The sequence below is a fragment of the Psychrobacter sp. D2 genome (genome assembly GCF_013608135.1).
Lineage (GTDB): Bacteria > Pseudomonadota > Gammaproteobacteria > Pseudomonadales > Moraxellaceae > Psychrobacter > Psychrobacter cryohalolentis.
The window spans coordinates 1-57,671 of record NZ_JACDXZ010000010.1 but is presented as its reverse complement, the minus strand read 5'-3'; the positions used below and the strand labels follow the sequence as shown (position 1 = coordinate 57,671).

The 57,671-nt window shown below is 42.6% G+C and carries 46 protein-coding genes, 2 tRNA genes and 3 rRNA genes (1 of these 51 running past the window's edge); 23 read left to right on the top strand and 28 right to left on the bottom strand.

Annotation, left to right across the window (positions count from 1 at the left end; genetic code table 11):
• Nucleotides 1–584, bottom strand: the 5' portion of a protein-coding gene (gene phoB / locus H0262_RS11935; RefSeq protein ID WP_011514526.1) for a phosphate regulon transcriptional regulator PhoB. The gene continues 121 nt to the left of window position 1, outside the view; 584 of the gene's 705 nt are visible here — the first part of the coding sequence; the start codon lies at nucleotides 582–584; the stop codon falls past the left edge of the window.
• Between the two features lie 147 nt (nucleotides 585–731).
• Nucleotides 732–1,187, bottom strand: a complete 456-nt coding sequence (gene dtd, locus H0262_RS11930) for a D-aminoacyl-tRNA deacylase (protein ID WP_181210890.1) — start codon at nucleotides 1,185–1,187, stop codon at nucleotides 732–734.
• Nucleotides 1,188–1,373: 186 nt separating this feature from the next.
• On the opposite strand from dtd, the gene asd reads away from it, so the two are divergent.
• From asd to phoU, 6 genes are all read left to right on the top strand, one after another.
• Nucleotides 1,374–2,207, top strand: coding sequence for an archaetidylserine decarboxylase (gene asd / locus H0262_RS11925; RefSeq protein WP_181210889.1), 834 nt, complete (start codon nucleotides 1,374–1,376; stop codon nucleotides 2,205–2,207).
• A gap of 307 nt (nucleotides 2,208–2,514) precedes the next feature.
• Nucleotides 2,515–3,669 carry a phosphate ABC transporter substrate-binding protein PstS gene (gene pstS, locus H0262_RS11920; protein WP_181210888.1) on the top strand — a complete coding sequence of 385 codons (1,155 nt, stop codon included), beginning with the start codon at nucleotides 2,515–2,517 and terminating at the stop codon, nucleotides 3,667–3,669.
• Nucleotides 3,670–3,841: 172 nt separating this feature from the next.
• Nucleotides 3,842–4,792, top strand: a complete 951-nt coding sequence (gene pstC / locus H0262_RS11915; RefSeq protein ID WP_011514530.1) for a phosphate ABC transporter permease subunit PstC — start codon at nucleotides 3,842–3,844, stop codon at nucleotides 4,790–4,792.
• Between the two features lie 83 nt (nucleotides 4,793–4,875).
• Nucleotides 4,876–5,790 carry a phosphate ABC transporter permease PstA gene (pstA, locus tag H0262_RS11910; protein ID WP_149409983.1) on the top strand — a complete coding sequence of 305 codons (915 nt, stop codon included), beginning with the start codon at nucleotides 4,876–4,878 and terminating at the stop codon, nucleotides 5,788–5,790.
• A 99-nt stretch (nucleotides 5,791–5,889) separates the two neighbouring features.
• Nucleotides 5,890–6,825: a phosphate ABC transporter ATP-binding protein PstB gene (pstB, locus tag H0262_RS11905; protein WP_181210887.1), complete on the top strand. Its 936-nt coding sequence runs from the start codon at nucleotides 5,890–5,892 to the stop codon at nucleotides 6,823–6,825.
• Nucleotides 6,826–7,040: 215 nt separating this feature from the next.
• Nucleotides 7,041–7,772: a phosphate signaling complex protein PhoU gene (gene phoU / locus H0262_RS11900; RefSeq protein WP_011514533.1), complete on the top strand. Its 732-nt coding sequence runs from the start codon at nucleotides 7,041–7,043 to the stop codon at nucleotides 7,770–7,772.
• Nucleotides 7,773–7,864: 92 nt separating this feature from the next.
• Here phoU and H0262_RS11895 read toward each other — a convergent pair whose 3' ends face one another.
• The 4 genes from H0262_RS11895 to fadB form a co-directional block, all read right to left on the bottom strand.
• Nucleotides 7,865–8,494 carry an HD family hydrolase gene (locus tag H0262_RS11895; RefSeq protein ID WP_181210886.1) on the bottom strand — a complete coding sequence of 210 codons (630 nt, stop codon included), beginning with the start codon at nucleotides 8,492–8,494 and terminating at the stop codon, nucleotides 7,865–7,867.
• Nucleotides 8,495–8,679: 185 nt separating this feature from the next.
• On the bottom strand, nucleotides 8,680–9,255 hold the full coding sequence (locus H0262_RS11890) for an isochorismatase family protein (protein ID WP_011514535.1): 576 nt from the start codon (nucleotides 9,253–9,255) through the stop codon (nucleotides 8,680–8,682).
• A 263-nt stretch (nucleotides 9,256–9,518) separates the two neighbouring features.
• Nucleotides 9,519–10,691, bottom strand: coding sequence for an acetyl-CoA C-acyltransferase FadA (gene fadA / locus H0262_RS11885; RefSeq protein ID WP_181210885.1), 1,173 nt, complete (start codon nucleotides 10,689–10,691; stop codon nucleotides 9,519–9,521).
• A 143-nt stretch (nucleotides 10,692–10,834) separates the two neighbouring features.
• Nucleotides 10,835–12,994 (bottom strand): fatty acid oxidation complex subunit alpha FadB, encoded by a 2,160-nt coding sequence (fadB, locus tag H0262_RS11880; RefSeq protein WP_181210884.1) that lies wholly within the window; start codon nucleotides 12,992–12,994, stop codon nucleotides 10,835–10,837.
• A gap of 740 nt (nucleotides 12,995–13,734) precedes the next feature.
• Here fadB and H0262_RS11875 point away from each other — a divergent pair.
• The 3 genes from H0262_RS11875 to H0262_RS11865 all read left to right on the top strand — a co-directional run bounded on the left by H0262_RS11875 (nucleotide 13,735) and on the right by H0262_RS11865 (nucleotide 16,409).
• A complete protein-coding gene (locus H0262_RS11875) occupies nucleotides 13,735–14,742 on the top strand; it encodes a polyprenyl synthetase family protein (RefSeq protein ID WP_181210883.1) in 1,008 nt (335 codons plus the stop codon).
• A gap of 72 nt (nucleotides 14,743–14,814) precedes the next feature.
• Nucleotides 14,815–15,633 carry a DUF72 domain-containing protein gene (locus tag H0262_RS11870; RefSeq protein WP_181210882.1) on the top strand — a complete coding sequence of 273 codons (819 nt, stop codon included), beginning with the start codon at nucleotides 14,815–14,817 and terminating at the stop codon, nucleotides 15,631–15,633.
• Nucleotides 15,633–16,409, top strand: a complete 777-nt coding sequence (locus tag H0262_RS11865; protein ID WP_181210881.1) for a hypothetical protein — start codon at nucleotides 15,633–15,635, stop codon at nucleotides 16,407–16,409. The genes H0262_RS11870 and H0262_RS11865 overlap by 1 nt, the downstream gene beginning before the upstream one ends.
• A gap of 80 nt (nucleotides 16,410–16,489) precedes the next feature.
• Here H0262_RS11865 and H0262_RS11860 read toward each other — a convergent pair whose 3' ends face one another.
• A complete protein-coding gene (locus H0262_RS11860; RefSeq protein ID WP_133104851.1) occupies nucleotides 16,490–17,119 on the bottom strand; it encodes a superoxide dismutase in 630 nt (209 codons plus the stop codon).
• 457 nt (nucleotides 17,120–17,576) lie between these two features.
• On the opposite strand from H0262_RS11860, the gene rdgB reads away from it, so the two are divergent.
• From rdgB to H0262_RS11835, 5 genes are all read left to right on the top strand, one after another.
• Nucleotides 17,577–18,239 carry an RdgB/HAM1 family non-canonical purine NTP pyrophosphatase gene (rdgB, locus tag H0262_RS11855; RefSeq protein WP_259275463.1) on the top strand — a complete coding sequence of 221 codons (663 nt, stop codon included), beginning with the start codon at nucleotides 17,577–17,579 and terminating at the stop codon, nucleotides 18,237–18,239.
• A gap of 445 nt (nucleotides 18,240–18,684) precedes the next feature.
• A complete protein-coding gene (gene tig / locus H0262_RS11850) occupies nucleotides 18,685–20,028 on the top strand; it encodes a trigger factor (protein ID WP_011514543.1) in 1,344 nt (447 codons plus the stop codon).
• A 407-nt stretch (nucleotides 20,029–20,435) separates the two neighbouring features.
• Nucleotides 20,436–21,131: an ATP-dependent Clp endopeptidase proteolytic subunit ClpP gene (gene clpP, locus H0262_RS11845; protein ID WP_409033828.1), complete on the top strand. Its 696-nt coding sequence runs from the start codon at nucleotides 20,436–20,438 to the stop codon at nucleotides 21,129–21,131.
• A gap of 133 nt (nucleotides 21,132–21,264) precedes the next feature.
• Nucleotides 21,265–22,539, top strand: coding sequence for an ATP-dependent protease ATP-binding subunit ClpX (gene clpX, locus H0262_RS11840; protein WP_020444354.1), 1,275 nt, complete (start codon nucleotides 21,265–21,267; stop codon nucleotides 22,537–22,539).
• Between the two features lie 451 nt (nucleotides 22,540–22,990).
• Nucleotides 22,991–23,974, top strand: a complete 984-nt coding sequence (locus tag H0262_RS11835) for a c-type cytochrome (protein ID WP_020444355.1) — start codon at nucleotides 22,991–22,993, stop codon at nucleotides 23,972–23,974.
• A 128-nt stretch (nucleotides 23,975–24,102) separates the two neighbouring features.
• Here H0262_RS11835 and H0262_RS11830 read toward each other — a convergent pair whose 3' ends face one another.
• The 3 genes from H0262_RS11830 to argS all read right to left on the bottom strand — a co-directional run bounded on the left by H0262_RS11830 (nucleotide 24,103) and on the right by argS (nucleotide 28,028).
• Nucleotides 24,103–25,197, bottom strand: a complete 1,095-nt coding sequence (locus tag H0262_RS11830) for a PTS transporter subunit IIC (RefSeq protein WP_181210880.1) — start codon at nucleotides 25,195–25,197, stop codon at nucleotides 24,103–24,105.
• Nucleotides 25,198–25,340: 143 nt separating this feature from the next.
• Nucleotides 25,341–26,132, bottom strand: a complete 792-nt coding sequence (locus H0262_RS11825; protein ID WP_181210879.1) for an SPOR domain-containing protein — start codon at nucleotides 26,130–26,132, stop codon at nucleotides 25,341–25,343.
• Between the two features lie 66 nt (nucleotides 26,133–26,198).
• On the bottom strand, nucleotides 26,199–28,028 hold the full coding sequence (gene argS, locus H0262_RS11820) for an arginine--tRNA ligase (RefSeq protein WP_181210878.1): 1,830 nt from the start codon (nucleotides 28,026–28,028) through the stop codon (nucleotides 26,199–26,201).
• A gap of 415 nt (nucleotides 28,029–28,443) precedes the next feature.
• On the opposite strand from argS, the gene H0262_RS11815 reads away from it, so the two are divergent.
• Nucleotides 28,444–28,662, top strand: coding sequence for a DUF2788 domain-containing protein (locus H0262_RS11815; protein WP_020444359.1), 219 nt, complete (start codon nucleotides 28,444–28,446; stop codon nucleotides 28,660–28,662).
• Between the two features lie 43 nt (nucleotides 28,663–28,705).
• Here H0262_RS11815 and cmoB read toward each other — a convergent pair whose 3' ends face one another.
• Together cmoB and cmoA are read right to left on the bottom strand one after the other, a co-directional pair.
• Complete coding sequence (gene cmoB / locus H0262_RS11810; RefSeq protein ID WP_181210877.1) at nucleotides 28,706–29,797, bottom strand: tRNA 5-methoxyuridine(34)/uridine 5-oxyacetic acid(34) synthase CmoB; 1,092 nt, start codon at nucleotides 29,795–29,797, stop codon at nucleotides 28,706–28,708.
• A gap of 50 nt (nucleotides 29,798–29,847) precedes the next feature.
• Nucleotides 29,848–30,636 carry a carboxy-S-adenosyl-L-methionine synthase CmoA gene (gene cmoA / locus H0262_RS11805; RefSeq protein WP_181210876.1) on the bottom strand — a complete coding sequence of 263 codons (789 nt, stop codon included), beginning with the start codon at nucleotides 30,634–30,636 and terminating at the stop codon, nucleotides 29,848–29,850.
• 232 nt (nucleotides 30,637–30,868) lie between these two features.
• Between cmoA and msrA the strand changes: the two genes are divergently transcribed.
• The 4 genes from msrA to H0262_RS11785 all read left to right on the top strand — a co-directional run bounded on the left by msrA (nucleotide 30,869) and on the right by H0262_RS11785 (nucleotide 34,731).
• Nucleotides 30,869–31,390: a peptide-methionine (S)-S-oxide reductase MsrA gene (gene msrA / locus H0262_RS11800; RefSeq protein WP_181210875.1), complete on the top strand. Its 522-nt coding sequence runs from the start codon at nucleotides 30,869–30,871 to the stop codon at nucleotides 31,388–31,390.
• A gap of 216 nt (nucleotides 31,391–31,606) precedes the next feature.
• Entirely contained in the window at nucleotides 31,607–32,266 is a 660-nt protein-coding gene (tmpT, locus tag H0262_RS11795; RefSeq protein ID WP_181210874.1) for a thiopurine S-methyltransferase, read from the top strand.
• Nucleotides 32,267–32,278: 12 nt separating this feature from the next.
• Nucleotides 32,279–32,992, top strand: coding sequence for a DUF1499 domain-containing protein (locus H0262_RS11790; RefSeq protein ID WP_181210873.1), 714 nt, complete (start codon nucleotides 32,279–32,281; stop codon nucleotides 32,990–32,992).
• 266 nt (nucleotides 32,993–33,258) lie between these two features.
• A complete protein-coding gene (locus H0262_RS11785) occupies nucleotides 33,259–34,731 on the top strand; it encodes a lytic murein transglycosylase (RefSeq protein ID WP_181210872.1) in 1,473 nt (490 codons plus the stop codon).
• A 129-nt stretch (nucleotides 34,732–34,860) separates the two neighbouring features.
• Here H0262_RS11785 and H0262_RS11780 read toward each other — a convergent pair whose 3' ends face one another.
• From H0262_RS11780 to H0262_RS11765, 4 genes are all read right to left on the bottom strand, one after another.
• Nucleotides 34,861–35,160, bottom strand: a complete 300-nt coding sequence (locus H0262_RS11780) for a hypothetical protein (RefSeq protein WP_011514557.1) — start codon at nucleotides 35,158–35,160, stop codon at nucleotides 34,861–34,863.
• Between the two features lie 205 nt (nucleotides 35,161–35,365).
• A complete protein-coding gene (locus H0262_RS11775) occupies nucleotides 35,366–36,394 on the bottom strand; it encodes a DUF4062 domain-containing protein (protein WP_310502992.1) in 1,029 nt (342 codons plus the stop codon).
• Nucleotides 36,395–36,603: 209 nt separating this feature from the next.
• Nucleotides 36,604–37,587 carry a glutamate racemase gene (murI, locus tag H0262_RS11770; RefSeq protein ID WP_181210870.1) on the bottom strand — a complete coding sequence of 328 codons (984 nt, stop codon included), beginning with the start codon at nucleotides 37,585–37,587 and terminating at the stop codon, nucleotides 36,604–36,606.
• A 315-nt stretch (nucleotides 37,588–37,902) separates the two neighbouring features.
• Nucleotides 37,903–38,658, bottom strand: a complete 756-nt coding sequence (locus H0262_RS11765; protein WP_181210869.1) for a DUF1285 domain-containing protein — start codon at nucleotides 38,656–38,658, stop codon at nucleotides 37,903–37,905.
• A gap of 639 nt (nucleotides 38,659–39,297) precedes the next feature.
• Here H0262_RS11765 and H0262_RS11760 point away from each other — a divergent pair.
• The gene (locus H0262_RS11760; RefSeq protein ID WP_149410006.1) at nucleotides 39,298–40,935 is read left to right on the top strand and encodes an electron transfer flavoprotein-ubiquinone oxidoreductase; all 1,638 of its coding nucleotides are present in this window, start codon (nucleotides 39,298–39,300) and stop codon (nucleotides 40,933–40,935) included.
• 119 nt (nucleotides 40,936–41,054) lie between these two features.
• On the opposite strand, the gene H0262_RS11755 is transcribed toward H0262_RS11760, so the two are convergent.
• A complete protein-coding gene (locus H0262_RS11755; protein WP_011514562.1) occupies nucleotides 41,055–42,551 on the bottom strand; it encodes a sodium:alanine symporter family protein in 1,497 nt (498 codons plus the stop codon).
• Nucleotides 42,552–43,624: 1,073 nt separating this feature from the next.
• On the opposite strand from H0262_RS11755, the gene H0262_RS11750 reads away from it, so the two are divergent.
• From H0262_RS11750 to H0262_RS11740, 3 genes are all read left to right on the top strand, one after another.
• Nucleotides 43,625–43,885 carry a DUF4212 domain-containing protein gene (locus H0262_RS11750; RefSeq protein WP_011514563.1) on the top strand — a complete coding sequence of 87 codons (261 nt, stop codon included), beginning with the start codon at nucleotides 43,625–43,627 and terminating at the stop codon, nucleotides 43,883–43,885.
• Nucleotides 43,886–43,889: 4 nt separating this feature from the next.
• The gene (locus tag H0262_RS11745; protein WP_011514564.1) at nucleotides 43,890–45,758 is read left to right on the top strand and encodes a sodium:solute symporter family protein; all 1,869 of its coding nucleotides are present in this window, start codon (nucleotides 43,890–43,892) and stop codon (nucleotides 45,756–45,758) included.
• A gap of 293 nt (nucleotides 45,759–46,051) precedes the next feature.
• Nucleotides 46,052–46,597, top strand: a complete 546-nt coding sequence (locus tag H0262_RS11740; protein ID WP_011514565.1) for a hypothetical protein — start codon at nucleotides 46,052–46,054, stop codon at nucleotides 46,595–46,597.
• A 90-nt stretch (nucleotides 46,598–46,687) separates the two neighbouring features.
• Here H0262_RS11740 and H0262_RS11735 read toward each other — a convergent pair whose 3' ends face one another.
• The 11 genes from H0262_RS11735 to H0262_RS11685 all read right to left on the bottom strand — a co-directional run bounded on the left by H0262_RS11735 (nucleotide 46,688) and on the right by H0262_RS11685 (nucleotide 57,441).
• Nucleotides 46,688–47,293 carry a rhomboid family intramembrane serine protease gene (locus H0262_RS11735; RefSeq protein WP_020444371.1) on the bottom strand — a complete coding sequence of 202 codons (606 nt, stop codon included), beginning with the start codon at nucleotides 47,291–47,293 and terminating at the stop codon, nucleotides 46,688–46,690.
• A gap of 36 nt (nucleotides 47,294–47,329) precedes the next feature.
• The gene (locus H0262_RS11730; RefSeq protein WP_020444372.1) at nucleotides 47,330–48,382 is read right to left on the bottom strand and encodes a 5'-nucleotidase; all 1,053 of its coding nucleotides are present in this window, start codon (nucleotides 48,380–48,382) and stop codon (nucleotides 47,330–47,332) included.
• 165 nt (nucleotides 48,383–48,547) lie between these two features.
• Nucleotides 48,548–48,766 carry a dodecin family protein gene (locus H0262_RS11725; RefSeq protein WP_181210868.1) on the bottom strand — a complete coding sequence of 73 codons (219 nt, stop codon included), beginning with the start codon at nucleotides 48,764–48,766 and terminating at the stop codon, nucleotides 48,548–48,550.
• Between the two features lie 144 nt (nucleotides 48,767–48,910).
• Entirely contained in the window at nucleotides 48,911–50,200 is a 1,290-nt protein-coding gene (locus H0262_RS11720) for a TRAP transporter large permease (protein ID WP_181210867.1), read from the bottom strand.
• Nucleotides 50,197–50,724 carry a TRAP transporter small permease gene (locus H0262_RS11715; protein WP_181210866.1) on the bottom strand — a complete coding sequence of 176 codons (528 nt, stop codon included), beginning with the start codon at nucleotides 50,722–50,724 and terminating at the stop codon, nucleotides 50,197–50,199. The genes H0262_RS11720 and H0262_RS11715 overlap by 4 nt, the downstream gene beginning before the upstream one ends.
• 16 nt (nucleotides 50,725–50,740) lie before the next feature.
• On the bottom strand, nucleotides 50,741–51,799 hold the full coding sequence (locus H0262_RS11710) for a TRAP transporter substrate-binding protein (RefSeq protein WP_020444375.1): 1,059 nt from the start codon (nucleotides 51,797–51,799) through the stop codon (nucleotides 50,741–50,743).
• 321 nt (nucleotides 51,800–52,120) lie between these two features.
• A 5S ribosomal RNA gene (gene rrf, locus H0262_RS11705) occupies nucleotides 52,121–52,234 on the bottom strand.
• A 182-nt stretch (nucleotides 52,235–52,416) separates the two neighbouring features.
• A 23S ribosomal RNA gene (locus H0262_RS11700) occupies nucleotides 52,417–55,278 on the bottom strand.
• Between the two features lie 380 nt (nucleotides 55,279–55,658).
• Nucleotides 55,659–55,734: transfer RNA gene (locus H0262_RS11695), tRNA-Ala, on the bottom strand.
• Between the two features lie 6 nt (nucleotides 55,735–55,740).
• A tRNA-Ile gene (locus H0262_RS11690) sits at nucleotides 55,741–55,817 on the bottom strand.
• 85 nt (nucleotides 55,818–55,902) lie between these two features.
• Nucleotides 55,903–57,441 (bottom strand): 16S ribosomal RNA (locus H0262_RS11685).
• The 16S, 23S and 5S rRNA genes sit together here with 2 tRNA genes alongside, the layout of an rRNA operon.
• Nucleotides 57,442–57,671: the final 230 nt, after the last annotated feature.

Below are 57,671 nucleotides of genomic sequence, written 5' to 3'. Positions count from 1 at the left end.
CTATCTTCGATGTAGACGTTACCGCCCCATACTTGATCGAGCAGCTGAGCACGGGTATAAGCGCGCTCAGGATGGCTCATAAAAAACGCCAATAAACGATATTCTGTCGGACCCATATCGATAATGTCATCACCCACCATAAAGCGTTGGCTTTTGGCATCTAAAGTTAGCCTGCCTATATTGATAGGTTTGTCGCCGCTTAGCGCGTTACTACGTCGCAATACCGCTTTGATTCTTGAGATAAGCTCACGGGTCGAGAACGGCTTGGTCATATAATCATCAGCGCCTGCATCAAGACCATGCACTTTACTGTCTTCTTCACTTTTGGCGGTCAACATAATAACCGGTATCTCGGCGAGCAGCGTATCGCTTTTTAGCATACGGCAAAAATCGATACCACTTTTATCACCGGGCAACATCCAGTCCAATAAAATCAGCGCTGGACGATGATCGACCACTTGTTGATGCGCCTCTGACACATCTGCTGCCTGCAAACTATCAAAGCCTGCCATCTCTAGGGTCATGACGACCATTTCCCGAATGGCGTCTTCATCTTCAACAATCAAAATTTGCTCTTTAGACATAGTGTATTCTTAGTGTTAGAGGACAAAATAGAGTTTATAAAAGCAGTAGTAAACGCAGATAAGCGTTCCTTTATTAAAGAACTTAATTATGACAGCTTAATGACATTTACTCTTAAATTTATAATACTTAGTAGCCATGCTAATGACTTAATGCACTTCTAATAAAAAGTTTAATGGTCCATCATTGACACTCAACACTTGCATATCAGCGCCAAACTGACCCGTTGCAACCGTTAAATACTGCGTCTTTGCGTAATCAACCAATTGTGCAAATAAAGCTTGAGCCATATCAGGTGCCATTGCGCGACCAAAGTCAGGGCGGCGACCTTTATCCGTCTTTGCCATCAGAGTAAATTGTGAGACCAATAATAGCCCACCACCGACTTGCTGGACATTTTTATCGAGTTTGCCGTACTTGGCAGGATCATCATCATTGTCAAAAATACGATAGGTGAGGATTTTATCAATCATCCGCTGCGCACTTTGTAGGTTATCATCGTGTCCCAAGCCGATATAGGCCAGCACACCTTGTTCAATAGCACCAACCTCCTGCCCATCAACGCTGACACTGGCATGTTTGACTCGCTGAATAAGAGCTCTCATTGCTTACTTCCTTTAACGATTATGGTCATACAGTCTGCTGCGGACCATGATAAAATACAATTATCTGTGCATGTACTTACGATTATGTTTATAAATAAATCTAGCTATAAAACTGCCTATCTATGATTTTTTAATACAACTTTTTATTTTAATAACTATTTTTAATCCCTACTTTGGTCATCTATTATGAATGTATTTACTACCTTACAGCAATTTGTCCCGCAGCAAAAAATCAGTAAAGTCGCAGGGCGCTTAGCTGCCAGTCGCCACCCTTGGGTTAAGCGTACGTTTATCCGCAGTTTTGCCAAAGCGTATGATGTTAGCTTAGATGAATATGAGCGTCAAAGCCTAAACGCTTATGAGAGCTTTAATGATTTCTTTACTCGTGAGCTCCAAGACAATGCCCGTATTATCGATGCCAGTATCAATGGTATTGTCAGTCCTGCAGATGGCATGATTTCGCAGCTTGGGCAGATTCATGACCATAAGCTACTGCAAGCCAAAGGTCGTGACTATGATATCGGTCAGCTCTTGGCTGATAGCGCAGATGGCGATTATTTTGCGGATGGTAGTTTTGCTACTGTCTATCTTGCTCCAAGCAACTATCACCGTGTGCATATGCCATTTGACGGTATATTAACCAAGACCCGCTATGTACCTGGTACACTATTTTCGGTCAATAATACCACGGCTGCTAATGTACCGGATTTGTTTGCTCGTAACGAGCGCCTCGTCTGTCTATTTGATACCGCCTATGGTAAAGCGGCAGTAGTGATGGTCGGTGCGATGATTGTCGCTGGGATTGAGACAGTGGCGACGGGTAAAATTAGCCGTACCGATGATATTCAAGAAGCAGACCATGATATGAGCTTTAAAAAAGGTGACGAGCTTGGTCGTTTTTATTTAGGTTCAACCGCAATTGTAGTAATGCCAAAAGCAGCAAAAACGGATTGGCAAGATACCATGCAGCATGGCTCAATCGTTCAAATGGGACAACTGTTAGGTAGCGCTAAAATCTAATACCATTTATCTAAGCAAAAAACATGTGTAATAAGTAATATTGAAAAAAATGAGCATAGACAGTAATTAGAATACTGCCTATGCTTTTTTTGTGCCCACTCCTTTGACTTTAATATCATTTTTTTAACACTTTCTTTTTTCAGTCGTTTTTTGTGATAGTAAGGCTTTATGTCATCAAACTGTCATATTTATTTGGCACAATCTCCTTATTAACCGCAGAGCATCATTTCAGCAAACCCCAGAAAACCATTGTCATTGTTATTTATAAATGCTTGATACTCAAAATTGATTAATTTTAGGAGAAATAATGCGTTATTCATTCATGGCAGTAGCAATCGCTAGCACTTTGACATTAGCCGCTTGTAACCAAACGACTAGCAACAACGAGAGCGATAAAACCGACGAAGCAGCCACAACAGCACCATCAAACACTGCTGTGAGTAGCGACGCTAGTGCTAGCTCAGCTGAAAGTGCATCGATGAGTATTACCGGTGCTGGTGCTTCTTTTCCACAGCCTATTTATGCTAAGTGGTCAGATGCCTACAATAAAGCCACAGGTGGTCAAGTGAACTATCAGTCTATTGGCTCATCGGGTGGTATCAAGCAAATCGTTGCTAAGACCGTAGATTTTGGGGCATCTGATGCGCCGATGACACCAGAAGAGTTGAACGAAGCCGGTCTGATACAGTTCCCAAGCGTCATCGGTGGCGTGGTACCTATTGTTAATATCGATGGTATTGAGCCCGGTCAGTTAAAGCTCGATGGCAAAATGCTTGCTGATATTTATCTGGGTAAAATCAGCAAATGGAACGACCCTGCAATCGCGGCTATGAATCCTGAACTTAAATTACCAGACGCTGCCATTACCACGGTGTTTCGCTCAGATGGCTCTGGTACAACCTTTAACTTCACTGATTATCTAGCCAAAGTGTCAAGCGATTGGAATGACAGTGTAGGTGTCGATAAGACCGTCAAATGGCCAACGTCGGCTACCGGTGCGGGTGGTAAAGGTAATGAAGGTGTGTCGAGCTATGTCACGCGTATGAAAAACTCTATCGGCTATGTTGAATACGCTTACGCTAAGCAAAACGGTATGGCACACGTTGCCCTGAAAAATGCTGCGGGCAATGTCGTACAACCTTCTGCCAAAACCTTTGCAGCAGCAGGTGACATCGATTGGTCACAACAAGAAGGCTTTTATAAAGTCATTACCAACTCTGAAACAGAGCAAGCTTGGCCAATCGCCGCGGCCACTTTTATCTTAGTACACAAGCAGCCACAAGATGCCAAACAAGTCGCTGGTGTATTGAAGTTCTTTGACTGGGCTTATGAGCAAGGTGATGACGACGCTATGGCGCTTGATTACGTACCGTTCTCTGATACTGCGGTTGCCTTATTTAAAGCAAAATGGAGTGAGGTCAAAGGCAGCGACGGCCAACCTGTCTATAAGCCTGCACAGTAACCTGTTTATCCTAGTGATTGCATAATCACTGTCGAGCCAACCTCTCAAACCACTATTCTCCGGTAGGGGTTTGAGAGGTTTTATCACAGAAAATTTAAAGATTTTTTTAAGTTTGTTGTGATAAAACCTCTTTTACTATTTTGACTTGATTCTATTCAACGCTGAGACACTTATGAATGATTTAAGGTCCCAACTGGCTAAACAAAAACGTTACGATGCTATCTTTGTCAATGCGACTAAAGCATTTGCAATCTTGGTGCTATTGTCACTTGGTGGCATCCTGCTCTCATTAATCGTAGGCGCTTGGCCCAGTATCACTGAATTTGGACTGGGATTTTATACTAGCAATAACTGGGATACAGTGAACGATCAATACGGGGCACTTGCACCTATTTACGGTACGATTGTCACCTCCCTTATTGCAATCGCTATTGCTGTGCCAGTGAGCTTTGGTATTGCTATCTTTTTGACCGAACTGTGCCCTAACTTCTTAAAAAAGCCATTGGGTATCGCCATTGAGCTGTTGGCAGGTATCCCTTCTATTATCTATGGCATGTGGGGTTTGTTTGTCTTTGCACCGTATTTTAGCGAACACATTCAGCCATGGTTGATTGAAAACATTGGTCCTCTGCCTATTATCGGGCAAGTATTCACTGGTGCACCGATGGGGCTTGGTATGTTTACTGCCTCCTTGGTACTGGCAATTATGATTATTCCTTTTATTGCCGCAACCATGCGGGATGTTTTTTCTGTGGTACCTGATTTATTAAAAGAATCTGCGTATGGCATGGGTGCGACGACGTGGGAAGTGATGTTCAAAATCATCTTACCTTATACTAAAGCTGGCGTGGTCGGTGGTGTGATTTTAGGGCTTGGACGCGCATTGGGCGAGACGATGGCTGTGACTTTCTTAATCGGTAATGCCTTTAATATCAGCCCAAGTCTGTTTACCTCTGGGGTAACGATTACCTCTGCGCTCGCCAATGAATTTGCCGAAGCATCAAGTGAATTGCATTTGGCATCCCTATTACATTTGGGTTTAATCCTATTTGTTATTACCTTTATTGTCTTGTCCATCTCTAAGCTAATGCTTATGCGTATCGACCAAAAAGCCGGTCACTAAGTAGCGTCAATATCCCGTTATAAAGCAAGCATGTTAATCAACCACTTAACCCAATCCTTCGACCAACAAAGGACAAACGCCTAATGACTTTAGCGACTGTCACGACTGATAACGACCAAACCAGCCAGCCGACTTCACGCTTTGAAGACCGCTACAACAAGCGTTTATATCATAAGCGTCGCCTGATCAATAGATTGGGGCTTGGTTTTGCCATCTCAGCCATCGCTTTTGGTTTGTTCTGGCTGACATGGATTTTGCTGACGCTTTTTGTTGAGGGTTTTCAAGGTTTAATCGAGATGCCGGTATTTATGGCAGATACACCACCGCCTATGGGCGACGGCGGTTTGCGTAACGCCATTATTGGTTCATTGATGATCGCCTTGTTAGGCCTCGCGATTGGTACGCCGATTGGAATGATGGCGGGCATCTATTTAGCGGAGTTCTCACAAGGCAGCTTGTTGGGTAAAGTTACTCGCTTTTTAAACGATATCTTGCTGTCAGCGCCCTCTATCGTGATTGGTCTTTTTGTTTATGCATTGATGGTGAAAGGTCAAAGCTTCTCCGGCTGGGCTGGTGCAGTTGCGCTTGCTTTGATTGTGATTCCAATTGTCGTGCGCACCACTGAGAATATGCTCAATCTGGTACCAAATACTTTACGTGAAGCGGCCTATGCGCTCGGTACGCCAAAGTGGAAGCTGATCAGCACGGTCACGCTTAAAGCGGCTAAAGCAGGTCTGACTACAGGGGTGCTATTGGCATTTGCCCGTATCACTGGCGAGACCGCGCCGTTACTATTTACTGCGTTAAACAATCAATATTTTAGTACCGATATGAGCCAACCGATGGCAAACTTACCGAACACTATTTATCAGTTTGCCATGAGCCCTTATGACAACTGGCATGCATTGGCATGGGCGGCAGCATTACTGATTACCATGACAGTACTGATAGTCAATATTCTCGCGCGCTTTATTGGCGGTAAAGATCATACAAGATAGCTGATTTAAGAATTGACTAAGCAGCCAATTTATAGCGCACGTTTAGCACTTATGTTCAGCACCTATATTGATAACATTCTAAAATAATTGGATATGATGATGACAGACTTACTAGAAAGAAAAGCGGTTAAACAAGAGAATAAGCAAAACGTCAGCCAACGTGGTTTATTTGGTCAATCATTTTCCAATATAGATCAAGGAAGTCAGAAGCATCAAGGGCAGCAGCCTGACAGTGCTTTTTTGACTCAGCAAACAGTAGCCGATATCCCTCAGCATATGCCGCCTGCCAAGATGAGTATTCGAGATCTCAATTTCTATTATGGTGACTTTCAAGCGCTAAACAATATTAATATTGATATTCCAGACAAAAAAGTGACTGCCTTTATCGGGCCTTCAGGTTGCGGTAAATCCACACTATTACGTACGTTTAATCGTATGTATGATCTATATCCCGGTATGCGTGCAGAAGGTAATATCAACCTCGATGGCAAAAATATCTTGGGCAAAGACATCGATGTGAACTTGCTACGCGCACAAGTCGGCATGGTCTTTCAAAAACCGACGCCATTTCCAATGTCCATCTATGACAACGTGGCATTTGGCGTACGCCTCTACGAGAAGCTAAGCAAAGCTGAGATGGATAATCGTGTCGAATGGGCACTCAAAAAGGCGGCTTTATGGGTTGAGGTAAAAGACAAACTTCGTGCATCAGGATTGTCGTTATCCGGTGGTCAACAACAACGGCTTTGTATCGCTCGCGGTGTGGCGACAAAACCTGAAGTACTGCTCCTAGATGAGCCAACCTCAGCCCTCGACCCTATCTCGACAGGCGCGATTGAAGAGCTCATTACCGATTTAAAAAACGACTATACGATTGCTATCGTGACCCACAATATGCAGCAAGCGGCGCGCGTCTCTGACTATACCGCCTATATGTATCTGGGCGATATGGTAGAGATGGGTGAGACGGATCAGATATTTACCAACCCCGCTCAAAAGGCGACTGAAGACTATATTACTGGTCGCTATGGTTAAAACAGTTTGTATAAATATAGTCAGTCCTAAATACAATAAGTACAAATATTATAACGCGCTACTAGGATAAATTTTTCTTGCTTGCTGTGCCTACGCAGACAGAGGCGGCGCAAAACTTATCCCAGTAGCACTGTGTTTGATTTGTAGTGGATTGACTATAGATGTATTTTTTATGCTTATATCCTATTTAAATATACAAGAATAAGGAAGCCGCCATGCTTATAACGCAAAAACATTTATCAAAGGGTTTTGATAATGACTTACATGATGTGATTGAGCTGTTTATGCAAATGGGTTACATGGCAGCAGAGCAAGTCATGGTTGCAACCCGCGCTTTGATAGCTGCAGATGAAGCGACCGCGAAAAAAGTGATTGCAGACGACCAGCTGATTAATCAGCTAGATATTAAAATCGATGAGCAAATCATTTTGTTAGTCACCAAGCGCCAACCCGCAGCAAATGACTTGCGTTTAGTGATGGCGGTTAGCAAAGGTATTGTTGACTTTGAACGTGTGGGTGATGAAGCCGAAAAAATCGCTCGTATGGCCTGCAAATTAATTAAAGACGGCGCTTCTCCAAGAGGATATTCAGAGGTTCAGCATTTATCCAATAAGGTGCACGTGATGCTACTTGATGCGATTGACGCCTTCTCGCATATGAATCCTCAGCAGGCATTTTCGGTATTGCAAAGTGATGTGGCGGTTAATGAAGAGTATCAATCTGCCACTCGAGCCTTGCTGACCTATATTATGGAAGACAGCCGCCACGTGTCCAGAGTGATGAATATACTTTGGGTATTGCGCGCCCTAGAACGTGTGGGCGATCATGCTAAAAACATTGCTGAGCTGGTTATTTTTTGCACCAGCGGCAAAGATGTGCGGCATACAAATTTTATGCAAGTAGAAAAAATCGTCCAGCAAACCACGGATGCTGGTAGTAATAAATAACATTTTCTTTATCGCACACGATGGTCCGTTTAAAACATAGTCCGTTCAAAATAAAAAGGACACGCTTTTAGTAATGCGATACTGCTATAAATTTAACCATCAATCAACCAGCCCTGCGCGGTGGCAAATTCAATCTGCCGTGCCTGCCACTCATAAATACTCGGAAAGCTGTCTTTAATAAAGGCATGCGCGCCAGCTACTTGCGAGCGCGTAACATTACCCTCAAGCCACGTTTTTCCGTTGGTATTTAAATTAAGCAAAAATGGCAACAAGCGATCAACCACTTTCAGCAGCTGAGTTTCTTTGCTGCTGCCAGTTTCCTGCTCTTCCCAAATCTCATTTAAATCTTTAATGCCATTACCACGTTCAGCTTGTAAGCGCGCAATGCCAGCGCGTTCTTCAAGATGCGCATCAGTGCGTGTATCGGCATATAAAAAAGTATCACCGGCATCAATCTCGCCTAAGTCATGTACTAGCGCCAGCTTTAGTAACTTTTCATGATTGACATCAAGTTCAAACAATTCAGCGATTGACCAACATGCCATAGCGAGATGCCAAGAATGTTCGGCTGAGTTTTCTAGACGAGTCGTACCTGTCACGTAACTGCGGCGATTTACCCGTTTAAGCGCATCCAGCTCTAACAGATAATGAGTGACATGATCTATATCAATGTATGAGGCAAGCGTTGGGTTAGTAAATGACATGGAATTAGCTGATGACATAAATATTCTCTTAATTTTTCTACTCATGTATAGCGCTTCATTTTACCTTTACGCATAAGCAATTATTATACATTTTATAAACGCTATAAAAGAAGACGTTAACCTATCGTTAATTAGCGTTACCATAAAAATAAAATAACGCTTATGTTAGTAAGCGCTATTTTATTTTAAATCGAGTAAAAAGACTATTTAATCAAGTTACTAATGGTTTTAAAAGCAGGGTCTTTGCTACTGCGGCAAAGCTCAAACAGAATGGTTTCAACCGTGGTAATCACCCCGCCAGCACGGCGAATACGGCGAATTGCTTGCTTTTTATCATACGGAAAACGCGAACCGACGGCATCACCAATGATGACGGGCTGCATGCCATTATCTAGCAAATCAAGCGCGGTTTGTAGCACACAGACATGTGCCTCAACACCGAATAATAAAATGATGCTTCGATTCTGCTGCGCAAGATGATTCCATGAATCGTCATTGTCGCAGGCACTAAAGGTGACTTTTTCAAAACCTTTGGCATTATCGCCTTCTAATAACTCACAAATTTCAGGCAATGTTTCGCCTAAGCCCTTTTTATATTGCTCATTAAGCATAATGGGAACGTCAAGCGCTTGCAGACCTTTAATCAAAGTCGTTATTTTTTTGAGAATATTTTCATGATCATAGATATGCGGAGTCAGACGTTCTTGGACGTCGATTATCATCGCTTGGGTATTTTCACGGTCAATACGGTAGGTACGATCAGTAATCATGGTGGACATAGTACACTCCTTGTACGGCTGAAGCTGACGGCTCTAAACTGATTTAGAATGAATATCAGACTTAAAATTATAATGATTAATTACTCTCTTATTTAGTCACAGTTTAGCGAATGCGTCAATGGAGATAAGCGATAGTAACAACTTATGACCTTTTTATTCTAAGTAAACCACTATGATCCCTGAATACAAAAACCCCCAGTTATGATAACTAGGGGTTCATATTAGAGCGCTTAACTATTTTAAATTATTACAATACTATAGGCTTAAACACGCTCAATAATAGTCGCGATACCTTGGCCAAGACCGATACACATCGTTGCTAGACCGATTTCAGTATCTGATTGCTCCATGGCATTTAGCAAAGTAACTGTGATACGAGCGCCAGAACACCCTAGTGGATGACCTAAAGCAATCGCGCCGCCATTGATGTTAACGATATCTTGCTTGTCCGTCAGGTTCAATGCTTTTAATACTGATAAGCCTTGCGCTGCAAACGCTTCGTTTAGCTCGATGGTTTGCATATCATCAATGCTCATGCCAGCACGCTTAAGTGCTTTTTGCGTCGCAGGTACTGGACCATAACCCATGATAGCGGCATCACAACCAGCAATTGCCATGCTACGAATGCGAGCACGTGGCTTTAGACCTAGTTCTTTGGCTTTTTGCGCGCTCATAATTAGCATCGCTGACGCACCATCAGATAATGCAGATGAGGTAGCAGCAGTCACCGTACCGCCTACTGGATCAAAGGCTGGACGTAGCTTTTGCATTTGCTCCATCGTCGCATCAGGACGAATCACTTCATCGACAGTACATAGTTGCAAGCGACCAGCAGCATCATGACCTTCGATACCGATGATTTCATTGTCAAAACGACCTTCAGTGGTAGCAGCCCATGCACGGCGATGTGACTCAAGACCAAAGGCATCTTGCTCTTCACGGGTGATGTTGTTCATACGACCTAGCATTTCAGCGGTCAAACCCATCATGTTTGAGGCTTTTGCATAATGCTTTGACGCTTCAGGATTCAGATCAACGCCATGCATCATGCCGACGTGACCCATGTGCTCTACACCACCGATGATGAAAACATCACCTTGACCAGTCATGATTTGAGCAGCAGCAGTGTGTAGCGCCTGCATAGATGAACCACATAGACGGTTAACGGTTTGACCGCCAGCAGTCTTTGGAATACCCGCTAGCAGACCGATGTTACGACCGATGTTTAGACCTTGCTCTAGCGTTTGGTTGACACAACCCCAGATGATGTCTTCGACGTCACGTGGGTCAAAGTCGTTACGCTCAACCAATGCACGTACCAATTCAGCAGACATGCTATCAGCGCGAACGTGGCGGAACATACCGTTTTTAGTTTTACCCATCGCTGAGCGTACGCCATCTACGATGACCACGTCTTTTGGACTTAAAATTGTCATACTATCTTCCTTTTCAATTTTTATTGTCAGTGGCAGTACCGTAATGCTCGCCTATCTAATTTAGAAGGTTATTGATAATAAATAAATTACCAATCATCTTATCGAGCATGTGTACTGCACTTCATCCTAGTAATGACTGCCGATTACGCGGTAGCGTAAAAGGTCTCGCCTGCTGCTGCCATATCGCGAATCTTTTGCGGGGCTTCATAGGCTTTGCCAAGGTATGCGTATTTTTCACACAGTGCCAAGTAGTTATCTAGACCCATTTGGTCTATATAACGGCAAGGTCCACCGCGGAATGGCGGGAAACCAACGCCCATAATCATCGCCATATCGGCTTCTGACGGCGTGCTGACGATATTGTCTTCTAGGCAACGTACAGTTTCATTACAGAAAGCTAGCATGGTGCGGTCGATAATCGCTTGATCTTCAAACGTTTGCTTGTCGCTATCAGTCGTGGTTTTTAATAACTCATAAGTCGCTTCATCAGCAACTTTTTTAGGCTTGCCACGTTTGTCCATCTCATACTTATAGAAACCAACGCCGTTTTTCTGACCTAGGCGTTTGTTTTCATATAAATGCTCGATAGCGCCTTTATAATCAGGCTTCATGCGGTCAGGGAAACCTTCTGCCATCACCTCTGCGCCATGAACACCAGTATCCAAACCAACGACGTCGATTAGATAGGCAGGACCCATCGGCCAGCCGAATTTTTCCATGACTTTATCGACATGAGCAAAATCAGCACCTTGCTTAAGTAGCAAGTCAAAGGCACCAAAGTATGGGAACAATACACGGTTTACCAAGAAACCTGGGCAATCATTCACGACGACAGGCACTTTGCCCATTTTTGTGGCCAAAGCAACGGTCGTTGAAATAGCTTCCTCAGAAGATTTTTCACCTCGAATAACTTCTACTAGCGGCATACGGTTTACTGGGTTGAAAAAATGCATACCGACGAAGTTTTCTGGACGCTCAAGCGCTTCCGCTAAGAAAGTAATAGAAATCGTTGAAGTGTTTGACGCTAAGATACAATCGTTTTTTACTAGACCTTCTACTTCCTTAAGAACCGCACGCTTCACGTTTGGATTTTCTACGACTGCTTCGATGACGATATCAGTTTCAGCAAAATCGCCATAGTTTAGCGTTGGACGGATACGGCTTAACGTTTCACCCATTTTTGCTGGGGTCATTTTGCCGCGATCGACCATTTTGCCAAGTAATTTGCTGGCTTCACCCATACCAAGGTCTAATTGCTCAGACTTGATGTCTTTCATGATGATTGGCAAGCCTTTGCTGGCTGCTTGATAAGCGATACCGCCGCCCATGATACCAGCGCCTAGTACTGCCGCTTCATTGATTTCATGTGCTTTTTTGCTGTGCTGTTTGGCTAACTTTTTAACCAACTGATCGCTTAAGAATAAACCAACTAGGCTTTCTGCTTGTGGGGTTTTCGCCGCTTTTGCAAAACCTGCCGCTTCTACTTCGATTGCTTTATCACGTGGTAAGTTAACGTGTTTTTCGATAGCAGCGATAGCTAGTGCTGGCGCAGGATATTGCTTAGGATTGGCTTTGGCAAAGATCATACCTTTTGCACTATTGAACGCCATCGCTTGCTCAAGCTGATTTAGCTTAACAGGAACGAGCTTTTCTTCTCGTTTCGCTTGCCAATCAAGCTCACCTGAGATACATTTTTTGACCAAATCAATGGCAGCATCTTGCAAGTCATCAGCAGCAACAGTCGCATCAACCAAGCCTAGTTTTAGTGCATCGAGTGCTTTCTTTGGTGTGCCAGTCGCAATAAGTTCAAGCGCATTATCAATACCAATGACACGCGTACTACGAACCGTACCACCAAAGCCTGGGAAGATACCCAATTGAGTTTCTGGTAAACCGATGATGGCTTTGTCGCTCATGACGCGGTATTCACAAACCAAAGTCATCTCACAACCACCGCCAAGCGCTGCGCCATTGATAGCAGCTACTTTCGGGAAAGGCAAATCTTCAAAGCGATTAAAGGCGTCATTGATATTAATAACCCAATCTTTGATTTCTTCTTCTGATTGCTTAAAAGAAGCCACAAACTCTGTGATGTCCGCCCCAGCAATAAAGACGCCTTTGCTTGACGTGACGATTAAGCCTTTAATGTCATCTGCTTTTTCTAACGCATTAACAACTTCAGCAAACTGCTTATTGGTCTCAGTGTCAAACTTGTTCACGCTCTCATTTTCGGCGTTGTATTGCATGTTGGCGATGCCATCCTCTAGCATTGTCACCGTAATGCGATTTCCTTGGTATACCATTTGGAACTCCTTGCTATATAACGAAAGCTACGTTTTAAAATTAAAATAAATAGCCAGTTATTGTTAGAAAAATGGGTAATAGCACCGCTAATCTGCCCTTTCATCCTAATCAACAATAATGACGTCATCGTGATAATGGGGATAAAAGTGAGCCAAATTAAACGGTGAAGATATCTTTATTATCTAGTGCTTATGCCTGTACCTTTATAGCTATGTACTGGTTTTCTATGTACTTATATTATATTACTACTATTGTAGCTATTGACTGAGATTTGGTTTTATAGTCGTTTTTCGATTGATAAATGGTGTAAAAACTCAATTATCAATCGCTAGACCAATTTCACGCCAATTAGTGTAGGGGATTATGCCCCCGACTGTCACAAGCTAATACCATACTCGCAAGTCACTCTTAAATCCACAGCAGCCCTTTACCTGACTAGCAATCTGCCTTAAGTGATTGTTTGTATACTGGAATTAGACCGTGGTGATTAACCTTTAAATGCAGCCTCTTATCAAAACATATTTAACTACTAAGTTAAATCGCCAATGCGTAACGAGGGCTTGTTGCATTATTTCATACCGCTTTTCATATTAAGCTTTCTATTTTTGATCTCAAACCTTCTATTTTTAATATACAACTTTAAAAAATACATTAGGGATTATGCATGTGGCATAAGGAATATAATCTATCATGTTACACTAACGATATTTTTATTATTCACCTGATAGAAGGTTGGGTTATGTCTGTTTCTTCTACGTCGAGCGTTGTTCCTATTAGCTTTATCCCTTTTAATAGCACAGAGCAGTTTCACCATGAGATACGCGCGCAATTAGCCAAAGATATCGAAGTGTTATTTGATTATGCTGAGCTGCCAAGCCCGCTGCTTGACGCTTGCCGCTATGTAATGACAGGTACAGGGAAATTGGTACGTCCGCTACTGGTTGCAAGCGCTTTTTCCAGCACTTATAGCCATAATGACACAATTGCCGATAAAGACAATGCCTTGGCATCTTTGTTAGAAAACGACTCAGATTATGATATGTGCCGCCGTGCAGCGTTGGCGGTGGAGCTGCTGCATACTTATTCGCTGGTGCATGATGACTTGCCATGTATGGACGATGACGAGCTGCGCCGTGGTCAACCAACCGCTCATATTGTCTTTGAAGAATCGACCGCCCTGCTCGCAGGTGACGTATTACAGACGCTCGCCTTTGAAGTATTGACTGCGGAGCTGCCAACCTTTGCGCCTTTTGATTCCGCTATCGCAAGTCAGCTCATCGCGGTATTTGCGCCGCGTGCCAGACGCATGGTATCGGGTCAAATGCTTGATCTGAATGCTGAAGCCAGTAACAACATCACACAAGATGATTTAGAAGCCATTCACCGTGATAAAACCGGCGCATTAATTGAAGCGGCGATGTTGATGGGCGGTATCTGTGCTGGCGCGACGGCTCCGCAGCGCATGGCTCTACAAGGGTGTGCACAGCATATCGGTCTCGCCTTTCAGGTTCAGGACGATATTCTAGACGTAACGACCTCTACTGATACGCTTGGTAAACCTGCCGGCAGTGATGAAAAGTTAGACAAATCTACTTATGTAAAGTTAATGGGTGTCAATAATGCGACCAGCTATGCGCAATCGCTATTTGATGACGGGCGTGCAGCCATTTCTCGTGAGCTTGACGACAGCTCAGACACTGATGCGCTGATGGCACTTATCGAATGGCTTTGGGCACGTAAGAAATAGACAAATAAGAAATAAGCTTAGAAACAATACGCCCAATATTTTAATCATTAAAAACAGCAAAGGGTGATCAACATGGACAGTGCCCCTACTCCGCGTATTTACCTCGGTACTGGCGGTTATAGCGATACCGATTTACTCGGTACGCTGTATCCAACGGGTACCAAAAAAACGGACTTCTTACGTGAATATGCCAAGCAATATGGCGCAGTTGAGATTAATAGCACTTTTTACGCACCCATTGGACAAAAAGCCTTTGCAGGTATGGTCGATAAAGCCTATGTGCAAGCAGACAGTGAGTTGAAGTTCGCCGTCAAGCTGCATCAAGACTTTACTCATGCGCGTAAGGGCACTGCTGAACATGCGCAAGCGTTTTTAAATGCCCTATCCCCGCTTATCGAAGCCAATGCTCTAGCGCCATTATTATTACAATTCCCACATGGCTTTGATCGTACTCGTGAGCATCGTCTATATCTCGCAAACCTTGTCAGTTGGTTTCAGGACTACCCACTCGCTGTTGAGTTTCGTCATAACGGCTGGCATACCCCGCAAGTGGTCGATAGTTTTGTCAAACAAGGGTTGATTTGGTGTAGCGTCGATTATCCCAAAGTCAGCGGTTTACCGCCATCTCGTCTAATATTTACTCAGCGTACGGGCTACCTGCGTATGCATGGCAATAATCTAAACTGGTGGGATGCGATGAGTGCCGCTGACCGCCATGATTATCGTTATAGCGAGGCGGAAATGCAGGATTGGGCGCAAGCAATTGCCAATCAGCGTCAGCATTTTGATACGCTATATATCTTCTTTCAAAATACCGTCAATGCGCATGCGTATTATAATATTGCGATGTTACGTGAGGCGTTGGGTAAGTTTGGGTTTGAGGTGTTGTAATGTCGATAAGACTAGCGAATTTAATTGGTTTTTTTCGGTCTCATAAAGAACCAGATCATGAGCAAGCAAAAGCTATTCAGCTTTTACAAACGATGCAATGGTCAAAGTTATGTTGGGATGCAAGTTGGGAAGATACTATCGAGCTAGAGGATTTACTACCAGAAGTTGGAAAAACATATCCTATAAAACTCGAAGAAAACGAAGATTTTACTCAAGATGGACAAGCACTCATATTATGGCAACCGCCTCATTCCGATCTTAATGGCTGGTACGACAAGCGTCCTTCTGAAATTTTTAAGTCCTATGTTATAGAAGGCATTTTAACCGATCGTTACTCAGATCATGAAACCCGTGAAATAAATTTTAACTTTAAAGTCAGCAAACGTTCAAGTCTAGTTGATTACTTCTTTGAAGCGCCTTTAAATAGAATATCTTCTTTATCTTCGGTCGGTCAGGGTGATGGTTCTTCAAGAGTTCAATGGCAAGATGCTCAATATATTCAAAAATACTCTTTAGGAAAGTTTTTATATCTTAGCGGATCAGAGGGCGAGACTGGTTTAGAGCTTATCCTTTCATGTGAAGAGAGCAAGATATGTATTCATTATTCGGCAACGCTACATTATCCTGCTCATTACGAAACCGTTATTACCAAACATTATTTAGATAGAAAAGAGCAGAAAATAATTGAAAGTATAATTGATAAAGCTACTGAGATAATTGATACCTCAGACAAGTACCTTACTGATACTCAGATTCTTGGCGCTGAGTACTGGTAGTTACTTTTAGTCAAATTTCAAACAAAAAAAAGGACGCCTCTCAGCGTCCTTTTTCAAATCAAATACCTAGTGGTTAAAGATTACTCTTCAACACCAGCATCTTGACCTTTGTATTTTGCGTTTGCGTAGTCCCAGTTCACTAGCTTGTCTAGGAACGTGTCAACATAGTCAGGACGACGGTTACGATAATCGATGTAGTACGCATGTTCCCATACATCACAAGTCAATACCGCGATTTGGTCATGTGCAAGTGGTGTATCAGCGTTAGCTGTTTTGGCGATAGACAATTTGCCACCGACTTTATCAGCGACTAGCCACGCCCAACCTGAACCAAACTGAGTCAATGCTGCATTTTTGAACTCTTCACGGAACTTGTCATAGCTACCGAAGTCTTCTTCGATTTTAGCTTTTAGATCGCCAGTAGGTTCGCCGCCGCCATTAGTTGGCGTCATGCAGTTCCAATAGAACGTGTGGTTCCATACTTGGGCTGCTTGGTTAAACATACCTTGCTTGCTGTCATCTTTAGCTGTTGCTACGATGATTTCTGACAACGTTTTGTCTTCTAGACCAGAACCTGGTAGCAATTCGTTAAGCTTAGTCACGTATGCATTGTGATGCTTATCATGATGGAACTCTAAAGTTTCAGCACTGATGTGCGGCTCTAAAGCATCTTTTGCATATGGTAGGTCTGGTAAAGTAATCTTTGACATAGTTATTTTATCCTTGCTGTTTTAGCTGTTATTTTATGGAAACTGAATTTTACGCTATTTTTAACACGCAAAAAACCCTATAAAATAGCTGGCTAAATTGGCTGAGTTTATTGTTTGAAATGAATTTTATCGATTAATACATTGTATTGCTGAACACAGTATCACGTATTATTATGAATCCAAAATTAACTATTATTCTTTTCTTGCTCTTGGCTCAAAAGCCAAACACTTGACTTTGTCAGCCTTTATTAACCAAATATTCACAAGCTATAAGATATAATTCACTGTAGCTTGGCAGCTATTATAGCAATAGTGGCGACAAATATCAGTTACCAAATGTTATGCAAAGCGCAATCAGTATTGCTTGTGAACAGCAAACAAAAAAATTATAAAAATAGTACCTTAATATGAATCACTATTTTTTGTTTAGATCTAACGACACGACGGAATATTCTCTATGAGTGCTATCAATACACTACACACATCGCGACCCTTGACCCAATCTACATCTCACAAGCAATGGGTACTCGCCAGCAATAATAAAGGCAAGCTTGCTGAGTTCACAAGACTATTTGCGGAAGCAGATTTGGATGTGACGATTGTCCCTCAAGGTCAGCTCGATATCGACGATGCGATTGAAGATGGCTTGAGTTTTATTGAAAATGCCATTATAAAAGCCCGTCATGCCAGTCGTATTAGTGGATTGCCTGCGATCGCCGACGATTCTGGACTTTGTGTGCCAGTATTAGGTAACGCACCCGGTATTTATTCTGCGCGCTATGCCGGTGAGCATGGTAACGATAGTAAGAATAATGAAAAGCTTATCGCTGACTTGCAGCCTATCAGCGCAGCACAGCCTGATACTGCTATTAAGGGCATGTTCGTTTGCGTACTGGCGATGGTACGTCATGCTGATGATCCGCTACCGATTATCGCGCAAGGTTTATGGCACGGTGAGATTTTAGAGTTGCCACATGGTGATGGTGGCTTTGGTTATGATCCATTGTTCTGGTTACCAGAGCTGCAGGCGACGGCGGCAAGCCTCAGCGCTGCGGATAAAAATAGCATCAGCCATCGCGGTCAGGCGATCAAGCAGTTACTGGCGCAATTGCCTTTATAAGACGTTTATCTCTTGTAGTTATCCAATTTGATGCCATTTAATCCTCAACCAGTCAATCAGGCGCAGACATACAAGACGTACTTTAAATAAGATCACTGATATAGTAAATTGATACCACGTAAACGACAAAACAGATAATTTTTACTTTAATAAACAGATAGATTATACTGTTCTACTTTTAAAATTTTGTTGAAAGCCGTTAATTGTCTGTATTATTCGCCAAAAAGCGTTATTATGCGACCTATTGACGGTTTATTATTGATATTTGATAGTATCGACTAAGATTAAATAGGTCGTTTTTCAGAGCCAGCAGCGATTGCTAAAGGCATTGATTTGAGAATGACTTGCTATCACTATCCCCTATTTATTCCAACGGCAACCAGTCGTAAACGCCCGTATTTTGAGGCATGGTTGTCTATTATTTAATCCTAAAGGTGTAATGATCATGGCTACAGATTTACAAGTCACAACCAACAAGCTATCTAACAAAGAAACTCAGTTAACGGTTAAAGTACCCGTTGAAAAGATTCAAAACAAAGTTGAAGGTCGTATTCGCCAAGTAGCGAAAACTGCCAAGATTGACGGTTTCCGTAAAGGTAACGTGCCTATGTCACATATCCGTTCACAATACGGTGCTGGCATTCAACAAGAAGTGATCAACGACGTCATCCGTGATACCGTTTTTGAAGCGATCAAATCTGAAGACATCCGCGCCGTTGGCATGCCTAACATCGACGACGTAAAACTTGAAGACGATTTCTTGGTTTATCAAGCCACTGTTGAAATCTTCCCAGAAGTTGATGTACAAGGTATCAATGAGATCGAAGTTGAGCGTCATACCGCCAAGGTTGATGAAGCTGATGTTGACACCATGATCGAAAACCTACAAAAACAACGTGAAGAATTCGTTGAGAAAAAAGGTAAAGCGGACAAAGGCAATCAAGTCACTTTTGACTTTGAAGGCTCTATCGATGGCGAGAAGTTCGAAGGCGGATCTGCTGAAGACTTCAAATTGGTTATCGGTAGCAATCAGATGATTCCTGGCTTTGAAGCAGGCATCAAAGGCATGAAAGCTGGCGAAGAAAAAACCATCGACGTGACTTTCCCAGAAGATTATCAAGCTGAAAACTTAGCGGGTAAAGAAGCTCAGTTCAAAATCAACGTAAAATTGGTTGAAAAATCTAAGCTACCAGAAATTGACGATGCGTTCCTTGAGCTATTCGGTGTCAAAGAAGGCGGCGTTGAGAAGTTAAAAGACGACGTTCGCAAAAACATGGAACGCGAAATCAAAAATGCTGCTCGTAGCCAAGTCAAGCAAGCAACATTTGACGCTTTGTTAGAAAAGAACGAGTTTGACGTACCTAATGCTATGCTAGAGCAAGAAATCGAGCGTCAACGCAACATGATGATGCAACGTTTTTCTCAGCAGTTCGGTGCCAATGCTGATAGCTTCGATAAAGACATGCTACCAAATGAGTTATTCGAAGAGCAAGCGCTACGTGCGGCACGTCTTGGCATCATCGTTGCTCGCGTTATCGATACCAAAGGCTTAGAAGTTGACCAAGCTCGCGTTGAGACGTTCATCAAAGAAGCGGCTGAAAACTACGAAGATCCAAGTGAGGTAATCGAGTACTACACCACTGATAAGCAACAGCGCGCGAACATTGAGTCTGTTGTATTAGAAGACCAAGTGGTTGATTATCTAATCGAGCAAGGTAAAGTAACGGACAAAGAAGTTAGCTACCAAGACCTATTAGCTGCTCAGCAACAACAGCAGCAAGCAATGTAATCTAGCTAGCTCTTTGCCATTAACTGGTACTGACTGCTAAGATTGCTCTAAAAATGCCCTGACAAATTTGTTAGGGCATTTTTATTGGTGGCTTATATGCTATCTTTATGGATAGATTATAGACAGTACCCTTGATAAGTACGCATAAACGCCCTATTAATAGGAAGTCATTTATCATTTGTCACATTAAAAAGTTACTATTACTCTGATAAAAAAGTTACCATTAGCTCAATTATTTTAAGCTAATAGCCTTTATTACCGCTATTTATCAACTATTGATGCGATACCCGTCTCATTTAGCGTAATAGGTTTTATTATAAACCGACAATGTTTACAATGATAAACACCAATAAAAATTTAACGATTTTCTACTTTTTATCTTCTATCTTTATAAACAGGATATTTTTATGACAGATTATGATCGCATCACTGCCAACCCGCATTTTGATATGCTGATGAGCGCACACACTACTGCCCAGAGCGCACAGTATAGTCAAAGCGCAACCCAAGCAGCATTAGTTCCTATGGTAGTTGAGCAATCAGCTCGCGGCGAACGCTCGTTTGATATTTTCTCGCGTCTACTACGTGAGCGCGTTATCTTTTTGACCGGTCAAGTCGAAGACCATATGGCCAATCTTATTGTGGCGCAGCTGCTATTTTTGGAAGCCGAAAACCCTGATAAAGACATTCATTTATATATCAACTCACCAGGCGGCTCGGTCAGTGCTGGTTTGGCCATTTTTGATACAATGAACTTTATCAAACCTGAAGTATCAACCATCTGTATGGGCGGTGCGTATAGCATGGGCTCATTCCTGCTGGCTGCTGGTGAAAAAGGCAAACGCTATGCCCTAGCCAATGCTCGCGTCATGATTCATCAACCTTCAGGCGGCGCGCAAGGTCAAGCAACGGATATCGAAATCAATGCACGTGAAATCCTAAAAACTCGTGCGCGCTTAAACGAGATTTTGGCTGAGCGTACGGGTCAGCCAGTAGACAAAATTGAAAAAGACGTCGAGCGTGATTATTGGTTAGATGCTAAAGAAGCCAAAGAATATGGTCTGATCGATGAAGTATTAGAGCGTCGTCCTACTTCTTTATAATAGCCAGTCTATGAGCAGCTGTATCGATGTAGCTAGTAGCGCGGCTTATGCTTAAGTGCTCTATATTAGGTACTTAAGCGTTGATACACACATCAGAATATTTATAAGTATAAAATTTTAGGAGTGCCTGTATATGGCAGAAGATAACACCCCGCAGTGCTCGTTTTGCGGCAAAGAAAAAAGTGAAGTGAAGCAGCTGATTGCCGCTGACGATGCCAATATTTGTAATGAATGTATTGAGCTATGTACAGACCTTATCGCCGACAGTGACGAACATGGTGATGACGATAGCGATATTGATACCTCTTGGGTCAATAAAAAACTGCCAACGCCAAAAGAATTGCGCGCCAAGCTTGATGAATACGTCATCGGTCAGGATGCTGCTAAGAAAGCTTTGGCTGTTGCCGTTTATAACCATTATAAGCGTCTAAAAGTTAGCCAAACTTTAGCCAATGATAGCAAAAAAGCTAAAATTGGCGCTGATGATGCAATGGTAGAATTGGCAAAGAGTAATATTTTGCTGATTGGTCCAACAGGTTCTGGTAAGACTTTACTTGCGCAAACGCTAGCACGTCTACTTGATGTTCCTTTTGCGATGGCGGATGCCACGACTTTGACCGAAGCCGGTTATGTTGGTGAAGACGTTGAAAACATCGTACAAAAGCTATTACAAGCATCAGATTATGATGTTAGTAAAGCGGAGCAAGGCATCATCTATATTGATGAGATTGATAAAATCAGCAAAAAAGGTGATAACCCTTCTATCACGCGTGATGTATCAGGTGAAGGCGTACAGCAAGCATTGCTAAAACTTATTGAAGGTACGGTCGCGGCTATTCCACCACACGGTGGTCGTAAGCATCCGCAGCAAGAGTTGATCCAAGTCGATACCAGCAATATTTTGATTATCGTTGGTGGTGCGTTTGCCGGTCTTGATAAAGTCATTCAGCAGCGTACTGAAAAGACAGGCATTGGCTTCAATGCTGATGTCAGCTCAAAAGATGATAGTCGTCGTAGCTCAGAACTACTGCAACAAGTAGAGCCTGAAGATTTGATCAAGTTTGGACTTATTCCGGAGCTTATCGGTCGTCTTCCAGTACTTGCTGCGCTTACAGAGCTAGACGAAGATGCATTGGTTCAGATTTTGACGGAACCTAAGAACGCCTTGGTTAAGCAGTATAAGTATCTGTTTGATATGGAAGGCGCTGACATTACGTTTACTAAAGAAGCACTTGATGCGATTGCTAAAAAAGCGATGGCACGCAAAACTGGTGCTCGTGGACTGCGCTCTATCGTTGAAAATGCTCTGTTAGAAACGATGTATGAGCTGCCTTCTATGAAGGATGCTAAGACTGTACTCGTTGATGAGCAAGTGATTAACGAAGGCAAGACGCCTGAAATTGCTTAACTGTTAACTTGCTACATCACTCGTTTGAATTAGCGAAAAGTTAGCTAAAATTTAAAAAAAGCGCTCAAACATGATCTATGTTTGAGCGCTTTTTTATGCTAAATACAAGGACTTCAGTTTAAAAGAAGCAACGAAATACTAATGTTATGGCTTCTGTTTTCAATTTTAAAACACTTTACGTATTTGTATTTGATACACTAATGTTACTAGCAACCTACCGCTTCATTCTCTGTTATATTTCAAGCGCTAGAGTTAGGCTGCTGAGCAACTAAGATTGCATCAAAGACTCGATATTACGTGTTATTTTTATGCTGTTCTAAAGATTATCCTTATTTTTACTGCTCTTAGCCTTTTACTGACACAAAATATCGAGTTAGTTTTACCATTATGGCACCTAAACTAGCATATAAATTTAAATTTCTATATTACTTTTTAAAATAAGGATATTCCTATGAAAACGCTCCCATATCCTAAGCGCTCCGTTTTGATAGCCACTGTGTTTGCCATTAGTGCTGTCGGTATTACTGGTTGTAGCGATCACACTGAAACCAAAGCCGTTGACCGTGTCGAAGAAGCGGCAGCATTGGCACGAGTAAAAGATCTCGAAGCACGCGCTGAAGCGATCAAAAGTAACATGCCAGCTGCCAATGACATAACTGCGACCGCAGGTGGCACTGATACGGCAAGTGGCAAGCCTACTATTAAGATGCCAGATGAATCTACGATTCCAGATGATGAGTTTGGTGCCGCTGTGCGTCGCGGCTTACAAATTGCCAATCACACTTATAAAGAGATGCCAAATAACGTTGGTAATCAGCTGAACTGTACCAGCTGTCACCTTGGCAATGGTTCAGAGGCTTATGCTGCGCCTTGGAACAATATGCCCAGTGTCTACCCTATCTATCGTACGCGCGCAGGTCGTGTCAATACGATACAAGAACGTATTAACGGCTGTTTTGAGCGTTCGATGAACGGTAAGGCACTTGATCTGGGTTCAGATGATATGAACGCGATGGTGGCTTACATGAGCTGGTTGTCACAAGACATGCCTTTTGGCGTATCGCCTGAAGGTCGCGGTTTTGTCAAAGTGGATAAAAACCTCGAGCCAAACACTGACAATGGCAAAAAGCTATTTGCAGAGAAGTGTAGCGTTTGTCATGGTGCAACTGGTGAAGGTCAGTATAACGACGATGGCACTTACGTTTATCCTGCTGTCGCTGGTGAAAAGTCCTTCAATGATGGTGCTGGTATGGCACGTACCTATACGGCTGCGGCATTTATCAAAGGCAAAATGCCCTTTGGTCAAGGCAATACGTTAACTGACCAAGAAGCGGTCGATATTGCTGCTTACTTTACTCACTTGCCACGTCCGGTAAAAGCCAATAAAGACAAAGATTGGCCAAAGGGCGACGCTCCTAAAGATGTACGTCGCTAATTTAAAAATGTTATAAATGCTAGAAGAATGAAAAGCCCAGCTACCTTAGATAACTGGGCTTTTTGATTTTCCTGAGTTCTTCCTTAAATCTTACTTTTTAAGGAATGCTTTTTATTTTTTAATGAATGTTAAGGCAGTTTCATATCGCCATCGACCAACCAACCAAATCGGCGCATCATATAAGCCACAACGCCAGCAATCACAGCGGGCAATATAAACATCAATAAAATAATCGCCGTCCATAATTGACCCGTACTCATAATCTCTTTTGACGCTTCAATCACGCCAAATACGCCAACCAGTCCTGCGGTTCCCATACCTGCGCCTGTAGCCGTACATGCTAGCTCAAAGCCGACGGTCGCTATCGGACCGACGATAGCACTTGCTATAACAGCCGGTAATAAAATAATGGGTTTTCTGAGCACATTAGGGATTTGTAGCATACTAGTGCCCAAACCCTGAGACACCACCCCACTTATGCCGTTGTCCTTAAAACTGGCGACGGCAAAGCCAATCATATGGGCCGCGCAGCCTACCACTGCCGCCCCACCTGCAACTCCGCCAAGTCCAATAGCAATACAAATCGCCGCACTCGATGTCGGCATCGTTAGCAATATACCGACGACGACAGCAATCACAATACCCATTAATAATGGCTGTAAAGTAGTGGCTGCTTGAATCCCTTGACCAATGGCATTGACCGCAGCAACAACAGGAGGATTGAGCAGCGCACATACGGCTAATGCCACCGCGCAGACCAGTAAAGGTACCAGTAGAATATCGAGCTTGGTCTTGCCTGCAACCCATGTACCAGCGCGATAGGCAAAAACTGACGCCAAATATGCACCGATTGGATTACCCGGTAGCGCAGCAAAGGTGGCAGGACCTGCTTCTTGAGCAATAAATAGATTACCTGCCATTAATGCTTCAGAGTGAGCGCCCAACATACCAGCGACCAAACAGCTAAGCATTACCAAAGTTGGCGCTTTTAGATAATAAGCAATGCCGACACCGATGCCCGCGCCCATTAACACAGATGCCAATTTTCCGACAGCAATCAGTGCTGGAAGATTTAGCCAGCCACCGATTTGCGAGATGATAAGACCCGCTATTAAGGTGACAAAAAGCCCCAAAGCCATACCAGTAAATGCATCAATAAAGTATTTTTGAAAAAATGCTTTAAAAGGACTTTGCGTGGTTACTGCTGAATTAGATACCGTCATAGCGATACTCTCGGTTAGTGTGGCAATAAAAAATTTCAATATGGTGGGTTAAGCTTAGAAAAAATACGCCGCTATTAGCAAAAAAAACGTATAAAAAAAGCGCCACTGTGACGCTTTTTTTATACAATCAAACCAATTTAAAACTAACGACGTTGTTCAACGATAATAGAATCAATTCCGTTATTTTGCAGGCGCTGCTGAGCAGTAGCAACGGCTTGACGACTGTTCATCGGGCGTGAAATCACCTGATAGATAGGCAAGCCATTACCAGTAGTGTTTTTGACGACTTTTGCATCGACACCTGCCATCAGTACTTGCGCACGGCGACGGTCGGCTTCATCAGCATCACCAAAACTGTTAATTTGTAGGATATACGTAGCAGCAGGCTTAGCAGCTTGAATGCTTGCATTGCCAGCATTGGGTTTGTTTGCATTAGTACCCGGATTGCTTGTCGCTGGCGTACCATCGTAGGTCGCATCTTCCTCAATAATAACGATATCATCATTACCAGTAGCTGCACCAGCATTTGGCGCACTGGTTGTACCTTCAGAAATACTACCCGTACTATCATTAGCACTAGGCACGTTACTGTCAGTTTGATTGACAATCACATCCGGTTCAAATTCTATGATTTCACCCAGCTGGTCATTGTCGGTCTTGTCAAATTCTTCATCAGGGACGGTTGCCATTTCTTGATTGGGTAAAATATCATAGAATTCATAATCACCATTGTCGGCATCTGGATCCACTCGTTGCTGTATTTGCTTATTAGGATCTCCAGCCGTATCAGCGGGACTAAAATTAAACCATGGTGACAGATATAAGAATACCCCGATCATCAGCGTCAACACTGCACCAACAAACATCCATAATAAGCCTGACGCACTACTTGTTTTGCGCTTTTCAGTGGCACCTCTTGGTTTTTTGGCTAACATGGATCGCATTCTCCCTACTGAATCTATCTGTCATTATTGAATTATTACTATCAGTTGCTAGCTTTATTACATGCTAGACGGTGCAGACAGCCCTAATAGACCAAGCCCGTTACTGATAACTTGGCGTACTGCTTTAGATAAACGTAAACGAGCTTGCATCATCGCCATCTCATCTGCGCTTGGTGTCTCACCTGAAGTCAGGCTCACAGGCAAGATACGATTGCTGTCGTACCAACCATGGAATAACGCTGCCAACTCTTTAAGGTAATTAGTCAAGATGTGAGGCTCATAACCTGTCGCTGAGCGCATCAAGGTAGCAGGATAAGCAGCAAGCAGCTTAATCAACTCCTCTTCACTTGGTGCAACAAGTAATTCTTGCTGCGCCGCACCTATCGCATCATCCACACTTAAACCACTGGCTTGTAGTTTTTCTAACACACGGCAAACGCGGGCATGTGCATATTGAATGTAATAAACCAAGTTGTCTTTACTTTGCGATTTGGCAAGCTCCAAGTCAAAATCAACATGTACTTCAGGCTTACGCGCGACGTAATAAAAACGCGCAGCATCATTACCAACTTCGTGACGTAACTCACGTAAGGTCACGAATTTGCCAGAGCGTGATGACATTTGTACTTTTTCATTACCGCGCCATAATGCGACAAACTGCACCAAAACCACATCTAAACGGTCGGCATCGATACCAAGCGCCAATAAAGCCGCTTTTACGCGCGGTACATAACCATGGTGGTCGGCACCCCAAACGTTCACGACTTTGTCAAAACCGCGATCGAATTTATTTTTATGATAGGCGATATCAGAGGCAAAATAGGTGCTTTGTCCATTAGCGCGGCGTACGACACGGTCTTTTTCATCGCCAAAATCTGTCGATTTAAACCAGATATTGCCGTCTTTTTCGTAGAGATAGCCTTTGTCTTCTAAAATCTGTAAGACTGGCTCAATCTCACTATCAATCGATCTTTCGCTAAACCAGCATTCATAGCTCACACCGAAGTCATTTAGATCGTCTTTGATATCAGCCAAAATACTGCTTAATGCTGCATTTAGAAACAGCTCATAACCATTACCAAGTAAAGCTTTACTGTTGGCAATTAGACCATCGATATGGGCTTCTTTATCACCTGATAGCAGTACTTTTTCGCCATCGGCATTTATTTCAAACTGCGCATCTTCTGGCACGTTCTCGGCAATATCTGCGAAACGATGTACGTAGGTATCAGCATGCTGCGTCTTTAATGTCTGAGCAATATCACTGACATAGTCGCCTTGATAGCCGTTGACGGGGAAGGTGACCGTCTCACCATTGGTTTCTAGATAGCGCAAATAAGTACTGGTCGCTAAGATATCCATCTGGCGACCGGCATCATTGACATAGTACTCACGCGTGACATCATAGCCAATCGCCTCAAGCAAGTTTGATACGCTCATACCAAATGCAGCGCCGCGACCGTGACCAACGTGTAAGCTAGAAGTTGGGTTAGCAGAGACAAATTCGACCTGTATTTTTTGTCCGTCAAACTGCTTGCTTAAGCCAAAGCCATTTTGCAAATTAAAGATATCATCTAACACGGCAAACTTGGCTTCAGTATTCAAAAACACATTGATAAACCCTGGACCCGCGATTTCTATTTGGCGGATATCTTGATTCTCAGGCAATGCATTGACGATTTTTTCAGCCACTTGGCGCGGATTGGCTTTGGCAGCTTTAGCCGCAGTCAGAGCAATATTGCTTGCAAAATCACCATGGCTGGTATCTTTAGTACGCGTAATCTGGCTATTATTTTGCCAATCAGCCGGTAATTCGCCGTCATTTTTTAGAACTGCAATCGCACTGTCAAACAGTGAGGTAAGCGTATCGATTTGGGCTTGTGACATAGGACTATAAACTCGGATAAATAAACAATAAAAGTGGTGGAATATAAAATACGATAAAAAGATAAGTAACCTGCAAATATAACAACCTTTACCTGCTATTGCACTATTTGGACCAAAAATAGCGATAAAATGCTATTTATAGCAAGGTGCTAGGGTTTATTTGACGTTTAGGGGTTATTATAATTGGCAGAGGGCTTATAGGTCAGAGTTATTGTAGCGTTCCTGTTTCCCAAGGTTGATGAAACATTCATACCTAGCCTATTCCACGTTATAATAACGCCATTTATTGGCTACTTTCTCTAGATATCGTGACGCTTAAATATTTATTCAACTATTTGTAAATATTTCATTAAAAAGCAATAAAATAACGAACAGAGAACGTGGTACTTTATGACTTCGTATATAGGATAAAATTATGTTTGCCATTGCTGCCAGTACCGTTACCAGTTGGGGGCTTTACATCTTGTTGCCCATTTTTATTGCCTTTTTATTCTTTATCATTTGGGACTTATCAAAACAGTCTGGTGCTGGTCGCGCTGGTACATTTTGGATGTTTTTAGCACTTGGTGCTGGTTTTATCGGTTTTATCTTAAAAATATTGTTAGAAATGGCATTTACACGGTGGTTTATCTAAAAAGCATTGAAGATTTACTGCTTTGCCAATTATTTTTTGGCGATCATTTCTTGGCAATTAGAGTAGCACGCATCGGCGCAGGATAGCCTTCAAGAGTTTTGCTGGCATCATTAGGATCTAAAAAATCTGCTAACGAATGATAGGTCATCCATTCCGTTTTACGCTGTTCTTCCGTCGAGGTGACTGCCACATCGACGCAGCGCACCTCAGTAAAACCAGCTTTCTCTAACCAGCCTATTAATGCGGCAACCGAAGGTAAAAAATACACATTATTCATTTGAGCATAGCGGTCATGCGGTACCAGTACCGTATTGGCATCGCCTTCTATTACCAAAGTTTCAAGTACCAGCTCACCGCCTTTGACCAACTGCCCTTTAAGCTGTTGCAGGTGCTCAAACGGCGATTGGCGATGATAGAGCACACCCATACTAAATACGGTGTCAAACAGCTGGCTATTATCCGGTAATGCTTCAAGCGGCACTGGAATATAATGAGTTCGATAACGCCCTGTACCATGAACATGAGTATGCGCATCGGCGCTACCTACAAAATGCCGAATCGCCATAAACTGATGGTAAAACAAGCACGATGGGTCAATGATGATGACCGTATCGGCGCCTGCCCCTGCCATACGCCAACCATGATAACCAGAACCACCACCAACATCTAAGACGCGACGACCTTTTAAAGTACTCAAATGCGGTGCGACTCGTTGCCATTTCCAATCACTATGCCATTCGGTATCAATCAATATTGGCGCATTGGTATAGTTGTCATCTTTAGTATTAACAGTTTGACGACTACTGATCTGACCACCAATTTGAAAAGGCCCTTTGCGCCACGGCATGAGCTGCTTTAATAATGCCATTATTTGTTTGCGCTGAGACTCACTAAGATTTGCCTCAATCGTCAGGACATCACTGTTCAGATCGACATTATTGACGGTTAATGTTGGCAAACGTGCTACCGATGCTTGATAAGCAGGTGCATGCGCGTAGTTGGCTTTGTCCTTGATATCATTTAACCATGTTGGCAAGCGCGTAAGCCACTCATAAGCATTTGGCTGCTGTTGCGCTAGTTCTAGCAGGGTTAAATACAGTTCACGTTCGGCGTGGGTAATAGTGTCGTTAAGCATAAAAGCAGGTTACCGTATTGATCAAAAAACAACTGTGTTAAAAATAAGAATTATTTAAACGCCACAATAGAGACGAAGTTTAAAAACTGAAACCACGTGAGATGACGCTGAAAGCCAACATCACTCAATCGTGCGTGATGCTCATCTAAAGTATCCGTAATAAGGACGTTTTCTAGTGCATTTCGTTTGCCGCTGATTTCCATCTCGGTATAGCCATTGGCGCGTTTAAAATCGTAATAACGTTCAACCAACCACGCATCATACTGCTCATCAAAAGCATGGGTTTTTTCGGTCAATACCAATATACCGCCTTCGCTGAGTGCCGCATAAATCTTTTCTAACACCGCTACTCTATCGGCAGCCGGTAAAAACTGTAAGGTTAAATTCAAAATCACCATATCACATGGCTCAAGCTCAATATCGCGAATATCCGCAGTGATGACCTCTATGTCATGCTCAGGATAATTATCATTCAGTAAAGTAGTCGCTTCAGTGGTCATCGCAAGTGAAATATCAATCGCTTTAATTTGCAAATCTTGCGGCTCAAACTCGCCAGCCAAGGTCATACTTGCAGCACCCAGCGAACAACCCAAATCATAAATACGGCTCACACGCTGACCACTATCACTCTGTTGGCGATATTTACAATGACGACGAGCAAATATGGGTAACATCGCCAATACCTGACCATAACCGGGAACACTGCGACGAATCATATCCGGAAAACAAGCCACCACTTGCTCATCAAATGAAAAGCGAGCTGCTTTATCTAGTGGCGTGGTGAATAAGGTGTCATGTTTAACAGTGGTAGGCTGAGATTGGCTCATAATGTGACTCATTCTTTGGTAATTAAACTAAACTTTAACGTGTGTAATCATCTTAACTGACGCTATCAATAATAAGCAGCTGATAATAACGAGCTTTTTAACGTAGCAAAAGCCCATTATAACATTACTATTTGTTACTTATCGCAGGCAACTGCGCTGTTAAGCTAAATGTATATCGCCAAGCAAAATAGATTTGTAAAACATGCTTGGCTCATATTTTATAATGATAAGAATAGGAAAAATTATGCAAACCATTATATTAGGCGGTGGCTGTTTTTGGTGCACCGAATCAGTATTTTTATCCGTAAAAGGCGTACAGTCTGTAATATCAGGTTATATGGGCGGCGATGCGGTATCAGCCAACTATGAAGCAGTCTGCGGTGGGAATACTGGTCACGTTGAAGTGATTAAAATCGGATTTGACGAATCGATTGTCCCATTAGAAGTGATACTTGATGTCTTCTTTGCCACTCATGATCCCACCACGATGGATCGTCAGGGTAATGATGTAGGTAGTCAATATCGTAGCGTCGTGTTCTACACTGATGAAACGCAAAAACCGACCATCGATCGCACCATTAACAAGCTGCGTGACATGGGTATAAATGTGGTGACCGAAGTACATCCTGCGGTTGAATTTTATCAAGCAGAAGAGACACATCAAGACTTTTTTAATCGCAACCCAGGACAAGCTTATTGCAACTTTGCCATACCACCAAAACTTGCCAAACTGCGCAAAGAGTTCAGTCAATATATGGTGAGCTAAGCATCACATTGCCTAACAATTTATTCGTTTCAGACATGTCTTAATTTATTATTTAATAAAAGCCAAATGCTTATAATATAAGTATTTGGCTTTTTTAATTTCTGATAATTTTATTGGAGTTAATGACTTTGACAATATCAAGCGACAAGTTATGATAATGCATCGACTGTAAAAAATAACTGATAATAGAAATCCTTATAATTGAAGGCTAAAGCAATGAATCCAGAATTTTGGCAGGCTCGCTGGAAGGAAAAACGCATCGGATTTAATCAGCCTAAAGTGAATCCTTTATTGATTAAATACTTTTTAGATTTAAAAATGGCCATCGGAAGCCGTATATTCATCCCTTTATGCGGCAAATCTATTGATATGATTTGGCTAGCCAATCAAGGTTTTGATATGGTCGGCTTGGAATTGGTTGAGTCAGCGGTACAGGAATTTTTTGCTGAAAATAATATTTCTTACACGATAAAAGCGCATGATAAAAATTCAAATATTAAATGCTATCAAGGGCAGTTATCAGGACAAATAATAGCGTTATGGGTTGCAGATATATTTATGCTAAGTACTAATGATGTTGGTCGCGTTGATGCGGTCTACGATCGAGCAGCATTAATTGCGATGCCAGAAGAGCTGCGCCTGCAATATAGCCAGCAAGTCATCGACCTCAGTCAAAACGCTCCTCAGTTATTACTGACACTCAATTACGACCAAAATGAGCGAGCAGGACCGCCCTTTTCAATCAGTCATGAGCAAATCCAGCAGTACTATAGCGCTCACTATCAAATTCAAGAACTCGAGGGCGAATCATCGACTTTGAACGCCGCACCTGAGATGGCGGTGACAGAGCATGTTTGGTTGTTGAATAAACCATAAGAGAGAAATCTAATGAAAATTTTAGTGAGTTTCGTAAGTCTCATTGCTTTCTTATTAGTCGTATTGACAGGCCCTCTTTATAAGTATGACATCATTGAATTAGGTACGGTATTTACAGGGTTCAAATATGGCATATTGACTGCTGTTGCAGCGCTTGTGTTGCTCGTATTACAAGTTATATTTAAGCGAAATACACTAACGCTTGCCAATGTGGTAGTCACCATTGCGTTATCCACCGTTGCTCTCGGATTACCACTTAGTATGCTGAGTAAGAGCAAAAGCGTAGCGCCTATTCATGATATTTCAACTGACTTAGTCAACCCACCTGAGTTTGTCGCTATTGCTCCGCTACGGGCTGACGCACTCAATCCAGTCGCTTATGCTGGTGAAGCAACTGCCGAGCAACAACGTCAAGGCTATCCGGAACTAAAAACGCTAGTCTATTCACAATCAAAAGCTGAATTGGTAAACGCTGCCGAACAAGTTGCCAAAAATTTAGATTGGGAGCTTGTCAATATCGATGCTAATAAAGGTATTGTTGAAGCAACAGATACTACGGCGTGGTTTGGTTTTAAAGATGATGTCGTTGTACGTATCAATGATAATGGTAGCGAGCGTCTGGTTGATATCCGTAGTAAATCGCGGGTTGGCGGTAGCGATTTGGGTAAAAATGCAGTGCGTATTCATAATTTTATTGAGGAGTTGGATATCATTTTAGCGAAATAGCTTTGTAAAACACCTGTAAAATTCATCATCCACATTAAAACCAAAGACTTTCCTAAAATTATGTAATGCTAGATTTTTCTAAAACCCTATCCTAACCTCACGCCAACGTCAGCTTATAGTAACCGAGTGCTACGATACCTTTTCTTTACTATTGAGATTGGTTACTCTAAGTAAAATCGACTTTTCATCGCTTTGTTTTACTTTCTAATAACTAATTTCTAGTAACTGTTTTTTAACAGCTACTTCGACGCTTATAGGATATTTTTATGCGCTTGAATCACTTATCCACCTTATCTTTATTGACGGCAGCGATTGGCTTAAGTCTTGCCAGCACCGCTCAAGCTGCCAAGCCAGACGCACCAAACTTGTCTAATGCTCAGTTTCAGCAGTGTCTAGATGGTCTAAAAAACTCTAGCAAATTTCGTGATGTTGATAGCTATACCTTTAATAACTATCGTCCCAGTGAGCCTGACCCTAGTGTTATTCAATCGCTAAACTATCAACCTGAATTTCAAAAAGACGTTTGGGATTATTTGTCATCACTTGTTGATACCGAACGCGTAGAAGATGGTATCCGTGCCAAGCGTCAATGGGCGGATACGTTACGTAAAATTGAATCGCGCTATGGCGTTAAAGCCGAGCACGTATTAGGCGTTTGGGGCGTAGAGTCTAACTTTGGGCAGACATTGGGCAAAAAGCCTTTGTTTGAATCTTTAGCGACCCTATCTTGCTTTGATCGCCGCCAAAGCTATTTCCAAGGCGAATATGCCAATGCACTAAAAATTGTACAAAACGGTGATATTGCGCCAAGCGATATGACAGGTTCATGGGCAGGCGCGTTTGGTCAGACGCAATTTATGCCAAGTACATTTTTAGAGTTGGCAGTCGACTTCGATGGCGATGGTCGCCGCGACTTGGTCAATAGCGTCCCCGATGCCCTTGCTTCTACGGCAAACTTCTTAGATAAACGTGGCTACCGTTCAGGCGAAGCATGGGGTTATGAGGTAAAACTGCCAAGTGGATTTTGGGCAGCGTCCAACCGTAAAGATAAAAAATCAATGAGCCACTGGCGCAATCAAGGTTTAACCCTTGCTAATGGCAGCCCACTGCCTTCTGACTTGAGTAGTGCTGGATTATTATTACCAGCAGGTCCTGACGGCCCTGCATTCTTAGTCGGTAAAAACTTTGATACATTCTATTCTTATAATGCCTCAGAAAGCTATGCACTGGCGATTGCCCATTTATCAGATTTGATTACTCGCGAGAGTAGCAGTAAAACTGACTTTATCACAGCATGGCCAACTGACGATCCTGGTATAGGTCGCCAAGAATCCAGAGCGATTCAGCAAGCATTATTAAATGCAGGATATGATATCGGCGCCGTCGATGGTATTATCGGTGATAATACTCGTACTGCTATCCAGCAGTACCAGTCTAGCCGTGGCATTTTTCCAGCTGATGGACGTGCAGGGCAGAAATTCTATCGTGCCATCGTTGGTAATACGGCGCCTAATACTTCGCAATACGGCAATCAGTATAACCAGCCAACAAACAGTCGTCCTTTAAACCCCGCGTCTGCTGATCGTATGGGACAATTGATTCAACAGCAAAATACCGCACCTAATAGCTACTCGCAGCCTACAGCGATCAGCCCATCAAACTCAAGTACAACGCGATATCGCCGTGTAACGGGTGCTGATGGTACTATAAAACTGGTACGTATTGATGAAGGCTCTTGATTAGGTAATGTCTTTTAAGTATTAATAAAAATAAAAAGCCACGCTAATTAGCGTGGCTTTTTTATAATGTTAGTTCTGACACTCTTTATGACTTGACACAGTTTACATGATATATCTAATTTTTAGACATTAAACGATAGGCGGTGGATTCGGCTTACCATTGTCACCATCCCAGTTTTCACGAGCTTTATCATCTAAATCTGCTGGCGTCTTAGGCTCCCATTTGCCATTTTCTTTCCACGTGGCATCACCCCAATCTGCATCCTCTTCCTTTCTATCCAATTCTTTATAGACTTTGGTCGGATCGATACCGCGGCGCTTCATATCTGCTACTTGCTCTTCTAACGTATGAAACTGACTTGCCTCATGCATGGTTTGCTCTAAGCTATCCAACTCACTTTTTAACGCGTCATTTTTAGCATTACTCATTATTGGTTCTCCTTAATTGCTCAGTATTATTATGTGTTCATCCTGATCATTATTACGAGTATCAAAGGGATTCACAACGAGTACCACGTATACTTTGTATTACAAAACGTAGCCATCAGCAAAAAACGTGTTAGTCAATCATGATTTGTATGAGGTTCTAAGATTGGGAGCAACGATAATGACTGATAATAGCGAAGGCGATAATTTAGCTAGTGGCGGTTGATATAGCAGGATTTTCTATCGATGGCTTTTTTGCATCAAGTAAACTTTTTGCATAAAAAGTCAGCTTCCAAAGCTCCTGTGTGACCCGTGTTCCATAGGTAGTTAGCTGTATCCAATTAGCAGCAACCAATTGCCGCTGTAGATGATTGAGATCGTCTTGAGAGATTTGACAACGTGCCACAGCATGGACATTTGGCATCTCGCGCTTGATATCGATCTCAGCTCGCACAGCGATTAAGCGGTTGATACCACTTTGTAAACCATAACTTGAAAAAGTAGCTGGCATCTTTATCAGAGTAATTAATACGTCTTGCCATGACAATACCATTGGTCTTGTCACATCGGTTAAATTACCTCCCTCATAAGCTTGGGCTTTATAGTGAATCTCAAAGGTCTCTGTCAATACGATTGGCTTACTGACATTATCGTCCATACTCTGACTAGGGACGACAGTAGTCTCTTGCCCTGTCACTCTATTATTTGTCAAAGTAGCCGCTAGAGTCTCAGATGCTGAAGGTTTATTAGTCTTCATCGCCTCTTCATCAACCCTGATCCATCCCGCAGCTATATTATGGCTAGCAACCATTTTGTAATAGGCTTGGATAAGCAATTGCTCGATGTCGTTTTCTGTCTCGTAATAATAAATCTTATCCGTTTTTGACGTTACTGCACTGGTAAATTCTTGCAACTGTCTACTGATATTGGCGCCGTTATGATGTTTCTTTATTAGTATCAATAAAGGTTTGAGCTTCGCTTTAGCATTGAGATAGCTCAAATGCATTTGACTAACACCATTATTTTGCGTCGTACCGTAGCTATCGCCAATGACCATTAAAGCATAATCACAAGCATCAATACACTGACGCCCATATAACGAAGCTTTGGGTAATCTACTGGAAGCATCATAGGTTAAAAAGGCACGGCCTTGAAAAAATATCGCAATACTATCCAATACCAATAACTGGTCGTTATCAGCGCATACAATATGAATATGGTAGCGACGGTTTGGCACGATCACCTCTAATCTCTATTAGCTGGTCGAAAAAGATACGTTCTCAGAGTTCTCAGAAAAATTATAATAATAAGCAGTTAAAATATTCTGTTTGGTAAATACAAGCCTAGCATAGTATTGCTAGAATGCGTTTACTTTATTTCCAATTCCATTAATATACTACGGGATTATAACAGCTGTATCGAGATTAATCCTAGGAGCCCCTAAGGCTAATACTCAAAATGAGGATGGTATTGTAAATGCGTTTGCTCGCCAAGTAAGCGTGATAGCAGCAAATCCATCTGCTTATCGTATTTGGTCGCATAAAATATCAACGGTGGCTTAATCTGATTGTCACTCAAACTGGCATCTAATCCATCTATAGGCAATGCTGACAAATTATTGGCGATCAACAATTGCTTAACGCGCTCCGCAATTGCTTGACCTGAATCAACCACTTGCATTGATAGTCTTTGCGATTCAATGGCTTGCATCACAAAGTCTTTAAAAAATGGATAATGTGTACAGCCTAATACCAGCTGGTCTACCCCATCCTTTGCAAACACTTGCAATTGCTGACGAAGATTTTGCGCTGTTTCACTGTTTTCCGGCATACCTGATTCTACCCAAGGCACCAGTTGCGGGTCAAAATATTTGGTCACTCTGGTTGCACTTGGACTGGCTATCGTAGCAATGACATCGTTCAGGAGTTTACCGTTTAGAGTCGCTTTGGTTGCTAGTACCGCCACATGACTACTTTTACTGGCCAATACCGCAGGTTTCAATGCTGGTACCAAACCCACGATGGGTAGCTGCGGATAATGACACCTTGCTGTCTGCAACGCATAGGCTGAAGCACTATTACACGCAATGACAATAAGCTTGCAGCCTTGCTGATATAGCCACTCTACTGCCGTCAATGTGAATGTTTTAATATCATCACTATCTCGATTGCCATAGGGCACATTCAGGGTATCAGCATAGTAAATATAACGTTCATTGGGCAGTTGCTGGGCTAAATGTAGATAAACAGACAAGCCACCAATACCAGAATCAAATAAGCCAATGGGCGCGCTACGGTCTGGATCTGCCTTTGTCCCTTTATTATGATTGTATATCACACTATCGACCATCGCTTCTTCAGCAGTGTTATTATCAGAAATTATTAAGTAAGTATTAACTGTGTTAGTAACAGCACTTGCGGCAACTTTCATATTATTTCACCGCCATTTTGATAAAAATACTGTCATACCGACCCTACTAATAAATTTAACCAATATTACTTTCGATAATATAGTCAATTCCAAATAAAACAGATACGTTATGTTTCAACGCAGTACTGGTATAAATTTTTCTGGCGTGCTGTGCCTACGCCTACAGAGGCTGCGTAAAATTCATCCCAGTCCTACTGTATCGCTTTAATACTGAATTCACTATAGACCCATAAATAAAAAGGGCTATAAGATAGATAACAAGATTTGCTCAAGATCAATAGCAATCACTGCCTAATTATAGCTCATTATTGACCGTTAAATAGATGTCATCGTTAATGTATAAGCATGACCGCCACTTTGCAGGGTTAGCGTGGTTTTATCATCTTGCTCTGTCAATTCGCCAATCTCGGTTAGATGATAAAATACATTGCGACCAATAAGTGCCGTCAATCCATTTCGAACCAGCATATAAGGCCGCATTTGTACCTCAGATGTTAATTGTTGGTTTTCCTCTCCGTGACTATGATGAACAGCATTCATATCATTAGAGTGATCATTTCTATTTTCATCACTCTCTACATTAACAGAGTCATAAGGACGTAAAAAAATAGGATGCTCATCATCTAAGCGTACGACATCACCCGTTGTCGTGGTAAATTCAAGCCAACTATTAGTATCTTCGTTGACGATACCGACATCATTGATTAATAGTGGTGCATCTTGCACTTGGATACGCAATTTCTGTACGGGCGTCTTTAGAAAATACTCAGTCACGCCTTCTTTTTCTTCTTTCCATAAGATAGTGGCAAACAGACTGACTAATGACTCTCGGGTCATGTGTCCGCCTTCATGCCACCACTCGCCATTGGCTTTGATGACCAAGTCCATATCATCAATTTGTTCAGGATGCCAACTTTCTAGTGGCGGTATGGCACGTCCTTCACGTGTCCCTGCCGCAGACTTTAAATATTGGCTCAAATTGTCTATAGTATTTAGCTCAGACAGCTTGTCATTAGAGGTTTCAGCATCTTTTACAGTCGTGGCATCGATATCTTTATTATTATCTGTCATCGTACAATCCTTCACGTAGTAATCAAAGTTTGGCAAATCTGTTATTACTATAAATTTTAGTTTCGGGTATGATAAGACAATATCGTCATTGTACCCCCACCGTCTTAATCTTACCTTAACACTGATGTTGTGAAATGCGTATCGTGTTTGTGGGACTTTTCTTTTATAATAAGTAACGATTTTTTATTTGAACTAGTCTGGTGGGCGTTGTACTAACGACACATTTTACGTTATGTTTTGAAGGTTTTTAAAAACACTTTCATCGTAACGTCGTCAACTGATACCGTAAAGACCCTTTTTATCGGGCAGCCATATGTCTGAGTAAAGTTAGCGCCACAAGCCTTATTATTCAATTGTTAAGCTAATGATGCCCTGAGATAAGCCACTACAAGTTTAGGAGTAGGTATGCAAGAGCAAGACAATCAATCGCCAGTTATTGATGGTGATACTGTAAATATCGACACGCCAATCGTGACAGACACAGCAAATTCAGAGCCAGCAGTGGTGACACCAGAAGTGCTCGCTGAAGAAACGCCCGTTATTGTAGATACGAAAGCCGTTGAGCCAGTTGCTGAAACGGTCGTTGTCGACAAAGCGCCAGAACCTGTTGCAGCAGAGCCTGAAGTAGAACGTGAGTCAATGGAATTTGATGTCATTATCGTTGGTGGTGGACCTGCCGGACTTTCAGCTGCCATCCGTCTACGCCAGCTTGCCATCGCAGCAGGTAACGATGAGTTCATGGTTTGTGTGGTCGAAAAAGGCTCAGAGTTTGGCGCTCATACTCTCTCTGGTGCGGTCATGGAAACACGCGCTTTGGATGAGTTGATTCCAGATTGGAAAGAAAAAGGCGCACCGCTAAACGTTCCTGCAATTGAAGATCGCGTCTATATGCTGGGTTCAGCGACCAAATCCATCAAATTAATGGATTCGGTCATTCCTGCCAGCATGCATAACCAAGGCAACTATATTGTCTCATTAGGCAACGTCGTTCGTTGGTTGGCTCAACAAGCTGAAGAGCTAGAAGTCATGATGTTCCCAGGCTTCCCCGCTGATGAAATTTTATATAATGATGATGGTTCAGTTAAAGGCGTATTGACAGGCGACATGGGTGTGGCTGCCAGTGGCGAAGCGAAACATAGCTTTGAGCCAGGTTATGAGCTGCTTGCTAAATATACTATATTTACCGAAGGTAGCCGTGGTCACTTAGGCAAGCGCTTGATCAGTCGTTTTAATCTTGATAAAGACTGTGACCCACAACACTATGGTATTGGTCTAAAAGAGCTATGGGATATTGATCCTGCTAAGCATGAAGAAGGTGTGGTCATGCATGGTTCAGGTTGGCCTTTAACTGACACTGGTTCAACTGGAGGCTGGTGGTTGTATTTCGCTGAAAACAATCAAGTAAGCTTTGGTCTTGTTATTGACCTCTCCTATTCTAATCCATATATGTCGCCATTTGATGAGATGCAGCGTCTAAAACTACATCCGCTTATTCGTAATGTTCTAGAAGGCGGTAAACGTATATCTTACGGCGCACGCTCGTTAACTAAAGGCGGTTTAAACTCCTTGCCAAAATTCACCTTCCCAGGTGGTGTATTAGCTGGTGATGACGCAGGTTTCTTAAATCCTGCCAAAATCAAAGGTACCCATACTTCAATGAAGTCAGGAATGCTAGCGGCTGAGGCGATTTTCGCAGCCTTGCAAGAAGATCGTCAACATGATGAAGTGCTGGCTTATACTACGATGTTTGAAGAGTCTTGGTTGTATAAAGACAACTATGAAGCACGTAACTTTGCTCCTGCTATGCACCGTATGGGTCAATGGATGGGCGGCGCGTTTACCTTTTTAGAGCAAAATCTGATGGGCGGCAAAATGCCTTTGACCATTCATGACAATAAAAAAGATTATGATCAGCTTGAGCGTGCGGCTCATGCCTATCAGCCAACCTATGCCAAACCGGACGGCAAATTGGTATTTGATAAATTATCGTCAGTATTTATCTCAAATACCAACCATACTGAAGATCAACCAGTACATTTAAAATTAACTGATCCAACAGTGCCTGTTACTATTAACTTACCACTCTATGCTGAGCCAGCGCGTCTATACTGCCCAGCTGGTGTCTATGAGATTGTAAAAGACGCGGAAGGCGCTAAATTTGTCATCAATGCGCAAAACTGTGTCCATTGCAAAACTTGTGATATCAAAGACCCTTCACAGAACATCACGTGGGTAACGCCAGAAGGCGGCGGCGGTCCTAACTATCCAAACATGTAAATTGTTATTTATATATTGTTTAGATGGTTATTATTTAAAATAAGCTGCAAAAAAATCGCCCTCAGAAGGGCGATTTTTTATTGCAGCTTATTTAATCGCTATATATCTAGGATTTCAGCTTAATCTGTCCACGCATCACGATTGGCTTCATCTTTTAATTTCACAAAATCATCAGGATTAAACTTGATTTGATCAGCAGTTTTGCCCTCTTTAATCTGACGCTCATAGTCACGTAATATTCTAAGTGCTACTGGCGACAGGATGATAATAGCCACTAAGTTGACCAATGCCATCAGACCCATGGATAAATCGGCAAAGTTCCAAATAGCTGGCAGGCTGGCGACAGCGCCAATAAATACCATGCCCAAGACCATAAAGCGGAATATCATAATCATCACTTTGGCATTTTTCTCGCCAGAGATAAATTCAAGATTTGATTCACCATAGCTATAGTTTGCAATGATAGAGGTGAATGAGAAAAAGAAGATGGCAATCGCGACAAAAATTACACCCATATCACCTACATATTGCGACAATGCTAGCTGTGTTAATTGAATACCTTCTTGCTCAACACTAGGATCAACCACGCCAGAGAGAATAATAATTGAAGCTGTCGCTGTACAGATAACTAATGTGTCCAAAAACACACCCAACATTTGCATAAAACCTTGCACTGCCGGATGATCAGGATGGCTTTTTGCAGTCGCTGCGGCATTAGGTGCTGAACCCATACCTGCTTCGTTCGAAAATAGACCACGCTTAATACCATTAATCATCGCTTGCGCAATACCATAACCAATCACACCACCTGCTGCTTGTTCAAAGCCAAATGCTGACTTTACAATCAAAGCAATCGCCGCTGGAAATTCGCTAAAATTGGTCAAGATAACATAGAGTGCCAACAGAATATAAAGAATCGCCATCACTGGTACAACTTTGCCAGCAATACGCGCAACAGAGCGTAATCCACCAAATACTACTGGTGCGACTAGCACTACTAATATCAAGCCGGTCATCCAAGTTGGAATACCAAACGCCTCATTAGTCGCTTGTGCAATGGTATTGGATTGCACACCATTGAACGCCAAGCCAAAAGCGACCAGCAAACATAGCGAGAAAAATACGGCAAGCCAGCGTTTACCCAAACCCTTTTCGATATAGTAAGCCGGTCCACCGCGATAGACATTATCGTTATGCGGCACTTTGTATGCTTGCGCAAGGGTTGACTCGATAAAGCTGGTCGACATACCCACAATCGCTGTCATCCACATCCAAAATACAGCACCCGGTCCACCCAAATAGATGGCAATTGCCACCCCTGCTAGATTCCCCGTCCCTACTCGCGCAGCAAGTGATGTCATCAGTGCTTCAAATGAGCTGATACCACCATCTTTACGCCCTTGATTTGATACTCGTAATAACTGCCACATATGACCAAAATGACGAAACTGAATAAAGCGGGTCGCCACGGTAAAATATAGACCTGCACCAATTAAGACGAACATCAGCAGTCCATACCATGGATTGCTGGCAATCAACCAATCATTATTACCCCAAATGATACTCACACCATAGTTTACGATGCTATTAAACCAACCTGCTACGCCTTCGTTCATACTATATCCCCTTCACTAACATTCTATACTTTTAGCATATGTTATAAATTGATGTAACTAATGGCTTTTTATGATGTTTCGTTCTCTCTTTGCTTATTGATCATCATTACCTATTTGAGCAATAAAATGACAAGGAAATCACGTATATCATATGGCGGTATTTTAACTGACTATAGACAATTTAGCTGTTTTTATGCTTTTTTTTAATTATTGATTATTTATAAACTTTTGCTTAGTAATAAGCTAATAGGAATAAAATAATAATTATTATTTATAGTTTATGAAAAAATTTTATACCTAATCAATAGTTATGATATTGAAATTATATTGATGTCATGCTTATTCATAATAAAAATAGTTATTTATATAACCGTTATTTTTAAAATAAATGCCGTTTTTTGGTTTTATCAATTAATCTAACGAATATAACAAATCCTTAATATAACTAAGGTCTTAGTATACTATTGTCTCAGAGTTATGATATCTATTGGCTTCTACTAACATAAGTTAGTTATGGTTTCTACAAGACACATATTTAGTTACATAAAGTAAATAAAATTTATTTATTGTTAAATAAGTCAATATTGTATATATTCCTAATAAGTTTATAAAAGCTGCTTGCAATACTTATCGGCATGAATGTATTTCTAATTATTAAAATAATGTCATCGGGAAGATGATAATAATAAGACAGAGGATTGTCAGCGATTACCGACCCCTCCCTCTTTACACATCATTATTTCCATATAATAAATTTAATCGACAGTCTCAATATCTATTGTTAAATGATTAGATTTTAAGCGACTAACCTCGACTCTTATCCTTTAACTTTTATAACAGTCATATCGAGTAATTTATCCTCGATGTCTGTATCGTTTACACTGGAAAAGTTGGTTCATATTTTGATAATGTTGGGTTACTTATCTTGATTGATCGCTCTGCTTTAGTCTTTCATCTACCGTTTTTATGGTTGTAAGACACTGTTTTCACAATAAGATAAACACTAAAGCACAGGGACTTGTCAGACTCAGATCAGTGACCTTGTTTTTATGTTAGGCAAAAGGAGTTGTCCTATGGAGAACCACAACGATTCATCAGGTTATTGGCGCGCCAATCTCCGTCTCATTAAAGTCAGCCTCGTCATTTGGGCTTTAGTCTCTTATGGTTTTGGCATCTTGCTACGTCCATTATTGTCAGGTATTAGAATAGGTGGTACTGATATAAGCTTTTGGTTTGCACAACAAGGTGCTCTTATCGTATTTATCGCCCTCATCTTTTTCTATGCATGGCGCATGAATAAACTAGATAAACAATATGGTGTAGACGAGGAATAGCCCTATGAGTCAATTTACGATTAATATCATTTTTGTAGGTCTGTCCTTCGCTTTATACTTCGGTATCGCTTGGTGGGCACGTGCAGGTTCGACCAGTGAGTTCTATGTTGCTGGCGGCGGTGTACATCCTGTTGTTAACGGTATGGCAACTGCCGCTGACTGGATGAGTGCAGCGTCATTTATCTCGATGGCTGGTATTATCGCCACTGGTGGTTATGCTGCATCAACTTATTTAATGGGTTGGACGGGTGGTTATGTTCTACTCGCCATGCTCTTAGCACCTTACCTACGTAAATTCGGTAAATTCACAGTTCCTGATTTTATCGGTGACCGCTTTTACTCTAAAACCGCTGCTATGATCGCAGTCGTCTGTTTGATTATTGCATCAACCACTTATGTTATCGGTCAGATGACCGGTGCTGGTGTGGCATTCTCACGCTTCTTAGAAGTTGACAGTACCACTGGTCTGATTATTGCGGCTGTTGTTGTATTCTTCTACGCCGTACTTGGTGGTATGAAAGGGATTACCTACACGCAGGTTGCGCAGTATGTGGTTCTTATGATTGCCTATACGATTCCTGCCGTCTTTATCTCACTTGAGTTGACGGGTAACCCAATTCCAGGTCTTGGTTTGTTCTCAAACCATGTTGAATCAGGCATTCCTATCCTAACCAAGCTTGACCAAATCGTCGTCGACTTAGGCTTTACCGCTTATACCGCTGACGTACCGAACAAGCTGAATATGGTGCTATTTACTTTATCACTGATGATTGGTACCGCGGGTCTACCTCACGTTATTATTCGCTTTTTCACGGTTCCTAAAGTTGCAGATGCGCGTTGGACAGCTGGTTGGACGTTGGTATTTATCGCGCTCCTATACTTCACTGCCCCAGCAGTAGGTGCAATGGCGCGTCTAAATCTAATTAATACTGTTTATCCACAAGGTGTTGACGCTCCTGCTATCGAATATGATCAACGTCCAGATTGGATGAGAACATGGGAAGAAACTGGTCTTATTAAATATAACGATCTCAATAACGACGGTCGTATCCAGTTGTATAGTGATAGTGGACTTGGTGCAGCAGAGCTAGCATTGGCTGCCGCTACTACTGATGGCGGCGATGTTGCTGCTGCAACGACTACCGTTGAAAAAGCAAAAGCTGAACATGCTTTAGAGCGTGATGGTGTGTTTGTTGATAGAGGTTGGGCAGGTAATGAGCTTGATGTCAACGCTGATATCTTAGTATTGGCTAACCCAGAAATCGCACAGCTACCAGGTTGGGTTATTGGTCTTATCGCCGCAGGTGGTTTGGCAGCAGCGCTATCTACAGCAGCTGGTCTACTCCTCGCCATCTCATCAGCGATCAGTCATGATTTGATTAAACGTAACCTTAATCCAAATATCACTGATGCAGGCGAGCTAAAAGTCGCACGTATCACGATGGCTGTTGCGCTTGTGGTTGCTACCTACTTAGGTATTAATCCACCAGGATTTGCTGCACAGGTCGTTGCATTGGCCTTTGGTATTGCTGGTGCCTCACTGTTCCCTGCATTGATGATGGGTATTTTCTCTAAACGTATTAACAACCTTGGCGCCATCGCTGGTATGCTCACAGGTCTAATTAGTATCTTAGTTTATATCTTCATCTTTAAAGGCTGGTTCTTCGTTACAGGTACAGCAAACTTCCCTGATACTGAAGAGTACTGGTTGTTTGGTATCTCACCATTATCATTTGGTGTGATTGGTGCCTTGCTTAACTTTATCGTAGCATTCGCAGTGTCTTATGCGACTGCGCCACCACCAGCACACATTCAAGAATTGGTTGAAAGTGTACGTTCTCCACGTGGCGCTGGTGCTGCAGTAGATCACTAAGCTTCGATACAAGCTAGCAAATGAAGTGCAAATGACGTATGATTTTTTACAATAACATATCACTCACAGGCAGCAGCTGCTTGTGAGTGATTTTTTTATCCCAATCTGATCATGGGATATTTTTTACATACTATTCGTCCAATCATGATAATTTTATTAACCCCTCTTAAAAGTAAAAATAATGAGAAAGTTAAGCATAAGCGCCATAATAAATGTGCTTAAAAAGGCTGAACACATGATTTTATTTTTAATAATTGATATGAAATGCGCTGATTGCGTTAAGGAAAAGTCTTATGCTTTTTGAGTTTATCGCAACCATAGCGGCTGGGTTTGGTCTAGCTGGGATAGCACTAGTTATCACTCACCTCAGCAAACTTGCAGGTAAGAAAGCGCCAAGATGGCTTATTCCATTATTTGGTGCGATAGGTATTTTTGGCTTCCAAATAAGTCAAGAATATAGCTGGTTTGGTCAACAGCTTGCACAGCTTCCTGAAGGCGTTCATGTCGTCAAAAAAGTTGAAGAAGGTACGTGGTTTCGTCCGTGGTCGTACGTTAAACCACAGACGTTACGCTTTATAGCGGCTGATAGCGGACACGCTCGTGCTAACGCTGATAACCCAGAAGTTTACTTGGTCAATCTGTATTTGTTTGAGAGACGTAGAAGTGTACAGCAAGTACCGCAAGTGATCGACTGTGCCGCCCCTGCTCGTGCAGACTATGTATTACAAGAAAAAGACAGTAAGATGAGTATCGATGAGCATGTGAAACAAACGACTGCTTGGCGTCCATTAGAAAAAAATGATCCGCTATATATCAATGTTTGTATTAATAAAAAATAACTCAATCATTGAAGCCACTGTTAGCTGACTTATCGTTATCTTTATGAATCATTGAACAGTCTGTCTAAATATATTTTCCGAAAAATAAGGCTAATAACGATTATTCACTTTCGTATAAGCATGTTTAGAATTGGCACCCAACAACAATCCGGCGCATAGACCACCAAAATGCGCCGCAAATGAGATACCTTGCTGCGGTATCAAACCTTGTTTGATAGTCAGCCAATAACCCGTACCCATCACAATACAAGCCAGTAAATAGCCCCAACGCCTGGCGAACACTGCCCCACCTATCATAAACCCAAGCATCGCAAAACACAGCCCTGAAGCGCCGATATGAATCGTCAGTGGCGAAGCTATTATCCAAGTCATTATACCTGAGGCGATGATAAGCTTAAGAATAGTACGATAAGCGTTATTTTCAAATAAACCAAATAAGAACAAAATCTGCATCAGTGTCAGCGAATTTCCCACTAAATGTGAGAAATTACCATGCATCGTCCATGAAGCAAATACCCCTATCATACTGCCAATATCCAATGTTCTTGGTACGATACCAAAAATATTCCATAGACCAAAAAATACAGTGTCATTAAGAAAAAACATCACCCACATTGGTATCAGTACAAAAGCATATAGACCAAATACTTGCTTAATGCGTACGATTACAAGCGTCGCCAATTGCTGCCACTTCATCTACTGTTTTATCCTTTTTATCTTGTTAAACGCATGTTAATGACTGGTAGATAAAATCGTCGTTTCTACGGGTTTAAAAGATAGCGATGACGCATCTTTATTGGCAGTTAATATACTACTGGCGTGTAATAGTGAGGTTGAATGATAAGGCACTAGCGCCGTTGGTACAAAGCTACGAGCCGCATCGATATGCTTAACTGAATCATCAAAGAAAATATGCGGCGCAAATGTTTTAAGTACCGAAGTCTTTTCAAGTCCTCCTAGAAAAAACGCCATATCAATATCTACGCCCCAATTACGCAATGTTTTTATCGCTCGTAAGTCAGCTGGGGCATTACGAGCCGTCACCAAGGCTATTTTCATCGGACAAGAATGCAGGCTTGCTGGCAGACGCTCTTGCATTTTGGATAGCTTAATTAATAACTCTGCATAAGGACCTTTTTCTATCGGTAAATCGCGCATTTTGGCTTCACGGTCATGAAACGCTTGCAACCCTTTTTGCTTATAAAGCAGCTCGCCTGAATCATCAAATAACACTGCATCACCATCGAAGGCAATACGCAACTGCTTGGTATCCAACTCATAAGTATTGACTGGCGTGGCATCTAATATCGCACAAGCACAGATATCAGCATCTGCAACCTGCTGCGCATCTTCAAGATTGGTCGTCAAAAACAAATCCACATTAAAATCTTTGATATAAGGTGCAATAGGGCTGCCAGATATAAATGCTGAGCGCGAAATGGTTAACCCATGTTCACGTATTGCATTTAGGACTTGAATACCTGTATCAGGGCTACTTTTTGAGACAATGACCACTTCTACCAAGGGTGCATTGACACCGTCATTCTTATTATCACAATCATGACAATAATGATTTAAATTCAATAGTGCTTTAATCAGCGGATAACCTGCGCCAATGGTCAACGGGTCATTTTCACGCTCAGTCATATAGTTGCGGAACTCTTTAACGGCATCGTGGGGACGCTGCTGTAAAAGCGATATGAGATGATTCTCAGACTCTGACAAATCAAATAAAGCGGTTGCAGAAATCGCGACTATGAGCGTGTTACTAAAATCGACAGCCATAAATGTTTACTTCTATTCTAAATATTCAAAATGGTAGCGTTTTATTTTACTACATATTTAGGCAAGCCGTGTGGCTACTCCTGCTAATCACAACAATCCTCAATATATTTTTTTATGACAAAAAAAAGACTGTAATCGCAGTCTTTTTTAGGTTTCAATCAACACTTAGCTAATATCAGTACCATCATTAATAACAAAGCTTACAATCATAATGACATGATATTTACTAATTTTTCCATCAGTAACCCCTACTTTTTGCTCTTTTATCCAAGCGCCTTCAACATTGTTGATGGTCTTAGAAATCCGCTCAATACCTTGTTGAATAGCATCTTCAAAACTGCTTTCAGAGGTACTACTGATCTCGATATTCTTAGCAATAGTCATAGTATTTCTCGCATCCATGTGATTCTAAAATGAGTGTTTTAAGACAAGCTTATCGTAGAGATGCTACTTCAAAGCGATGTCTCTCAATTATTCTAGCGTTATACATAGTACGCAACAATGCTCCAGTGTTATTTTATGTTGGAATTAACTTAGTAGCACCAAAGATATCGCTGGGAACGCTACCAAAATGACTAAGCGAATCAAGTCAGAGACAATAAAGGGCATCACCCCCTTGAACATATCGGACAGCTTAATATGTGGTGCCATTGCCTTAATCACAAAGATATTCATACCCATTGGCGGCGTGATTAATCCAAGCTCTACGGTCAATACTGCAATGATACCAAACCAAACCGGATCATAACCTAACGCGACAATGATTGGGAACACCACCGGAATCGTAATCACCAGCATCGCTAGGGCATCCATGAACAAGCCTAACAGAAAGTACATAATCAAAATGCAGATCAATACTATCATTGGGCTAACTGCCAATGAACCAATCCACGTCGCCAAACTATAAGACAAGCGCGATACTGAGATAAAATAGCCTAGCGCTTCAGCACCAAGTAACATAAAGAAGACCACTGCAGAGAGGGCAAGCGTCTCAATTAATGATTGCTTAAGCCCCGTCATTCGCATGCCTTTGGCAAAAGCATAAGCCCACGATACAAACGCCCCAACTGCAGCGCCTTCTGTTGGGGTAAATAGCCCAAAGAAAATACCCGCGATAATGACAATAAAGATAAAGCTAAAGGGAATAAGACCTGTCAAAGAGATGAGCTTTTGTTTCCAAGAAGTAGGCTCCCCACGTTGTGCTAAATGTGGCTTCCAGCGTACCATGATCATAACAGTGATTGAGTACATCACCATGCCGAGCATACCCGGTAAGAAGCCAGCGATAAACATATCACCAACTGACTGCTGGGTTAGGATGGCATAAACCAGCAGTGCAATACTGGGCGGAATCATGATTCCCAAAGTACCACCAGCGGCTAAAATACCGCAGGCAAAGCCTGGCTGATAACCGTACTTCTCCATTTGTGGCAATGCTACTTTGGTCATGGTAGACGCTGTCGCCAATGATGACCCTGAAATGGATGCAAAGATACCGGATGAACCAATACCAGCAATACCTAGACTACCCCTAACGCCACCAAAGATAGTTCGAGTAGCATCAAATAACTTCCCTGCCATACCAGAATGAGAAGCAAAGACACCCATAAGTATGAACAATGGAATAGCACTAAAATCATATTTCGCTAAAACATCAACGGGTAAGTCTTTGAGCATCTGCACCGCACCAATCGGTGCTGTCACCGCACCAAAGCCAACCAAACCAACACCAAGCATCGCAAGTGCAACAGGAACACGCAGCATGACCATCGCAATCATACATAACAAACCAATGGCACCAATAATTTCTGGACTCATGCGCCTGTCTCCTCAGCGTCAAAGAACTCGCCTGTTTTAAAGATGTTGATGGATTCGATCAATGAGCGAATGGCAAGTAAAATGCTTAAGAAGGCACTAATAGCGTAAATGGGCATCATAGATATTCGAAGGTCTTGGGTGACTTTGCCGTACTCTATTGCATCAAAAGCGCTTTCATAGAGACCCCATGCGAACACGATACCAATGATAAAGAACCCCATCATAAAGGTGCCCATCATGTAACCTTTAACGGCTTTTGACATCTTTTGTGTGAATACATCGACAATAATTTGTGAGCGTTCAACAAAAGCAGCAAAAGCACCAAGTAAAGCAAAGAGCATAAAGTAAGAGACAATCTCAACACTGCCTTTGACCGTAAATCCAAACTCACCACCGGTGAGCTTGAATACATAGCGGGCAATAACATCTAGCATGGTGGTCAGTACAATGATAATGAGACTGATACCACCAATGAATTGACATAACCTTGAAATGAGGATGCTCAGTTTCACTAAAAATACCATGCGAAACTCCTTTAGGTTAGACCTTACAGGCTGCACTGGCGGCTTTTGCTTTAGCATAAACGCCATCTGCATCTAGACCTAGCGCTTTAACATCAGCAAGATATTTATTGGTGCCTTTCTCAAGCGGTCCTTTCCAGTTAGGATCATTTAATGGATCAGGGATTTCAACGATTTCATCACCTTTTTTCCTAGCTGCTTCTATGGCCATATCATCATGTTTATCAAATACTTCACCAACCTTATTGGCAAGCGCCATACCTGAATTTTTATCCAGTACCTTTTTCAAATCATCCGGTAAACTCTCATATTTATCTTTATTCATAGTCACCATAAGCGCTGAACTATAAAAAGGAATATTGGTATGGTATTTGGTAATTTCGTCAATTTTAAAGGCGGTAACAGCTTCCCATGGAAAACTTAAACCATCAACGACGCCGCGTTGTAAAGAAGTATACATATCATTAGCAGGTAGACCTACTGGTGAGGCACCCGCACTTTCAATAATGTCGCCAGCGACGGCAGAAGGACGGCGAATACGCATACCCTTCATATCTTCAGGTGTGCGAATTAATTTGTTCGTTGTATGCAACGCACCCGGTCCAGCACCATACATAAACAACATATGCGTATCTTCATATTCACCAGCTAAAGTACCATCTTCATATAGAGTTTGGAGCATACAACCCATCTGAGTCGCTGAGTTTGATAAACCAGGAAGCTCAGTAATCTGAGTTAAAGGAAAACGACCATTGGTATAGCCGTGTGCTTGTGAGCCAATATCTATTGTGCCTTTAGCAGCAGATTCATAAGTAACGTCTGCTTTAGCAAGACCTGCTGAAGGATATAACTCTACTTTTAAACGACCATTAGAATCTGCTTCTATCTGCTTAGCCCAAGGTTCAAAGACCTCTGTACTAATAGATGAGGTTGCTGGCCAAAAATGAGAAAAGCGCAATGTGGTTGTTTCTTGAGAAGTTGCTGCAGAAGCATCAGTACTATCAGAAGCTTGATTAGAACAACCTAGAAGGCTAATAGCTGCCAAGGCACCTATTGAAAAAAGAGGAGCTAACTTCATTATCAATTCCTTTTGATAACCATGGATAGGGTATAAGTCTTTACTAATAAGTTAATTATAAGGTCAATTTCCGTATAGACTCTATAAATGCTTTTAATTAACTAAAGTTGAAATACTCTTTAAAATTAGCAGCTATAACGATATAAGTCAAATCATTTTAAATGAATAACAAGTAATATATTGAATATAAGATATAGCGATTTTCATAACAGAAAAAACTTATTTGAGCCTTTCAACTGCAAATAAACTCACCCCAACCAAACGTCAGGCAAAGAAAAACCCCCGCCTAGATAACTAGTCGGGGGATATTTCAGAATAGAGAGCTGACGATGACCTACTCTCACATGGGCGAACCACACTACCATTGGCGCGACGATGTTTCACTTCTGAGTTCGGGAAGGGATCAGGTGGTTCCATCGTGCTATTGTCGTCAGCAAAGGGGGTTAGATATGAGTCTGTTATTATTGTTTTGACGTCAAGATATTATCTATTGGTCGACCAACTTGTAACCTAACTGAATCAAGGTTAAAGGTGATATCGAAATTATATATATTCTATAGCCTAGGCTATACAAGATAGATTAATTAGAGCTTTCATACAAACCACTTGGGTGTTGTATGGTCAAGCCAAACGAGCAATTAGTACAGGTTAGCTACACACATCGCTGTGCTTCCACACCCTGCCTATCAACGTCGTAGTCTTCAACGGCTCTTTAGGGAAATCTAATCTTGAGGTGGGCTTCTCGCTTAGATGCTTTCAGCGATTATCCCATCCGAACGTAGCTACCGGGCAATGCCACTGGCGTGACAACCCGAACACCAGAGGTTCGTCCACTCTGGTCCTCTCGTACTAGGAGCAGATCCTCTCAAATTTCCAACGCCCACGGTAGATAGGGACCGAACTGTCTCACGACGTTCTAAACCCAGCTCGCGTACCTCTTTAAATGGCGAACAGCCATACCCTTAGGACCTGCTTCAGCCCTAGGATGAGATGAGCCGACATCGAGGTGCCAAACACCGCCGTCGATATGAACTCTTGGGCGGTATCAGCCTGTTATCCCCAGAGTACCTTTTATCCGTTGAGCGATGGCCCTTCCATACAGAACCACCGGATCACTAAGACCTACTTTCGTACCTGCTCGACTTGTGGGTCTCGCAGTTAAGCGCGCTTTTGCCTTTATACTCTACGACCGATTTCCGACCGGTCTGAGCGCACCTTCGTACTCCTCCGTTACTCTTTAGGAGGAGACCGCCCCAGTCAAACTACCCACCATACATTGTCCTCGGTATTGTTATACCTGAGTTAGAACCCCAACATGACCAGGGTGGTATTTCAAGATTGGCTCCACAAACACTAGCGTGTCTGCTTCAAAGCCTCCCACCTATCCTGCACAAGTCAGGTCAAAGTTCAATGTAAAGCTGTAGTAAAGGTTCACGGGGTCTTTCCGTCTAGCCGCGGGTACACAGCATCTTCACTGCGATTTCGATTTCACTGAGTCTCTGCTGGAGACAGCGCTGCCATCATTATGTCATTCGTGCAGGTCGGAACTTACCCGACAAGGAATTTCGCTACCTTAGGACCGTTATAGTTACGGCCGCCGTTTACTGGGGCTTCGATCAAGAGCTTCGCTTACGCTAACCCCATCAATTAACCTTCCAGCACCGGGCAGACATCACACCCTATACGTCCACTTTCGTGTTTGCAGAGTGCTGTGTTTTTAATAAACAGTTGCAGCAGCCTGGTATCTGCGACTGCCAACAGCTCAAGGAGCAAGTCCTATCACCATCGGCAGCGTACCTTCTCCCGAAGTTACGGTACCATTTTGCCTAGTTCCTTCAGCAGAGTTCTCTCAAGCGCCTTGGTATTCTCTACCTGATCACCTGTGTCGGTTTAGGGTACGATTCGTTTATAACTATTGCTTAGAAGCTTTTCCTGGAAGCATGGTATTTGCCACTTCGCTGTACAAGTACAGCTTGCTATCAGATCTCAGCATAATGACAGTCCGGATTTGCCTAAACTGTCTGCCTACATCCTTTCACCTGGACAACCAACGCCAGGCTGACATAACCTACTCCGTCCCTCCATCGCATTATAAACAAGTATCGGAATATTAACCGATTTCCCATCGACTACGCCTTTCGGCCTCGCCTTAGGGGTCGACTCACCCAGCCCCGATTAACGTTGGACTGGAACCCTTGATCTTCCGGCGTGCGAGCTTTTCACTCGCATTATCGTTACTCACGTCAGCATTCGCTCTTGTGATACCTCCAGCATGCCTTACGACACACCTTCACAGGCTTACACAACGCTCCCCTACCACTTGAAAACAAATTCAAATCCGCAGCTTCGGCTCCTAGTTTGAGCCCCGTTACATCTTCCGCGCGGGCCGACTCGACTAGTGAGCTATTACGCTTTCTTTAAAGGATGGCTGCTTCTAAGCCAACCTCCTAGCTGTCTATGCCTTCCCACCTCGTTTCCCACTTAACTAGGAATTTGGGGCCTTAGCTGGCGGTCTGGGTTGTTTCCCTCTCCACAATGGACGTTAGCACCCACTGTGTGTCTCCCGGATATCACTCATCGGTATTCGGAGTTTGCATCGGTTTGGTAAGTCGGTATGACCCCCTAGCCGAAACAGTGCTCTACCCCCAATGGTGTTCGTCCGAGGCGCTACCTAAATAGCTTTCGGGGAGAACCAGCTATCACCGAGTTTGATTAGCCTTTCACCCCTATCCACAAGTCATCCCCTAGCTTTTCAACGATAGTGGGTTCGGTCCTCCGGTGCCTGTTACGGCACTTTCAACCTGCTCATGGATAGATCACTCGGTTTCGGGTCTATGCCCTGCAACTAAACGCCCTATTAAGACTCGGTTTCCCTACGGCTCCCCTAAACGGTTAACCTTGCTACAGAACATAAGTCGCTGACCCATTATACAAAAGGTACGCGGTCACCCTAATAAATTAAGGCTCCCACTGCTTGTACGCACACGGTTTCAGGTTCTATTTCACTCCCCTCACAGGGGTTCTTTTCGCCTTTCCCTCACGGTACTGGTTCACTATCGGTCAGTCAGGAGTATTTAGCCTTGGAGGATGGTCCCCCCATCTTCAAACAGGATTTCTCGTGTCCCGCCCTACTTAATATGTTAACGCTAATGTTTCGAATACAGGACTATCACCTACTACGGTCAGCTTTCCCACGCTGTTCTTCTACATTAGCATTAATCGGCTTCTCCCCGTTCGCTCGCCGCTACTTGGGGAATCTCATTTGATGTCTTTTCCTAAGGGTACTGAGATGTTTCACTTCCCCTCGTTTGCCTCTTGTACAAGTACAAGATACCTACCTTATGGTAGGTGGGTTTCCCCATTCAGAAATCTCCGGATCACAGGATATTGCCGCCTCCCCGAAGCTTATCGCAGGCTGTCACGTCTTTCATCGCCTCTGACTGCCAAGGCATCCACCATGTGCGCTTCATTACTTGACCATACAACCCCAAGTAGTCTTTCTCTAACCTTTATTACTAAAGATAGGAGTTAGATTTCTAAGTGCTATATAAGTCTAATTATGATAACGATATCACCTAATTTTATACGCTTGATTCAGTTCTCTTTACTTTTTTAATAACTCACCACTGGGATAACAACTGATGTCGTTAAGTAGTGAGTTATTAAGGTTAGAAACAACGCGTGAACACGTGTTCCTAACCCAGACTCATATCTATGTTTTTAAATAGTCTCTATGCTCTCGTCGAGTCACAGATTCTGTATAAAACAGAAAGAAGTAATCTTGTCTTTGTTAAGACGAATCACTTGTTTCTATTTGATACCTATTTATTTATTAGCATCTAAAGAATAGTTTATTATGTGGTGGAGCCAAACGGAGTCGAACCGTTGACCTCCTGCGTGCAAGGCAGGCGCTCTACCAACTGAGCTATGGCCCCTAATAATGGTAGGCCTGGGCAGACTTGAACTGCCGACCCCCGCGTTATCAACACGGTGCTCTAACCAGCTGAGCTACAGGCCTGTGCGAGGCATATACCTCTAGCTAATAAACTAGCTTAAACTAAAGAACAACTTGTTGTGAATTCTTGCTGACCGAATGCCATCTATAAGGAGGTGATCCAGCCGCAGGTTCCCCTACGGCTACCTTGTTACGACTTCACCCCAGTCATCAACCACACCGTGGTGAACGCTCCCCCGAAGGTTAAGCTATCCACTTCTGGTGCAATCAACTCCCATGGTGTGACGGGCGGTGTGTACAAGGCCCGGGAACGTATTCACCGCGGCATTCTGATCCGCGATTACTAGCGATTCCTACTTCATGGAGTCGAGTTGCAGACTCCAATCTGGACTACGATAGGCTTTTTGAGATTCGCATCACATCGCTGTGTAGCTGCCCTCTGTACCTACCATTGTAGCACGTGTGTAGCCCTGGTCGTAAGGGCCATGATGACTTGACGTCGTCCCCGCCTTCCTCCAGTTTGTCACTGGCAGTATCCTTAGAGTTCCCGGCTTAACCCGCTGGTAACTAAGGACAAGGGTTGCGCTCGTTGCGGGACTTAACCCAACATCTCACGACACGAGCTGACGACAGCCATGCAGCACCTGTATTCTAATTCCCGAAGGCACTCCCGCATCTCTGCAGGATTCTAGATATGTCAAGACCAGGTAAGGTTCTTCGCGTTGCATCGAATTAAACCACATGCTCCACCGCTTGTGCGGGCCCCCGTCAATTCATTTGAGTTTTAACCTTGCGGCCGTACTCCCCAGGCGGTCTACTTATTGCGTTAGCTGCGTCACTAAGTCCTCAAGGGACCCAACGACTAGTAGACATCGTTTACGGCGTGGACTACCAGGGTATCTAATCCTGTTTGCTACCCACGCTTTCGAGCCTCAGTGTCAGTATTATGCCAGAAGGCTGCCTTCGCCATCGGTATTCCTCCAGATCTCTACGCATTTCACCGCTACACCTGGAATTCTACCTTCCTCTCACATACTCTAGCTCAACAGTATCAGATGCAGTTCCCAGGTTGAGCCCGGGGATTTCACATCTGACTTATCGAGCCACCTACGCTCCCTTTACGCCCAGTAATTCCGATTAACGCTTGCACCCTCTGTATTACCGCGGCTGCTGGCACAGAGTTAGCCGGTGCTTATTCTGCAGCTAATGTCATCGTCTCCGGGTATTAACCGAAGAGTCTTCTTCACTGCTTAAAGTGCTTTACAACCAAAAGGCCTTCTTCACACACGCGGCATGGCTGGATCAGGGTTTCCCCCATTGTCCAATATTCCCCACTGCTGCCTCCCGTAGGAGTCCGGGCCGTGTCTCAGTCCCGGTGTGGCTGATCATCCTCTCAGACCAGCTACAGATCGTCGCCATGGTAGGCCTTTACCCCACCATCTAGCTAATCCGACTTAGGCTCATCTAATAGCGAGAGCAGTAAACTGCCCCCTTTCTCCCGTAGGTCGTATGCGGTATTAATACGAGTTTCCCCGTGCTATCCCCCACTACTAGGTAGATTCCTAAGTATTACTCACCCGTCCGCCGCTCGACGCCTGATAGCAAGCTATCATCGTTTCCGCTCGACTTGCATGTGTTAAGCCTGCCGCCAGCGTTCAATCTGAGCCATGATCAAACTCTTCAGTTTAATCTTGCTATGAAGTCCTTTAAAGAGACTTCTAAACTTGGCTCATCTAATCTGGCAAAATCGCTAAAAATTATGTTCGTAATGAATTAACTTTGAGTTTTTTTACTGTCTTAAATGATAATTTTTATAGTTAGAATCCTATCGAAAAGATAGTCAACCAACTTTATTTTTTAGCATTCTGAATCAGCAAAAATCCACACAAGTTGTTCTTTAGTTATGCTTTTAAATAA

Excerpts from the sequence above, each read along its gene's own strand:
- dtd (WP_181210890.1), bottom strand. The coding sequence starts at position 1,187 with ATGAGAGCTCTTATTCAGCGAGTCAAACATGCCAGTGTCAGCGTTGAT.
- asd (WP_181210889.1), top strand. The coding sequence starts at position 1,374 with ATGAATGTATTTACTACCTTACAGCAATTTGTCCCGCAGCAAAAAATC.
- pstS (WP_181210888.1), top strand. The coding sequence starts at position 2,515 with ATGCGTTATTCATTCATGGCAGTAGCAATCGCTAGCACTTTGACATTA.
- pstC (WP_011514530.1), top strand. The coding sequence starts at position 3,842 with ATGAATGATTTAAGGTCCCAACTGGCTAAACAAAAACGTTACGATGCT.
- pstA (WP_149409983.1), top strand. The coding sequence starts at position 4,876 with ATGACTTTAGCGACTGTCACGACTGATAACGACCAAACCAGCCAGCCG.
- pstB (WP_181210887.1), top strand. The coding sequence starts at position 5,890 with ATGACAGACTTACTAGAAAGAAAAGCGGTTAAACAAGAGAATAAGCAA.
- phoU (WP_011514533.1), top strand. The coding sequence starts at position 7,041 with ATGCTTATAACGCAAAAACATTTATCAAAGGGTTTTGATAATGACTTA.
- H0262_RS11895 (WP_181210886.1), bottom strand. The coding sequence starts at position 8,494 with ATGTCATCAGCTAATTCCATGTCATTTACTAACCCAACGCTTGCCTCA.
- H0262_RS11890 (WP_011514535.1), bottom strand. The coding sequence starts at position 9,255 with ATGTCCACCATGATTACTGATCGTACCTACCGTATTGACCGTGAAAAT.
- fadA (WP_181210885.1), bottom strand. The coding sequence starts at position 10,691 with ATGACAATTTTAAGTCCAAAAGACGTGGTCATCGTAGATGGCGTACGC.
- fadB (WP_181210884.1), bottom strand. The coding sequence starts at position 12,994 with ATGGTATACCAAGGAAATCGCATTACGGTGACAATGCTAGAGGATGGC.
- H0262_RS11875 (WP_181210883.1), top strand. The coding sequence starts at position 13,735 with ATGTCTGTTTCTTCTACGTCGAGCGTTGTTCCTATTAGCTTTATCCCT.
- H0262_RS11870 (WP_181210882.1), top strand. The coding sequence starts at position 14,815 with ATGGACAGTGCCCCTACTCCGCGTATTTACCTCGGTACTGGCGGTTAT.
- H0262_RS11865 (WP_181210881.1), top strand. The coding sequence starts at position 15,633 with ATGTCGATAAGACTAGCGAATTTAATTGGTTTTTTTCGGTCTCATAAA.
- H0262_RS11860 (WP_133104851.1), bottom strand. The coding sequence starts at position 17,119 with ATGTCAAAGATTACTTTACCAGACCTACCATATGCAAAAGATGCTTTA.
- rdgB (WP_259275463.1), top strand. The coding sequence starts at position 17,577 with ATGAGTGCTATCAATACACTACACACATCGCGACCCTTGACCCAATCT.
- tig (WP_011514543.1), top strand. The coding sequence starts at position 18,685 with ATGGCTACAGATTTACAAGTCACAACCAACAAGCTATCTAACAAAGAA.
- clpP (WP_409033828.1), top strand. The coding sequence starts at position 20,436 with ATGACAGATTATGATCGCATCACTGCCAACCCGCATTTTGATATGCTG.
- clpX (WP_020444354.1), top strand. The coding sequence starts at position 21,265 with ATGGCAGAAGATAACACCCCGCAGTGCTCGTTTTGCGGCAAAGAAAAA.
- H0262_RS11835 (WP_020444355.1), top strand. The coding sequence starts at position 22,991 with ATGAAAACGCTCCCATATCCTAAGCGCTCCGTTTTGATAGCCACTGTG.
- H0262_RS11830 (WP_181210880.1), bottom strand. The coding sequence starts at position 25,197 with ATGACGGTATCTAATTCAGCAGTAACCACGCAAAGTCCTTTTAAAGCA.
- H0262_RS11825 (WP_181210879.1), bottom strand. The coding sequence starts at position 26,132 with ATGTTAGCCAAAAAACCAAGAGGTGCCACTGAAAAGCGCAAAACAAGT.
- argS (WP_181210878.1), bottom strand. The coding sequence starts at position 28,028 with ATGTCACAAGCCCAAATCGATACGCTTACCTCACTGTTTGACAGTGCG.
- H0262_RS11815 (WP_020444359.1), top strand. The coding sequence starts at position 28,444 with ATGTTTGCCATTGCTGCCAGTACCGTTACCAGTTGGGGGCTTTACATC.
- cmoB (WP_181210877.1), bottom strand. The coding sequence starts at position 29,797 with ATGCTTAACGACACTATTACCCACGCCGAACGTGAACTGTATTTAACC.
- cmoA (WP_181210876.1), bottom strand. The coding sequence starts at position 30,636 with ATGAGTCACATTATGAGCCAATCTCAGCCTACCACTGTTAAACATGAC.
- msrA (WP_181210875.1), top strand. The coding sequence starts at position 30,869 with ATGCAAACCATTATATTAGGCGGTGGCTGTTTTTGGTGCACCGAATCA.
- tmpT (WP_181210874.1), top strand. The coding sequence starts at position 31,607 with ATGAATCCAGAATTTTGGCAGGCTCGCTGGAAGGAAAAACGCATCGGA.
- H0262_RS11790 (WP_181210873.1), top strand. The coding sequence starts at position 32,279 with ATGAAAATTTTAGTGAGTTTCGTAAGTCTCATTGCTTTCTTATTAGTC.
- H0262_RS11785 (WP_181210872.1), top strand. The coding sequence starts at position 33,259 with ATGCGCTTGAATCACTTATCCACCTTATCTTTATTGACGGCAGCGATT.
- H0262_RS11780 (WP_011514557.1), bottom strand. The coding sequence starts at position 35,160 with ATGAGTAATGCTAAAAATGACGCGTTAAAAAGTGAGTTGGATAGCTTA.
- murI (WP_181210870.1), bottom strand. The coding sequence starts at position 37,587 with ATGAAAGTTGCCGCAAGTGCTGTTACTAACACAGTTAATACTTACTTA.
- H0262_RS11765 (WP_181210869.1), bottom strand. The coding sequence starts at position 38,658 with ATGACAGATAATAATAAAGATATCGATGCCACGACTGTAAAAGATGCT.
- H0262_RS11760 (WP_149410006.1), top strand. The coding sequence starts at position 39,298 with ATGGAATTTGATGTCATTATCGTTGGTGGTGGACCTGCCGGACTTTCA.
- H0262_RS11755 (WP_011514562.1), bottom strand. The coding sequence starts at position 42,551 with ATGAACGAAGGCGTAGCAGGTTGGTTTAATAGCATCGTAAACTATGGT.
- H0262_RS11750 (WP_011514563.1), top strand. The coding sequence starts at position 43,625 with ATGGAGAACCACAACGATTCATCAGGTTATTGGCGCGCCAATCTCCGT.
- H0262_RS11745 (WP_011514564.1), top strand. The coding sequence starts at position 43,890 with ATGAGTCAATTTACGATTAATATCATTTTTGTAGGTCTGTCCTTCGCT.
- H0262_RS11740 (WP_011514565.1), top strand. The coding sequence starts at position 46,052 with ATGCTTTTTGAGTTTATCGCAACCATAGCGGCTGGGTTTGGTCTAGCT.
- H0262_RS11735 (WP_020444371.1), bottom strand. The coding sequence starts at position 47,293 with ATGAAGTGGCAGCAATTGGCGACGCTTGTAATCGTACGCATTAAGCAA.
- H0262_RS11730 (WP_020444372.1), bottom strand. The coding sequence starts at position 48,382 with ATGGCTGTCGATTTTAGTAACACGCTCATAGTCGCGATTTCTGCAACC.
- H0262_RS11725 (WP_181210868.1), bottom strand. The coding sequence starts at position 48,766 with ATGACTATTGCTAAGAATATCGAGATCAGTAGTACCTCTGAAAGCAGT.
- H0262_RS11720 (WP_181210867.1), bottom strand. The coding sequence starts at position 50,200 with ATGAGTCCAGAAATTATTGGTGCCATTGGTTTGTTATGTATGATTGCG.
- H0262_RS11715 (WP_181210866.1), bottom strand. The coding sequence starts at position 50,724 with ATGGTATTTTTAGTGAAACTGAGCATCCTCATTTCAAGGTTATGTCAA.
- H0262_RS11710 (WP_020444375.1), bottom strand. The coding sequence starts at position 51,799 with ATGAAGTTAGCTCCTCTTTTTTCAATAGGTGCCTTGGCAGCTATTAGC.